Consider the following 44,755-nt stretch of genomic DNA (forward strand, 5'->3'; position numbering starts at 1 on the left):
GAAGAAGGGTATACGTGTGAATATTATGGTAAATGGCACGCAATGGCCAACAAAGCTAAAGTATATAGCAATCCAGAAAAATATGCTAGAAATGGAAAGTATGCTTTTGATCATGGTGGACAAAGCTTTTTCTATCAAGATTGGTTGAATGAGAGTTTAAAGAAAAGAGCGTTGGAAAATGGTGAACACATTGACCGTTTTACGAAAAGACCGTATACTCCTGATCCCATCGATACTTTCTTCGGACAAGAATATAAGGATGTAAAAAACATCAAAAAATCACAACCTAACTTTCATGGACGTTTAAATATCCCTAAAGAATATACCATGACGGCTTTCCAGGCTCAACAAACCATCGATGCCATTGAAAGATTAAAGAAGAAACCTTTCAGTATTACTTGTTCTTTCCATTATCCACATGCTCCTATGATTGTCCCTGAGCCTTTCTATAGCATGTATAAGCCAGAGGATATGACGCCTCCTGAAAGTATCAATGATGAAATGAAAAACTCTCCCTATGCCAATGCAAATGGACGTAAAAAACTGAAAGAATATTCTGATCCTGAAAAAATCAAATATATGATCTCAAATTACTATGGTTTGATTACGGAAGTAGATTATTGGATTGGGCAGATTATCGATAAAATTGATGAACTAGGATTGACAGAAAACACTCTTATTGTCTTCACAAGTGACCATGGGGAAATGTTAGGAGCACATGGTTTGAGAGAGAAAAATGTATTCTATGAAGAATCTGCTCATATTCCATTATTAATGAAACTTCCTACTCAAATCAAGCCCAACTCTACAGTTGATGGCTATGTATCACATATCGATATTTTCTCCACTATACTTGATTATATGGACGTTGATGCTCCTTCTGCTGATGGAAAAAGCCTACGTAATATGATCGAAGGTAAGGAAGAGGAATACGGTGATTATGTTGTTACTGAATGGAATTATCGTGGGGATGTTTCTCCAAACTATATGATTGTAAAAGACGGTTGGAAACTTATGATTCCTTATTCTGTAGAATCTAAAGTGATCAATGTCCTCTATAATATGAATGAAGATCCACACGAAATGAATAACCTCTTAGGTAAAAACCCTAATCAAGAACAATACACTGAGAAGGCTGAGGAATTAAGGTCTGCTCTATTGGAATGGCTGAAAAAGAATAACTCCAAGTTTTATGATGGTGTGAAAAACCGTGTGTTGGTCAAGAATATTTAACCTATCGATGATGATTGAAATAAGTGTTCAATGCATTCTAAACTAATTTATCGTTTACTTTCAATCGGCCTTTCTGCAAGCATTTACAGGATTAACTTTCAAACTTCCTTCTTCTTCATTTTTGTCTTGAAACAAAAACGAAGCAAAAAATTCAAGGCTTTGAAGTCAAAAGCTAAATTCCATTTCTCTCGCCTAAATGATTTTAAACTCGCTGCGCTCAAACAACAAAATCATTTTTAACGGCTCAATACATGGAATTCTGAACGCTTTTCCCTTCAAGGCCGAGGGAGATACTACTAAATGATGGTCTGATTACATGTCAAAAGACAAAGGTTTTATTATAACCTTCTAAAATGCAGTTCTGCAGGGACGTTTTAGTAAAACGTCCTTGCGAACCACAATACAGCATCATTTCCCTCAAAAAAAGCAATTATATAAATCAACGACAAATTAGTTTACAACTAACTAAACAAAATATCCATTTCCTCTTTTTTCTATGATATAAGTACTTCCCCCCCCTTTTGAGCAGACTAAAGACGCATTCAATTATCCTAAAAACAACTTTTATTTTTTTTATTTTAAAACAAGTATGATATGAACTTTAGACAACTACCAGTAGTATTACTTATGACTAGTGGGCTACTTTTTAGTGCCTGTACTCAAGGTTTTCTTCCTGAAGAGAACGTAATAACGGAAGAACTTGAGATCAGTTCTTCAGCCAGAACGACCTTACTTGAAGGTGAAGTCGTTTTGATTCAAACCCCAACTGAAGGGGATGAATTTATGCTTGGTACAACCTTTACAGTGGAAGGGATTACCGATGAAACCGTTGATTTAGTGGCTTGTAGGCTTTGGATCGACGGTACTTTCTATGATGTAGATAAGGAAGCTCCTTATTCATTTGATGTATCCGGTTTACCACTAGGAGAACACGTACTAATGATGCGAGCCAATGGTGCTGACGGAGTAAAATATGATAGCGAAGAGTTGACAATCAATATCATAGAATACAATGCTCCTGGTACAACAATTATTACTTCAATTGCCAACGGTGATACTTTTGTAGAAGGAGATGATATACTGATCACATCTACAAACACCGATGATGATGGTGTAAAAAATGTAAGACTCTGGATTGATGGGCTTTACTATGATATCAATAAAGAAGCGCCATATGATTTTACCATTAATCATCTTGAAGAAGGTACACACAGCATTGTATTGAAAATGAAAGATGAAAAAGAGAATGTGACTTCCAGTGAAGCCATTACAATTGAAATAGTAAAAGTGGAAGCACAAACTAAAGAGGTGATATGGGAAGATTTTCACCTGTCTTTACTTCCTTACGTAAGAATGAGCGGTAATCAGGATATCATTTTTTATAATAGCACCATTGGAACCACCGAGTTTCTGATGCTCTCTGCCAGTCATGGAAATCCTCCTGCCGGGAGTTATGAAAAGGAATCACAGGTAGAAGGTGGTGGTTGGACCAAAGTGGGCTATGGAGGTGATGATGATAAAAGTGCTGAGGTGTGGGTACGTCAAGTCACTGCTGACAATCAAAATAACCTTGGACAGATTGATACTAAAAACGCCTCTGCCACATTAAGCATCCTCACTTATGACGGATTGATAAATACCGGTACAACTCAAAATTTACAGTTTTTCAATACAAAAGCAAGTATTGATCATCAGGAAGAAATGGGGCCGTTCTTGGTTGTCATCGCTACTGACAACGGTAAAGCATCTACCAATTCAAACCTCAATTATGGTTATAAGGATAATGGTAACCTCAGTGATGATATGACCATGTTGTACCTCACGCATGAGGATCAGTTTTATGACAACTCTTTCTCCGTAAGAGGAGGTGCTGTAAGTATTCAATTGGTACCATAAAATAGTTGATGTAGGGGAGAGGTTACATTGAACCTCTTCCCTATTTGTATTTTTTTGTTATGCTTTCTCTATATAAGTACCAAGACAAAATTATCTAATACTAATTCTATTTATTGTTTTGCGATTACTTCCTTCAAAAAACTTTCAATAGAACCACTATTCATACGTTTTTTAACGTTGTACTCACAAAAAATAAATTAGAATTAAATATGATTTATTTTTGACTTAGTACTTATTATTGGCTAAGTACTTACATTTGATCCCACATTAAATCATAGCATAATGAAAATAGATAATTTTATAGATATAGATACTGAAAATTTAATTCGTAAAAATATAAAGGAGCATGGTTTTCATCTGGGGGTCATTGACGGTGATGAGTACCTACCTGCTTTTGCTTTTAGTATCGGGTTATATAAAACATACAATCACCCTGAAATCATTATTTTCGGTTTACCACAAGAAATAATGCAGGTGGCCTTGAATACTATCTGTGAAAAAGTACAAAAGAAAAATATTTTTTCAACAGGCAAAAACTATGATGATATTCTGAGTAAATATCCAGTTCAGTTTGTAGAAGTGGCTAAAGAAAACTATTTCAATTATTTGGATTATGTAAGCTACTTCTACGAAAATTCTTCCAACTTCCCTGTTCTCCAAATGGTTTGGACAGATCAGAAAGGTAAATTTCCATGGGATCAGAAATTTGATAAAAACTGGAAGTTCAATCAACCATTATTAGATAGAAATTCAGGTTTCAAATTCTTTGAAGAAAATGAACTCGCAGTTTACACTACCAAAAACACCCTGGAGGGCAACCCAATTTTGTGGGTATACCACACTCATGATGGTGATTGGGAGTTTCATAGTGAAGAACACCCTGATTTTGAGAATGTAAAAATAATCAAGCTTGGCAGGCTCGTCAAAGAAGATCAAAGTCTGAATGATGTCCATATTTTAAGCTATGGCCAAAGTGCCATCAGAAAAGACATTAACTCCCCTTGGGAGTTTGCTGACTATGAAGACGAATAACCCATTAAAAAAGGCACAAATCTTACCAATTTGTGCCTTTTTTAATACGCCGTAAACTTAGTTTATACAATGTGTTTCTCTTACTAATAAGTACTCCCCATTTCCCTTAGAAACTCGTTGTATTGCATATCAAATTTCTCATCGTAGATGGATTCATACTCATCTTTGAACTTATTGAAAATATCTTTGGCTACGCTATGCATACCTTGTGAAGAAAGCAGCTGACATTTGATCAATGTGGCTTCTTCATGGATATGGTCATATTGTAAAATAGTGTCGCTTATCTTTAGTTTTTCCTGATTGGAAAGTTTCACTTCTGAGGAAGTCAGATAACCGTATAAAGTTTCAATTAAATGATTGACAATTTCCGCCTTCATTTCTTCCATCCATTCATAATCCGTTCCTAAAAGCAGTTTACCTGTATCCAAAATTTCAAGAATACTCATCAGGTTTTCTTTGGTCTGCGGACTTTCAAGAAGGTCTTTCAAATCAAAGAACGGAATGTGAACGTCATCACCGATTTCCAGCTTCCAGAAATCTGCATCTTTCAGAAACTTCACTTCTCCAATTGTTTTACAAAGTCTACGTAGCTTGGTAAGGTTCACGCCTCGGTTATTCCTCGCTTTACTCAGAGGCATATCGTACCAAAACAGGTTGATCATTTTATCGGCTGAAACTCCTCGCCCATTGATGTATTGTGATATGGTAATCAATATAAAGAGTTGTTTGATCAGCGGAGTAAATTCATTGGAAATATCTTTGCCTTCACTGTCAAAAATTCTAAAGCCTCCAAAGAAATTGATCGTTGACTTTTTCACTTTCACCACTTTCACTACCTCCGGCTTTTTCACTTCAACTACAGGAATAGCTTCTTCTACTTTTTCTTTCTCTTTATTTGCGGCTGGAGGTGTAATTGTAGGCTTAACTTCTTCGGTACTAACGGTAGGCTCTACTTCGACGGATTGTTTTTTCGTTCTCTTCCAGATCACAACTCCCCCAACTACAAGAATTAATGCTACTACAATAAGCAGTAACTCCCATGGCGTCTCCTCTGATGAGTCAGCTGTAACTTCCTCGACTTCAGGAATATAAAAACCACCCATTAGATTTAAAGAATAAACCTTAAACTGTGACTCTTTCCCTACTTTTTCGATTAAGATCACATGAAGTTTTTTGTACTTGGTATCAAACTGAAGATCCACCACTACTTTAGTATCATTAAACTGAAAAGGAATAACTTTTGGGAAAGCCTTCATTTTTCCAGACTTTAAATCATAATTTCTAAGCGTTAGTTCATTGACGAATTTATGGTTGTCAAATGTCAATGCAAACAGTTCTTGATTTTGGGTATCCACTACAACTGATCTCGAAGAAACATAGGAATTGGGAGGCGTTTCCCATGTCAATATTTTCTTTAATTCATTTGTATTTTCATTGAAATCATAAAGGTCGTAGAAGTTTTGTGGATTGATAATCTGTTGTCCGGTCACACTTCCATAACCCCCCAAAAGATAAACATGTCCTTTCCCCGCTTTACCTACTCCTGTATAATATCTTGGAGTGATCACATCTCCATTTATTTCAATAGGTGTAAATACTTTTTTATTAAAATTATATTTGACAAACTTATTACTAAACTCATGGTTTCCATACCCTCCAAAAATGAACATATTAGCACCGTTATCTGAAATCCACTGAGCATGATGCGTAGCCGTTTTACTAATTGGATAATCAATGTTCTCTTTTTGGACTACTTTAGTAATGAGATCATAAGTGTACACAACATCTTTTTTAAGGTTATAAATGATGAGTTTATTTCCTTTTTTAATCATTCTGGTTCTAACATCAGGTTTCAAATCAAGAGTGAGATCACCCAATCGTACCGTTTCTCCTGATTGAAAATTTCTTTTGTAAAGCACATTATCTTGTACATATAACAAAGCAGAATGTTCTTTCAAATAACAATATAAGCCTCCTTGAATTTTTTCTGCCATGGTTAATTCCCAATTAGAGTGCGTGGCTTTGATCCAAATAGGATGAATTACTTTACCATCAAAAGAAGGATCTGTTTTACAATGTGCTATGTTGCCTTCTTTTTCATCTAACGGCCATTCATATGTGTGGTGGTCCGCCTTAATACGAAGGTTTTTCATAATCATAGGCGGTACATCATGTACTTTAAAATACGGATTGTAGTTGGCCCCAAAGTAAAATTTCAGACCTTTTATGGGTGGAATTTCACCTTTAAATTTGTAATCGTAGGTTCTGTCGTTTAGGCTTAAAGCAATTAAATTATTTTTTAGGTCTATTTTCAGCTTCAACTTCCTCCATTTGTTCATGGCATTTCTGCGATCTTCAAAGTTGAACTTAATGGGCGTCAATTGATGATCATAGATGATACTAAAATCATTAAAACGATCCGATTTGTAGTTATAAACAATATCTAGGTTACGGTGATTATCATCAATCATTCTTAGGATATACCCGAAGTAGTGCTTAGGGGAACGATTGAAATATACATCAACGGTCAATTCCAATTCATCATTTACATTTAACTTTTTCCCATCCATCAACTTTAAACCTGTACGTTGGTCCATTTGAGTTTCGTGACTACCAAATTGTAAACCTATGGGTTGGGCAAATGTAGATTGAAATGAGATGATAAAAAGCAATAGTAAAGAGAATAAAGATTTTCTCATAACTCGTAATCAGCTTAATAAGTACAAAGACAAACATCATTTCGTACTAATTCCAATTAGTATTTTTCAACAAAAAAGAATTAATGATCAATTCTATTTTAACTTAATACTTTGATAAAAAAATAAGTAATAAATCCATTGGTCAGTATAACTTCCTTTCAACAAAAAAATAGTTCAGATTTAATTCCTTCATAAAATGTACTGACTCAATAACGGCTTCTTCAAATATAACCTAAATTTCATAATATTTGCTAACCTGCATTGCCTTTCATGTAAGAAAAATAAAGGTAATGCAGGTTTTAAGTACTAAAACAAGATATCATGCACTATGGCTAAAGTTATGAGTAGGTAATGTTTACTTCACCAATACAGAAGTTGCTTACATAACTAACCTTCAAGACTTCATACTTTGTAAAATAAGTTTTCATTATTTATGGAATTCCTTTTCATGAAGGATAAATGGTTGTGTATGATGGTTCGCGAGGACGTTGCAATGCAACGTCCCTACAGAACTACACTTTAGAAGGTAGTGATGAAATTCTTAACGCTTTTCCCTTCAAGGCAGGGGAGAGTACTACCAAACTAAAATGGTAGAAAGTTCACTGGCGCGAATGTTAAGCGAGAGCGTCATTCGTGTCCTACAGATCATCAGAAATCTCCCGATTTCTAAACACTATAAATATTCAAAAACTTCGTTTACTAGATATTTAATCTTGATAAAATTGGATTATCACCTGCCCATAATTTTAACTATGGTACACGTTTTAACGACTACCTTTGCAATGCGGCTTTCGAATTCAAATACTTATTCAATAACTTTTGATCGATTTCTGACCCATCTTTGTATTGTACCCTCAAAGCTGCAAGATCTTCCTTCAATGTCTTAATTGTATCAGCATATTTCGGGTCGTCATATACGTTATTTAATTCCATTGGATCATTTTTTCTATCGTATAATTCCCACTCGTCCACATCATAGTAGAAGTGAATTAATTTGTACTCTTTTGTGATAATCGCATAATGTCTCTTTACCATATGAATAGAAGGGTATTCATAATAATGGTAATAGACAGCATCTCTATCCCACGCAGCACCATTGTCAGTAAGTAAAGGCATAAGACTTTCTCCTTGCATATCTGTAGGCACTTGGATACCCGCTGCTTCCAAGAAGGTTTGAGCAAAATCGAGGTTTTGTACCATTTCCTCATTCGTAATTCCTGGCTTGATTTCATTGGGCCAACGCATTAAAAGTGGTGTTTTGAAAGACTCATTGTAAGCAAAACGTTTATCAAACCAACCGTGTTCTCCTAAATAGAAACCTTGATCTGAAGTATAAACGACTAATGTATTTTCTGCTAAACCTGTCTCGTCTAAATAATCTAGTACACGACCTACGTTTTCATCTACCGACTCAATCGTTCCAAGGTAATCTTGCATATAACGTTGGTATCTCCACTTCATCAACGCTTCTCGGTCCATAGAGGCATATTTCTTTGCAAACTCTTCATTGATGGGTCCATAACTTGCATCCCATGCTTTCTTTTGTTCCTCAGTCATACGACTTCTCTCTTTTTTGAAAGCGTCGTAATCCCAGTGAGAACCTTGTGGTATACCCAACTTTTCCATTGTTTCAGGATAAAGTTTTGAATCTCCTGCCCAGTTCATATGATCCAAAATGTTCATCTCAGCAGTATGTGCCGCTGTACCTCTACCTTTGTAATCATCGAATAACGTCTCTGGCTCAGGGAACGTTTTCTTTGTATACTCTTTATAATGTCTTTCAGCCGGCAACCATTCTCTATGTGGTGCTTTGTGTAAGTACATCAACATAAAAGGCTTATCCTCTTTTCGTTCGTTCTTTAACCAATTCAAAGTCAGATCAGTTGTAATGTCCGTTACGTAACCTGGGTACGTTACTTTTCCTTTCTTTTTGGTAATAAAAGTAGGGTTATAATAATGGCCTTGTCCTGGTAAAATTTGGTACTCATCAAAACCTTTCGGACCATTTCCAAAGTGCAGTTTACCAAACATCGCCGTTTGATACCCTGCCTCTTGCATAATTTGAGGGAAAGTGACATTAGTGGTATCAAATGGAAAGTAATTATCTGTTTTTCCGTTGATGTGAGAGTGTTTACCTGTCAATATCACTGCTCTTGAAGGTGCACAAATAGAGTTAGTTACACAAGCATTGTCAAAGCGAATACCTTCATTGGCAATACGGTCAATGTTGGGTGTCTTGATCAATTTATCTGAATATGCACTGATGGCTTGGTAAGCATGATCATCTGACATAATGAAAAGTATGTTCGGTCTTTTCTTTTCGGCTTGTTCCTGTTTTTGCGTTACCTGATTGGCACAACTAATACCGATAAAAGTGAAAAGTAATAATGCAATATTTTGGTATTTCATCTCTTTTAAAATTTTTTTTAGAATTGGAATTAGGCTGTTTTTTTATTAATAAGTACTAGGAAGATGTTTCGCGCACCATAGTTAAAACTATGGGCAGGTGATACAACAACCTAACCAAGACAAAGTCTTGAAGGTTGAAAACGGAGTCAACACTTCAGTATTGTCGGAGTCAGTATCACCAGCCCATGACTTCAGTCATGGTGCACGATATTTTGTCCCTTTTCTTCTTCCCTAGCACATATCTCTTTTACATAAAAATATTCTCAAGAACAGGCTCATCGGTCATTGTCACTTCCAATGTTTTGCCTTCTATAATATCACTATGGTCAATAAATGGTTTCTTCAAATCTACACCATCCAAAGTGATTTTCTTGATATATTTATTCTCAATGCTATTATTAATTGTTTTTACAGTAAATGTTTTACCATTTTCCAATTGAATACTCACATCATCAAAAATCGGACGACCAATCGCATAGGTTGTTTCACTTGGACAAACTGGATAAAAACCAATACTGCTTAAGATATACCAAGCTGACATTTGACCACAATCTTCATTACCAATAATACCTTCTGGAGTGGCAGAGTAATGATTTTGTAAAAGATAATCCGCCATATATTGCGTTTTGTGAGGTACATTAATGTAGTTGTACATATAAGCAATATGGTGACTTGGCTCGTTGCCGTGTGCATATTGACCTACCATACCCGTTATATCTGCACTTGCATGCTCGCCTGACAATTGTGAACTTGTTGTAAATAAAGAATCCAATTTCTCTTCAAAATGAGAAGGTCCTCCCAACAGGGTCTTCAAACCATCAACATCATGTGGTACAAACCAGCTCCATTGATAAGCATTCCCTTCTGTATAGTCGTCTTTTCTATGCTGACTGAACCTTGGATCAAAAGGCTCTCTCCATCCCCCTGTACTTAATTTTCCTCTCATAAAGCCTGTCTCTGTATCAAAATACTGAGTGTATCTTTTTGATCGTTCCATATACTTCTTATGAATGTCCATTTTCCCTAACTCCTTCGCCATTACAGCAATGCAGTAGTCATTGTAAGCATATTCCAAGGCTTTTGAAACCGATTCATTTTCTTTATCTGCAGGAATATAACCTAAGGTTTGATTATAGTATTTCCCCATGGGCATCATCTTCTCTTTTACCACTGGATCATAATGTACAAATTTCTTTTCTTCATTGTACTTACTAGCTTCCAACATGGCTTGGAAAGCTTTTTCAACATCAAAATCTCTAGCTCCCTTCATGTATGCATCTACAATGACAGGGATGGAATGATAACCAATCATGGTTCCGGTATAATTCCCCATCAGCTCCCATTTCGGAAGTAACCCTCCTTCATCATATTTCTTCAATAGTGAACGAATATAGCCTTCATTTTGTGTAGGTTGAATGATTGTCATCAAAGGGTGAAATGCTCTGAAAGTATCCCACAAAGAGAAGACAGTATACGCTGTATTTTGTTCGTCTTTCTTAATTTTCTGATCGATGGTTCTGTATCTTCCATCTACGTCAGAAAAAGTCATAGGAGCAATGAAGGCATGGTACATAGATGAATAGAAAATTTTCATATGTTCCTCATCTTTACCATTTGCATCAATCAATGCTATTTTATCTGACCACTGTCCTTCTGCCTCCGTTTTCACTTGATTGAAATCCCAATGATCTACCTCTTTCTCTAAGTTATTTTTAGCACCAATAATATCTACACTACTGATTCCAACTTTTACTTTTACTTGCTCCGCCTCTTCAGTTTCAAACTGCAAAACCACCTTGCCATGTTTTCCTGAGTAATGCTTTCCTTCTACTGTTTTCTGGTCACCATAAATCGTATGTTTGAATGGTTTATTGAATTTAGCATAGAAAAAAACATGTTGCTTTCTCGCCCAACCTTTCGAACTTTTCACCCCAACAATCTCCGTATCACTCAATACTTCAATGGTATTTTCAAGAATCTTATTATTGGCAATTCCTGTTGTAAGGTCTAAAATCATCCCTGCCTGCTCTGTTTCAGGGTAAGTATATTGATGAAAACCGACTCTTGTAGAAGCCGTTAATTCAGCCTTGATATTATAATCTTTTAGGTTTACAGAATAATACCCTGGAGTGGCTGTCTCGCTATTATGATCAAAACGAGAACGGTATCCCTCATCTGGGTTTTCTGAAGAGCCGTAACTTGTCTTTGGTTCACCTGTAAAAGGCATGATCAACACATCGCCCAAATCTCCAATACCCGTTCCTGAAAGGTGCGTATGTGAAAAACCTATGATCGATGAATCCGAATGATGATAGCCTCCACAAGCATCCCATCCGATAAATCGTGTATCTGGACTCAATTGCACCATACCATTAGGTGTAGTCGCTCCAGGAAACGTATGACCATGATAACCTGTCCCTACAAACGGATCTACATAAGAGAGTTTATCCGAAAGCTCTTGTTGCTTATCTCCTGTATCGTACTTTTTACAGCCAATAAGGAGCATGGCAATTACTAAATAATTTGTGAATTTCATTATTGTATCTGTGTATTGGAAGCAGGCCTGTCGTCACTTTGCAGACCTGCTCGCTTAAAAAATTTTTAATTGACTTTAGTTTGCTGTCTTAGAATATCTAAAGTAGACGTTCCATAACTTTCAGCCGGCTCCAATTGAGTATCATCCTCCCAATCATTGAAAGAGTTGACGATCATCAATCTTGATGCACCAATGTTCTTTTTGGCTACATTCAACACATCTTTAAACCTTTGCTCATCCCTTACATGTCTGTAAGAAGTACTTTCTGGCTTCGCTATCAGAGGGTTGAAGGAAGGCGCTACTGTTGGTACCCATTCCACACCGCCAACACTGTTCATATAATACTCTTTGCTGTAGTCCCAGTGTAAATCAAGGTACTGTGGAAAAGAAGAATATCGGTCGTAATAGTTGTCATTGAACATGGTAGTGAAAGATACAGCATCTAAAGCATTTTCATAAAACATCTCAAAACGTGCCGGTGGTACCCATCCGTTTCCTTGTTCACCGAGTAAATAGAGTTCGTAACCTTCAGCACTCATGGCTTCTCTGATCTGACGGTACACTTCCTGTAAGTCATTACAATGAAAATTGTGTGCTCCAATAATACTTACAAAATATTTATCGTCGATTTTCTGATAATTAGGATCTTCAAAGAAAGGAATCATACCTTTAAAAATAGTGATCAGATCTTCCACTCTTCCTTGATCTTCTAACGTATTATCCGCTTCCAAATCAAAGGGACCTACATTTAGACGAAGTGAGAATTTCATAGTCCCTTCGGCGTTATTCGCTTGAAAAGCTTCTATCATAGAAATATCTTGGGAGTTGCCTGCTTCTCTGAAACTAAACATGAAAAAATCTACACCACCTGCAGCCCCCCATTCGACATGCTGCTTCATCGCTTCTGCATTTCCAATTTCATATTCTCCGGCCAAAGGCACTTCTTCTTGATTATAACCCCATTTATTGGCTAGGTATAAAGCCCCTACCAAATAATCTTGTGTCACTGGAATTTCCTGTATTTCAGCACTTATTGGATGTTCTTCTATTGTTTCATTCTCAGGCTCGCATGATAAGGCAAAGAAGGCCATCAAGCAGATCATTGTTATTTTTAATCTATTTTTCATCTCATTCGATCTTTTAGAATTCATCAATAATTTTAAAATCAACTCCTGCAGCTTCGTACTCTTCAAGGGTAGTACCGTAATAGTATTTCACTACATCTTGATTCATGATCGGCTGTAAACTTCCCCAATCTTTATAGCTTTTCGGTACCGACAGCTTCAATCTTGTATTTAAGAAATCCGAACCTTCTAAATACGCTACACCTTGGTTATATCCATTGGTATTTAATCTTGCTTCTTTGAAGGGATACATAATACGTTCTGGCATATTAGTGGCCTGTCCGACTCCATTTTGATCTGAGTTGAAATGAGGTGGTATATCAAAAATATCTCTTGTTCTTCTGATAAGACACCAACCATCAAACCCTTGGAAAAAGCCTGCAATCCAACGTTGAACAATGACTTGCTGAATAGGGCCATGTGAGATTTGGGCTTTTACAATGCTTCTGTAATCTCTTACGCCTTCAGAAGTTGTTCCCCACTTCACGCCGTCATTTTCTAAATAAGCATTTACTTTTTCAGTGATATCATGTTGTGCAAAAGAGGCTCTAATTCCTTCGTTATAATAAGCTTCCGCTGATCCAGCTCCACCCCAGTGTAATAGTTTTGCTTCTGCTTTTAAGAAACAAGCTTCGGCATACCCTATGATTGTTGCTTCATAATCTTGAGCGTAATAACGCTCTGCAATATCAGAATAGCTATCATCACCTAAACCACTGTAAGGGTTTTGTTGGTCGGTCAATCCCCAATTATCGTGAGGAGTAGTTGACTTTGGCTTACTTACATATGGAGCAGCATATTCAATCACTACTTTACCGTTTTCTTTATTGGTTAAAGTATCTCTGATGATATAATCCAATTTTGGTTTTTCAGCATACACTTCTATTCTTGGGTCTTTCAAGTCTCTAAGTTGTGTATGAAAAACGTGCCCGAAACGTTGTAATTGACTGCTACTATTTTGATGTCTGAACTCACGGTAGAAGTAGTTCCAGTTTTCCTCCAACGTACCCCATGCGGCAGTCACGGCTTCAGATTCACTACCAATGATATCCGCTTCTCTTTCCATTGCCAAACGACCGTAATCTGTAATGTTAGTTCCCATATTTTGATAACGGATCGCTAATTTCAATGACAACGTATTGGCAAATTTTTTCCACTTTTCTTTATCACCTTGAAAGATCGGTTCATCCATGGTATCCACTGCTGTATCCATAGCTACATAAGTATCCGAAAGAGTTTTAAGAATATCTTCCAATACTTGTTCTTCACTATCAAATCCGATTGTCAAACGCTGTTGCCATGCTTCTGAATAAGGCATTGGCCCCCAAGTTCCTAAAATCACTGAAGACAGATAACACTTCCATATTTTAGCCATTCCAACCTGATTGGTGTATTTTTCATTATCTCCATACGTATCAATGATGGACTGTAAATCCATGATCAAGTTGGTATAAAAATCTTCCCACCAGCCTGACCCCAACGGATCTGAAAACCAATACGTATTGTAAGGTCCTCCACCAGCAGAAGTATAATGAGAATACTGCAGATACATTTTGTTGGCAGGATCACCTTTTACCAAGTCCAATGATTTTTTAACCACACCTGGAAATAAGACGTTAGGTGTTGCCGTTTCAAACTCGTGAGGATTTACATTCAGTTCCTCAAAATCCTGCGTACAACCCAATGACCCCCATAGAATTGCACTTGTAATAATGATATTGATATATTTCTTTAACATGCTCTTCTAATTAAAATGATACTCTAAAATCAAAACCTAATGATGATGTAGGCGGCAATGAACCATTTTCAATACCCTGCCCGTTGCCTGAATAAGAAGTAGCTTCAGGATCTAAACCATGCGGTGTATTTTGATAGATAATCCATAAGTTTCTACCTACTACAGAGATCTTTGCAGTTTGAAGACCTATTTTCCTGATCAACTTTCTAGGAATGTTATAGCCAATGGCTACCTGTCTTAATTTGACATAAGTTGCATCATAAGTATTAAATTCTTTAGCATTAGAAGTTCCCGTTTGGAAGAAGTTTTGAGGCGAAATATAGGTTGTATTCTTACCTACTACTTCCCATTCTCCCGTTTCAGGGTTTTGAACTGCCTCATAAGCATCTAACAAAATACCTTTGTTTCTCTCACTATCACCGTATTCGTTGTCATATAATCCATCTCCATTTCTTTCACTGGCATTTTCTCCCAACACAATACTACTAAACCAGTAGTCATCTCTACCTTCCACTGTATTGGCAGTATTTCCCCATGTTTCTGCTTTCGATCTTGATACACTATAAAGGTCACCTCCCATTTTTATATCAATCAAGAAGCTAATATCAAAATTCTTAATGCTGAAAGAGTTGTTGACAGAGGCTAACCAATCGGGTTGTGCGTTACCTAATACCTGATTTGGATTGGCAATTGGAATACCATCTGAGCTCACCAATTTTCTACCTTCATCATCCGTCAACCATTTTTCACCTCTAATCACTCCAAACGGTTGGCCTACTTCAGCACTAATTGCTACTGTAGAATAACCTCGGTATTCTATTCGATCGAGTTCGGCACCTGTCAGCGGATCACTGAACAATGAGTTGACCATCGAATTATTTTTCGACCAGTTCATTAGCATATTCCATTGGAAATTGTTGGTTTGAACTGGCGTTACTCCTAATGTAAGTTCTATACCTCGGTTTTGAATTTCTCCTGCATTAATCATTTTTGTTTGATAACCTGCCCCACTTGGCAAGTCAATTCGAATGATCTGATCGTAAGTTCTATTATCATAATAAGTGGCATCCAAGCTGATTCTATTCTGGAAGAATTTTAATTCTGCTCCTACTTCCCATGAATTGGTCGTTTCAGGTTTTAAGTCCGGATTTCTCAACATCGATTGATTCGAGACCCAAGCATAACCATTATAATTTCCACCATAACTGAAGGTATTATTCAACTCATTGAATCCTGTATCGTTACCCACTTGAGCAATTGATCCTCTAATCTTACCAAATGACAATACATCATCTGACATGCCCGGTAGGTTAGTGAATACAAAGGAAGTACCCACGCTAGGATAGAAGTAAGAATTGTTTTTGGCTGGCAAGGCTGAACTCCAGTCATTTCTTGCCGAAAGGTCTAAATAAAGAATGTTATTATACCCTACTGAGGCCGTTGCAAAAACAGAGTTAATACGCTTGTTGTCTACACCTTGCGTTACAACTGGAAGTGTGGCGGCATTGGATGCACTCGCTACTTCTGGAACGATTAAACTATTGATTACTGTTTCATCAAAATTGATGCTTTTATCAAATCTACTTGCTCCTGCCGTAGCGAATATATCAAACTTTCCTGCTGTCTTTTTATAATTGATAAACCCTTCGTAGTTCCATACTTGGGTATTTCTATTGAACATTGAATACCTTCCATCAGGATCTAAAGCCGAACCCATATTGCTAAATGAATAACCATTTCTCATTCTGATATCTCCACCCACTCTCACTCTCACATCAAGGTCTTTGCTAATTTTTGATTTTAAGGTCATCATTGGAATAAAACGTTCCTGCGTGTCCTCGTTTTTATTTTCATTGAGTGACCAGTACGGGTTGAAGAAATCTTCCACTTGCCCCACTTCTGTTCCATCCTCATTTTTCCATGGCGAAAGCTCTTCCAACTTCACATTTCTGTGCATATAAATAAAAGAGTTGTAAGGGTTCTTATCACTACCGTTCTTTTGCATACGGTTAGTCGTTTGCTCAGACATGTAGGTTACCTTTACATCTGCCTCCAAGAATTTCTTAAATTGACGAGTGGTTCTCACGTTGAAAGTATTTCTAACTTGTAGGTTAGAGCCTTCCAAAATATCAGTCGCATCCATATTGGTATAGGAGATATAAAGCGATCCCTTCTCTCCTTTCTTTTGTAATACCAAACTGTTGGTGATGTTTCTACCTCTTGTGAAAAAGTCTTTGATATTGTTGGGCTGAGCATCATACGTTCCCACTTCTCCATTATAACTCAACACCTCTTGTCCGACCATCGGTGCACCCCAAGATCTTCTGAAGTTATATAAATCAGGTAAGCCCGTCACGGGGTTAAAGTGGTTTTGAGAAGATCCTACTCTTGTATTACTTCCTGCTCCATATACATTTTGAAAGTCGGGGAATTGCGTAATTTCTCTGATCTGATAATTCAAACCGTATGAAACACCCCATCGGTTTCCTTTTGCAGAACTCTTTTTTGTTGTGATCATGATCACACCATTAGCGGCTCTTGAACCATAAAGTGCAGCGGCATTCGCTCCCTTTAAAACCTGCACGTCTGCGATGTCTTCAGGATTAATAAAACTGATGCCTCCACCGTAATCCAAGTTTTCGGATTCACCCGAAAGTGACACCCCTGTATCACCGCCTTCACTGTCAATTGGCACACCGTCCACTACGTATAAAGGTTGGTTATCTTTGGTCAAAGAAGTTGCACCACGAATCACCACTCTGCTTGTACCTGTAGGCGAATCCGCTCCAGTGATCTGTACACCTGCCACTCTACCCGCTAAGCCCGTAATAAAATCCGCTTGCTTTACTTCAGTGAGTGACTCTCCCTCTACGCCTTGAGTAGCATAGCTCAAACTCTCCTTTTCACGGCTGATGCCTAATGCTGTCACCACCACTTCTTTTAAGTGCTCTACTTCTGTTTCGAGTGCAACATCAAGCGTTACCTGATTGGCAACGATCACTTCTTTGGAAATCATACCGATATAAGAGAATACCAATACATCTCCTTCATCAACATTGATGGAGTATCTTCCGTCCATATCCGTGATAGTACCAAAAGTGGTTCCTTTTACCCGAACGTTTACACCAGGAAGTGTTATATCATCATCTATAGACAATACCTTTCCGGATATTTTTCTTTGTTCTCCCTGAGCCATTACAATAGTGGAAGAACATATTGCAATAAGTAGTAAATAAAGTAACTTTCGTTTCATTCTTCTCTACGCTAGTTCGTTAATATTCATTTCATCAGTCTGCTGCCTAATAAGATTTCCGAGAAAAAAATTATTATCATTTTCTGATATTCAAGTTTAGGAGGCAGTCATTAATTTTTTCTGATTAATGCATTAATTGTGGCTTAATTGCCGTTTTTGAGCGTCAAATAAACGTTTTGTTAATAAAAAAAGATCTTAATGAATCAGATTCTGAAAAATTGAAATGTTCAAAAAAATAAAAAGTCTTTTTCATTTCCCTTTGAATTAAGCCCTATTAAGAGAGTGTTAATTAATTTTTAGGCCATGCCCGTAGGTTTGTGACACAAGTACTAAGCGATTATTGATCACAAACTATGAGGAAATGAATATGACAAATCAGTTATTAAAAATATTACTTCTAATTACATTAATCAAACCATATGTAAGTTTTGGTGGGGATGGTGACAGAAAAAACAAGAAAACGAATCTTTTGTTCATCATTACTGACCAACAACGGTTTGATGCCATTGGTAAAGCCAAGGTATTTCCCTTCTTAAAAACACCTACTCTTGATAAGCTTGCCAATGAAGGGGCTTATTTTACCAACGCCTATACGCCTTGTGCTGTATGTGCACCGGCAAGAACCAGCATTCTAACGGGACAAACAGTAGAAAATCATGGTGTTCGTAAAAATGAATACGCCTATAACAATCCTAATGAAGGGGCCTATTGTGAGGTACCCTCTTTTGATCAGATATTAGTTCAGAATGGATATTATAGCGAATACTTAGGAAAGTATCATTCCCCAATACACCTTTCAGAGGGGTATTCGGAATTTTCTTATACTAAGAACAAAGGCAATGTCTATATGACTAAAAATAAAAGGGTCTATCAAGAAATGATGAAAGACTACAAAAACTCAAAAGGACAAAAAACTACAGATTATGATTTGGTGGATAAATACTTCAAAAACTTTTATACGCCCGACCCCATTGATATGCGCTATAAAAAAGGAGAGGATTACAGAAGGTCTCATTTTAGTAATGAACAAAGGAAACTAAAACTCACACAACCTGATGGTCATGGTCTTCTTCATCTTCCCAAAGATCTCAGTATAAGCAGTTACCAAACGTCTACACTACAAGCAGCTCTTAAAAGAGCATCAAAACAAGAGAAGCCATTTAGTCTTACGTTGGCGTACTTCTATGTGCATGCACCAATGCTCCCTACTGAACCTTGGTACAGTATGTACAACCCTGCGGATATGCCAACACCGGCTAGTATTCATGATGAAATGAATAATGTCCCATACAAAAATGCCAATAACAGAAAATCAATGCCGGAATACAGTGATCCTGAAATGGTAAAATATATGGCGTCCAACTACTTCGGCCTAGTCTCTGAGATTGATTATTATCTAGAGAAAATCATGAGAGATCTTAAAAAATACGGCATGGACAAAAATACGTTAGTGATTTTTACAAGTGATCATGGTGAAATGTTAGGTGCACATGGAATGAGAGAAAAGAACGTCTTTTATGAAGAATCTGCACGTGTACCTCTAATTTTTTGGTACCCTGGAAAAATTCAACCTACTCAAATTGAAAGTCCAGTTTCTACACTTGACCTCTATGCCACCATACTGGATTACCTTGAAGTGGAAGGGGATCAAAGAAATAGTACTTCACTAAAACCTTTGGTGGAAGGTAATGCCTCCAGAAAATATGTGGTGCAAGAATGGGATTACCATGGACCTAAGCAGCCTAATTATATGGTAGTCAGTGATGATGGGTGGAAATTAATTACCACTTACGCAAAAGGCAAACCTGGTTTTGATGTCTTATTTAATCTAAAGGAAGATCCTCACGAAATGAACAACCTTATCGGTGAAAACCCTGAAGCGATGAAGTATAAAAATAAAGTGGAGGAATTGAAAGGGTATTTGGTGGAGTGGCTCACTAAAAATAATTCGAAAAGAACGGAAATTATAAAAGAGAGAAATATTCTCCCTGAAGTGAAATTGTAAAAATAATTAAGTTGTAAGCTAAGTTTTCGAATATTTATGATGTTTAGAAATCAGGAGATTTCTGCTGATCTGTAGGACACGAATGACGCTATCGCTTAACATTCGCGCCAGTGGACTTTCTACCCAATTCATTTGCTACTTCTCCCCTCGGCCTTGAAGGGAAAAGCGTCAAGAATTTCATGAAGTGAGCCGTTAATAATGATTTTACTGTTTGAGCACAGCGAGTTCAAAATCATTTAGGCAAAAGGAATGGAATTTAGCTTTTGACTTCTAAGCCTTGAGTTTTTTGCTTCGTTTTTGTTTCAAGACAAAATAAAGAAGAAGGAAGTTTGAAAGTAGATCCTATAAAATATAGTAGAAATATAGATTGAAAGTTATCGAGCACTTAGTTTACAATTTACTAATCAATAATTCTATGTGGAATAAACTAATACTTATCATCAGCTTAGCTATAAGCTACTCGGCTTCAAGCATCGCTCAAGATCAAAAACCGAACGTGATCCTCTTCTTTGCAGATGATTTCGGCTATGGTTCTACCAATGTCTACGGAGCACCAAAGTCTTTAATACAAACGCCCAACATCAATCAATTGGCTAAAGAGGGTATACATTTCACCAATGCATTTACCACAGGCTCTGTCTGTTCTCCTACAAGATACGGACTTCTCACTGGGGAATACTCGTGGCGAACTAGAATGAAAAAAGGAGTGGTCGGCCCTTCAGATCCATCGTTGATTGATGCAGATAAAAAGACATTACCTGACTATTTAAAATCACTTGGGTATACTACAGCGGTAGTAGGAAAGTGGCACTTAGGGTATAAAAAAGAAAAATTCAAGAACCTTCTGGGGGAAATAGAAATGGGTCCCAATGTACACGGATTTGATTACAGCTTCACTGTCCCCAATAATCTTGATGATGTCCATAAAATTTACATTGAAAATGATAAAATTTACGGGCTAAGATCTGATAAAATTTCTCCTTATGGAAGATCATTTTACGGAAAGCAATATGCCGGTTACGACGCTCCTCAAAGAGTAACGGAACAAGTAATGAATGACCTCACTCAAAAATCCATTGATTGGTTAGAAACCGTAGAAAAGGACCAACCCTTTTTCTTGTATTTTTCTTCTGTAGCGGTGCATCATCCTATTACACCTAGCCCAGAAATGAGAGGAAAAAGCGAAGCAGGTGCATATGGTGACTTCATCCAAGATATCGACCGTTGTTTAGGACTATTGATTCAATATTTAGAAGAGAAAGGTTTAAGGGAAAATACTATCATTCTCTTTACAAGTGATAACGGAGGTGATATCCCAAAGAAAAAACAGGTGATGCCTGAAAATTTTGCCATGAACAAGGGGCTAAAAATCAATGGCGACTACAGAGGCGACAAACACACGATTTGGGACGGTGGCTTCCGAGTACCTATGATTATCAATCATCCCAATAAAATCAAGAAAAACACTTCTTCAGACGCGATTGTCAGTACCGTAGATGTTTACGCTTTTTTATCTGATTACATCAGTAAAGGCAAAAATAAAACATTATCTGACGCAATCGATAGCTCAAGTTTTATGGATGTGATCAATAATAAGAAAAGTGCTTATGAAAGACCTCCTTTAATTCACCAAGATGCTAGAGGAAGAAAGGCTATCCGAATGGCTGAATGGAAATATATTGAGGCTAAAAACCCTAATTCCAAAAATAAAGACGATCATGCACAGCTCTACCATACTGCGAAAGATTTTGCGGAGAAGAAAAATGTGATTGGGGAGTATGAAGAGAAGGCGGAGGAATTGAGGGGGATGTTGGCTAATCAGGTTGAATAATAACAACCAAGACTATTCTTTATTGATACAGACCTGCTTTTTTAATGCTAGAAAAGCAGGTCTGTTTTTCAAAAAAATTAGGTTAAGATGGAGTGTTATAGAAAGAATTAATAGGTTATAAAAATTTACATAGTTTTACGTTGGAGGCTTATTTTAAATATTTGTCGTCGATGATAACATAAATAACAAAACTAATTGATCATCATAATTCAACGATATGATAAAGCACTAATTAACAGACTCTTAATAAAGTCGTCGTAGATAGACCTAAATCATACTAATAAAGGTCGACGACTTCTATTTTTATTTAATATTGAATTATCAGGGTATTTTGACTATTTTTGGCTAAATAGCGGGCAGAAGTCAATGGGGTTTACTCTGAACTATATTGAATTGAAATTTATCTACTATAACATCTTGTATATTATTCTGCTGAGTTTACTCTGAACTATATTGAATTGAAATTTGCTTTCAATGTCTTCAGAAAAACGAATCTGGGCTGTTTACTCTGAACTATATTGAATTGAAATTTATCTACTATAACATCTTGTATATTATTCTGCTGAGTTTACTCTGAACTATATTGAATTGAAATTTGCTTTCAATGTCTTCAGAAAAACGAATCTGGGCTGTTTACTCTGAACTATATTGAATTGAAATTATATGCCTATTCAATGTGATAGAAAAGGAAGGAAGTTTACTCTGAACTATATTGAATTGAAATATACAGGATTATTGGTAAATGATTTAGATGACCCAGGTTTACTCTGAACTATATTGAATTGAAATACTACTTGAAAAAATAGTTTGGTATGACAAGATAGGGGTTTACTCTGAACTATATTGAATTGAAATTAAGATGAGTGAAGTAAGAAAACTAAAGCGAGAGAGGTTTACTCTGAACTATATTGAATTGAAATGCGAGATATGATTGTCTGGCTTGAAATTCATTCCTGTTTACTATGAACTATATTGAATTGAAATAACCTAAATAACGGTGTGTAAGCAATAATACATTGTTTACTCTGAACTATATTGAATTGAAATTACTGGTTGATGAGACTATCCACACAACGCCTTATAGTTTTACTATGAACTATATTGAATTGAAATTACACAAGACCTGCAGCACCAAGAACAGAAAAGAAGGTTTTACTCTGAACTATATTGAATTAAATTTTTCAAAATAATTTTAAAATGAATAGAGACACTAGATATATAATTCGAATTCTAAATATGATACAAGAATTGTCGAAATATAGTTATACAATAAAGGACATAACCAGCAAATACGGTATCAAAAAATCTCAAATTTATAATGATTTTGCCACCATTGAAGAACTTATTAGTCCTGATTGTTTTTCTAAATCTTTAATTAAAGGAACCAGAACTTACGAGTATAAGCTCAAGCCTGAATATAGTATAGATGCCACCAATATTTTTTCAAAAGAAGAACAAGAAATAATACTTTCGACAATAAGTAATAGCTACAATGAAAATTCTCAAAGTATTTTTTTAAGCATTAGAAAGAAGTTTAAATCCCTTCAAAATGTCAATTGGTCGAATATTAATTCTATTATCGATAAAGAATTTAAACTTTTGCACGCAATTAATTCTGGATTGAGAATAATGCTATTAGATTATGAGTCACCAAGTAGTAATACAACTAAGGACTACTACCTCGAACCAATCGAAGTCTATGAAAATAATAAAAGATTACATGCTTATGACCTTGATGCTGGGAAATTTAAAGACTTTAAGATCATTCGTGCAAAAGCAGTAGTTGTTAAAAATGAACTTATTGAAAATAAAAAATTATATCAACCAAAGTATTTTGACAGTTTTGGCTTTTCTTGTGAATTAGGTAATGAACATCAAGTAAGTTTTGAATTAACAATGATGGCTGGCAATCTTCTAAAAGAATCATTCCCTGAATCCAATAATTCTATTTCATCTACAGATGATAACGATTACCCCTATATTTTCAATGGTAATGTTGCAAAATTTATTGGCGTAAGTAAGTTTATTTTAAGTATGCCTGGAAACATCAAGAATATCCAACCTCCAACTTTAGTAGAACACCTTACTACTGAAAAAAATAAATATTTATTTTAACTATCCATTAATATTGGACAGTTGATGATTATACTTGTAGTAACATTAATCAAAACGACAAATTAATGAGACTACATGTATCATGTTCCAACAATACCGAAAAAATACCTCGGTACTACAAACCTAAATTAAAAGGAACACTTCACAAATGGCTTGGCAGTTACCAATCACATGATGGAAAATATTCCACTTACTCAATTTCAAATATTGATGGAATTAAGTTCAATGGTGATTTTGGTACAGCAAAGAAATCAGGCTTGAAATTCTTTATCTCTTCTATTGATAAAGAGTTTATAAAAAAGATAATTCTCGGTATAAAGAAAGACAATACCATGTTTTCAGGCATTACCGTAGAACAAGTAAGTATTGAGGCAGATCCCGTTTTCGATAAAAAAATCGAACACTTTTTTGTGGATTCACCAGTACTAGTCAAAAGAGATAATAAATTCTTTTTTGCAGGTGATAAAAAAGCAGATGAATACATGACTGACCTCATGAATAAAAAGCTAAAAGCTGCAGGATATGATGATGAGGTACAGATTATGTTTGACCCTCACTACAAAAAAAGTAGTACTACTGAGGTCAAGTACAGAGATATAAGAAATAAATGCAGTATATGCCCTGTATACATCAAAGGTACACCTGAAACCATAGCTTTTGCATGGAATGTAGGTATTGGAAATTCAACAGGTATTGGTCTTGGAGCTATAAGTAAATAATTATGTTTGCAGTAAAATATAAAGGAGACTTTGGTTTCATCAAACCTTGGGATGCTGTAAGAAATGATAAGATTGCCTCACAGCAATTTCTCACACCATCTATGATCATGGGAATGGAAATTATGCTATTCGGTGAAGCAAACGGAGCGATCAAAAGACATCGAATCAAGTTTGATATTCTCACTCCTCAGCAAGAGACAGTCCAAGGAAGAGGTTTCTTTGTGAAGAATAAAATGAATCAAAAAGAGACAGGTATAGTCACTAGGTACACTATGCTAAACCCTGAACTTTCACTGTTATTCGAAACAAAAGAAGAAGCAGAAGTGGCATTTAATTCTCATTTATTTCTCGCACGCAATGAGGATATCATCTTCCCCATTCACATAGAAGAGATAACTGAAGAAGAGTTCGACCTTCAATACGAAGGTTTCGAATTGGTAAAAGGAGACACTATTGTAGTAGGGTATAACAGGTATACAGGTGATAAAATGACAGGTAACTTGGAATATTTTGAAAGAACAACTTAACAAGCTAAAAGCCAAATCGGAAGACTATAAAGGGCATCAGCTAAGCCTTTTTGAACATACTGAAGATGTGTATCATTCCATTATCAAATTTGCTCAGTACCTCGATGTTGATGTAGAAATTTGTAAAAAAGGTGCTGTCTTACATGATATGGGAAAAGCCCACCCTTGGTTCCAGGCATCTTTAAAAGGTATTCGACCAGAAAAAGCATATCGGCATGAACTGGGATCGTTATTTTTCCTTCCATTATTCCCTGAAGAGGAATGGGATATACTTATTGAGTTAGTGGTATCACATCATAAGTCAATTAAGAATGATAAATCTGCTAGAGGTATCTTAGATATGCTTAAAGAAGATAGTCAGTTTATTAATTGGCATTTAGGAGAATGGGATAAATGGTCTGCAGGTACTGAAGTTATTTGGAAGGAGTTTGGTATAAAATATAGGACTATATCAGAAGAGGAAGCAAGAGATGCTTTCAAATATGTAGTAAGATACTGTAAAAAGATTCCTAAAGGTATTTCTGAATGGAAAGGAATACTTATGGGAGCAGATCATCTCGCTTCAGCATTAGTAGAAAATACTGAGTTATCACTCGAGAAGATGTTCAAAGCACCTAACCTAGATTTCTACAAATCTACCCATCCATTATATCCAATATCACTAGTTCCTCCATCAAATAAGAAGCATACCTTAGCTGTTGCTCCTACTGGAGCTGGTAAAACTAACTTCATGATGAGAAGAACAACTGGAAGAGTATTCTATACTTTGCCATTCCAAGCTTCAATCAATGCAATGCTTCATCGTATTGGTGCTGATTTGGAAGAAGATAACCCTGATCTTGATATTAGAGTACAACACTCAGCTTCTAAAGTAGTGAAAAGAGGAAAAGATTTTGAGGTGGAACTGCAAGGAAAGATTGGTGCAAATATCACTATCCTTACTCCACATCAGTTAGCAGGAATTATCTTTGGTTTAAAGGGATATGAAGCATTATTATTGGACTTAAAAGGATGTGATATTATCATGGATGAAGTTCATACCTATAATCAACCTTCTCAAGCGATTGTACTAAAGTTAATCGAGGTACTAAGAAAATTAGGATGTAGAATTCATGTAGGTACAGCAACTATCCCAACAGAACTCTACAATGCTATTCTTGAGAGATTAGGAGAGGATACTTATGAAGTGAAGTTTGATGCTAAAACATTAGATACTTATGATCGTCACACCATACATAAAGTAGATGAATTCTTAGATACACTACCAGTAGTCAGAAAGGCAGTAAAGAACAGAGAGAAGATTCTGGTCATCTGTAATCGTGTAGCTAATGCTCAATTGATATATAATGAATTGTCAGCTCTTTACCCTGATGTAGATACCATGCTTGTTCATAGTAAATACAAGAAAGGAGAAAGAAATGACAAGGAGAAAGCATTGATTGATCACTACAACAAAATGACAGAAGCATGTATTGTTGTGTCTACTCAGATTGTTGAGGTATCACTTGATATTAGCTTTGATCTTATGATCACTGAGGTTGCTCCACTTGATGCACTTATCCAAAGACTTGGTAGAATACATAGAAAGAGAGTAAAGGAATCACTTGATCCTAAAACGAGGTACTACAAACCTGTATATGTAATTGCTCCTCCAGAAGATCAAGAAGAAGCATTTCCATATGATTTGGGAATTCTTGAACGAACTTATGAAATGCTTCCTGATAAGGATATTCTGAAGCAGACATCCATGCAAGAGAAAATTGATTATGTATACCCAGAAGTAGATCTAATGGACATTGATACACACTGTATATTCAAAGAAGAAGGAAAGGTAAACATCAAGAAATTGATTAGTAATACCAATTCTACTTTCCTTGATTTACTAGAGATTGATAGTGTAAAAGTAATTCTAGCGAAGGATGTAGAAGCATATCACAGTGCAAACTACGAGAAAAAGATGCTAATGGAGATTCCTGCATCTACATATCATGTGAGAAATTGTGATCAACTAGAAACTGGTTCTAGACCATTTGTAGTACGTGATGAAGCTTACTCTCACTTAGGTTTAAATACTAAACTTATTAACGATGGTAACAACAGAAACAGGTAGGGTTCTATTTGAATCTCAAGATAAAAATATAGAAGACTTCTTTGGTGAATGTGCTAGAATCTTATTTGATTCAGGCAAAAACAATCATTTAATATGGGTTGGTAATTCACCATTTGTTAATTTCAAAGACGTAACACCAAGTATTGATGAACATATAATTAACTTCTACAATAAAGTTAATAATTCCGGTAGATTAGATCAATCAATTGCGCCGGGATTTCCAGCCTCATGGGTAAAAAATGATAAAGATATATCTGCTGCAACTTCATTTGGAGAATCAAACATAGGTGTTGATTTCGGTAAAGAGGATGCCATGCTTGCTTTTATTGGTAATGCTCTAGAAGTAGGTTTGGCAGGTGGTCAGAATTTCTACTTCCAAGAACTGGAGATACTAAATATATTATTTGAAGGATGGAAAGTGTATAGAAAACTACTGAATGATAAGTCAACAAACTTACTTCCTAATAAATTAGCATCATGGAATGGTCAATGGCTGAATTATAGACTTTCAGAAGATTATGATGAAGATTATGACTTCCAGTCGTTAACTAATGAAGGATTCTTTAAGGTTGATAAAAAAGGAATAGTAGCAGTCGATACATTGAATTGGTCTGAACTTTACTTCAATTTATCACAACACTTTGATAATAAACTCACTCCATTTATGGGCTCTATTGGTCAGAAAAAAGAAACAATGGGAAGTGTGATAATCAATCTAGAGTATTGTGATTCATTAGCTGATATGTATGAGCATATATCAGGAATACGCCTAAAATCAAAGGAGTTCTCAGCAATGTTTGGTCTTGATTCTATGAGAATTGTAGATACAATGAGAGTATCAATGAAGACTCTACAACCTCCTAAATTGGAGAAGATGCTTAATGAACAAAAAGCATACAAATACAACGAAAAAAATTTCTATCAAATTAAAACATACCTATTAGTCATGTTAGGGTCAAAACTGGATCAAGTACAGAAATTAGTAGATGAAATTGCTACTATGTTAATCAACTATACCAACAAGGAAAAGAATAATACTAGTCGTAAAAATAAGGTCAAAAAGGATTTATTTGGTAGTAATACTATAAATAATTTTCTTGAGCATATCGTGGAAATTATTCCTGACCTTGATAATTCATATCAACCATTAATTTCTGATATAACTAAGATCATTGTACCATTACAGGAGCCAGATTTTAAAATGTTTATCTTATTACTAAAGCTTGAGTTTACATCAAAAGAACACTTCGGTAAAATAGTAAAAACAACAAAAAAGTAATCTTTAGAATTATAACACAAACAAAAATAAATATGAACACTTTATATATCCGTATCGCAAAGAAAGTTGACAACACAGTATTCCAAGTAGTTGATGGTCAGAAGAAATATTGGGACCCAACATTCAACAAACCGCTTCCTTATTCTTCAGGTCAACAAGTGAAACGTTGTATTATCGAAGAGATCGCTAATTCGGGAAATTTCCAATTAGCACCAACTACATTTGAAGTGAAGATTGACAAGGAAAAGAAATCAAAAGATGGTCAAGGTGGTGTACTTACAGCATGTGATCCTACTTTCGTAGATCAATTACTAGGAGGTTATATGAATATAACTGGTAAGTCAAATGTTAAGCGACGTTCTCCACTATCTATCTCTGCAATGAGGCCTATTCATCCTAAATTGGCTAATATTGATAAGACAAAAGGATCATTTGATAGAAGAGGTAGAGATAATAATATTGTTAGATTCATTGACTCTAAAACTAAAGAAGAAATTGACATAAATGATGCTATCATTGATGAGGTATTGGATAGCTTAGAAGGGGCACAAAAGAACTTTCACACTCAATTCTTACCAGATTTGCAACAATCAACTGGAATCTTTGTATTTGATATGGCCATTGATCTTAATAGATTATTTACCGTTAAGTATGATATATTAGAAACAGAGATCACTGATGAAATAAGAGATAAATTAATAGAAAATGGATGGGATCAAGTTGGTAATTTATTCACTCTATCTGCCGAGAAGCGTGAAATGCTTATCCCTCATATTGTAGATGGTATTTTGAACTGGAGAATTACATCCAATCAATCTCGTAACTTCTCTATGATGGAAATATTGGCGGTTGCTACTTCCACAAATGTACATGAAGTATCAGGAGCAATCAGAGCCGAGCTTGATCAAGATGAGCACGCACAATTGGTTTTAAGTGATGATGCATTTATTACAGAATCTGCAGGTGCTTATTCAAACAGTTTTAATGCTTCTCCAACAGCTATCAATGATGCGAGATCAAAAATAATTGAGCTTTTATCTAAGCACAATCCAGCACAAGAGAAAGTCACTCTTTAACCCTAAAGAGGTCTTTTAGTTAAAAAATTAGGAGACCTCTTTTCTTCATGCCAATACCATGACCATAACACCAACTATCGTTTCTTACCTTCACCTATGTCACAGAAAGCTTTGGTTGCACGCGCATCATTTAAGAATGGAAAGTACCTCTGAACTTGTTGCTGAAGGTAAATTGATTGGAGAAACGACCTACCCGCAAAGAGCACTGAAATGGCAGGAATTAGATTTAGGAATAGCAAAAATTGACTTTTTTGACCCGAAATCAAATACAATGCATGAAGTCAAAAAATCGAATAAAAAATCATTCGCTCACAATGCTCAAGTAAAATATTACTTATACCTATTACATAAGATCGGAATACCAGAACCTACCGCAATTATCGAATATCCTAAACTGAGAATCACAGAAACAGTGGATTGGGATCCAGAAGAAGATCAAGGTCTTGTTGAAAGTTGGATTACCCAAGCAGATATAGTAATCCAAGAAGCATGTCCTAACAAGCTACCAATAAGTAAATGTAAAAAGTGTTCCTATTTTGACTTTTGCTGGAGCGGAGAATAGCAATATTATGAAAAAATCATTTTACTTATTTAATCCCGGTAGACTTAGCCGAAAAGACAATACCTTGAAGTTTGTACCTGTAGATGAAAATGAAAACGAAGGACAAGCAAGATATTTACCCATTGAGCAAGTAGCTAATTTGTATGTATTTGGAAGCCTTGATTCCAACTCTGCACTTTATAATTTCCTCGGTAAAAACGGAATAGGAGTTCATTTTTTTGATTATTACGAACATTACACCGGTTCCTTTTACCCCAAAGAATACCTTCATGCAGGGCAGTTACATGTACAGCAAAGTCTCCACTATAGTGATCCTAAAAAGAGAATCACTCTAGCTCAAGATTTTATCAATGCAGGAGCATTCAACATGCTTAAAAATTTGAAATACTATCAGAACAGAAGTAAAAATACCGCTGAAGAGATTCTTATTATTGAGGAACTGATAAACCAAATTAAGCAAACTACCAGAGTAGATGAACTAATGGGAATTGAAGGCAATATCAGACAAGTATATTATTCAGCTTTCAATAAAATCATCCCTACATTTCCTTTCAATGGAAGAGAAAGACAACCTCCAACAGATCCAATCAACGCTTTGATTAGTTTCTGTAATATGATCTGTTACACCGCTTGTTTAGATATGCTTTATCACACACAGCTAGATCCAACAATCAGTTTCTTACATGAGCCAGGTGTAAGAAGGTATTCCCTTGCGTTAGACGTAGCAGAAATATTCAAACCTATTCTTGTTGATCGACTAATATTCTCATTGGTTAACAAGAAACATATTCAGGTAAAACATTTTAGAAGTGAAGTCAATGCTTGCCTACTCAAAGAATCTGGTCGGAAAATAGTGATGAAAGCATGGGATGATAAACTCACAGATACTATCAAACATAGAAAACTTGGACGGCATGTAAGCTATAAGCATCTTATAAAACTGGAATGTTACAAACTATCTAAACATCTGATGAGTATCGAAAAGTATCAAGGTTTTAAAGCATGGTGGTAAGTAGAAAAACATTATTAAACTAGAAATAATATGTATATAATTTTAGTCTATGATATCAATACAAAGCGAGTAGGAAAAATGCTCAAATTGTGTCGAAAATACCTCAATTGGATTCAAAACTCAGTATTTGAAGGTGAGCTTACAAACAGTCAATTAGAAAACCTAAAGGCAGATGCAAATGAGATTATGCAAGAAGGTGACTCATTAATTATCTTCAATAACAAAAGTAAAAAATGGCTAAACAAGGAAATCATAGGACAAGAAAAATCATCCATAGATAACTTCCTTTAGTCGTCGAGGAGCTTAAATTCTTAAGTATAATTTGAAAAATCAATATTGAATATATATAAACACCTAATAATTAGACATTTACATCAGTCGTCGTAAATAGGGGTAAATCATATTAATAAAGATCGACGACTTTAGATATAAAATTTATCAAGTATTTATGCCTTTTTAGCTATATTTACAGCAGTTTTTAGACTTTCTATACGGGGGTTTTGCACTGAACTATATTGAATTGAAATTTTATCAGACCAAAAAAGACGTAATTAAACTTCACGTTTTGCACTGAACTATATTGAATTGAAATATTGATTCTAATTTCACCGTGGGTACTGATAGAATGTTTTGCACTGAACTATATTGAATTGAAATTGGTCAGTGGCTACGGATTTAAAGTCAATGGATGATGTTTTGCACTGAACTATATTGAATTGAAATGTGTTTGATAAATTGGATAAATACTACGCTAAGGTAGTTTTGCACTGAACTATATTGAATTGAAATATTAAGTTAAAAAATAAGTCAACAGGTGAAGTTATAGTTTTGCACTGAACTATATTGAATTGAAATGTTGTAAAAATCGCGGGTTATGCGGATGCATCAATGTTTTGCACTGAACTATATTGAATTGAAATGTCTTTGTCATATGTACCTCTACAAACGCAGTAACCGTTTTGCACTGAACTATATTGAATTGAAATATTACATTAACTGTAGCTGCCATTGGTGCATTAGTAGTTTTGCACTGAACTATATTGAATTGAAATTTGGAAGGTGAGTCATTATTAAAAGTTACTGTAAAGTTTTGCACTGAACTATATTGAATTGAAATGCAAGATAGATGTATTATAGATGATGATCAAAGATCAGTTTTGCACTGAACTATATTGAATTGAAATCTTATATTGTTGGAGCAACAAATCAACAATTAATTCGTTTTGCACTGAACTATATTGAATTGAAATTCCATAGTGCCTCAGCATTTTTCGCCACCTCATCGGTTTTGCACTGAACTATATTGAATTGAAATATGTACAAACGCACCGTAAAAGGTGGAGATGGATGGTTTTGCACTGAACTATATTGAATTGAAATCACTCTTGGCATTGGTAGCCAACGCTATTTTCAAGTTTTGCACTGAACTATATTGAAAATCTTACTATAGAGCCTTATAAAAAGTAAATAATGATCTAGATTCTAATCACAAAAACCGAATCTCACTCCCTTCTTTCTCCGCAAAACCTTCAGCAACCAATATTGCTCCCACAAAAGAAGTAGTGCCTACTTTATTTGTTGTTTGCTGAATCCATTCTCCCAAGCTTCCCACGGTAGGTGTCGTTCTTGAAGTGCCAATTGGAACGGTCATTCCTTCAAATTCAGAGAGCAATTGACGATAGGTTTCTTTGTTAATCTCTAGTTTAGAGGATAGGTTTTCCCCCATATAAATGGTAGTGCCTTTATGAACACTTCCTGTATACTCAAAAGCACTTCTATTTCCCCAAGTGCTTAATTTCTTAATGTCCTTCTTCAAAACTTTCAAAGACTTAAAACTAACATCAACAGACTCCACAATCTCCTTGGTTACAAAAGTATCTGCCATAGAGAAAAGAAGCATTTCTGTATAGTACAACTCCTTTCTTCCATCTTGCCATAATTCTAGATGTATTGCTTTGATCAGCTGATTCATTTTAGGATAGGCCTCATCTTTCGGAATATATAACTGCTTATCACGATTGGCAATAAACTGTTTTTCCATAGCTAACGGTGAATCGATCTGATAGCGTTCTTTATGCTTTAGCCGAAGCAAAACTTCTATATCAAAAGCATTCATCTTGGAATTTCTGCCCAAAGGCATCGGGAAAAATTGAGTACTTGCTTCTCTCGAAAGCAAAATCCAGTTAAGCGTGTACGCCACCCTAGCATCATAGATTATACATTCCTCTGGGTACATAAAAGAAGCCACCTTAGAATAACTCGCTATTCTACTAAAAGGCTTCTCTCCTTTTTCAATAAAGTTATAAACGATAGGCAAAGTATCTTCACGATTGGCGGCTCTGATTCCTCCCCAATTTACAATCAACCACATCGATAGCTCTTCGAATTTTTCTTTGTCTTGCTGATAGAAGCTATGCAAAGCATCATGCACTATTTTCTTTACTCGAATTTCCTTTTCAAAAATTGGTAATTGAAGAAGTTCATCCAATTCAGAAGTAGAAATTACTTGCAGTTCTACCAAGCGAGAAAGATCAGATTTCCAAGAATAAAGAGACGCCAACTCTTCTTTGTAAGGTTGAAGAGCTTCAACAATAGTTGCTATTTCGTAGGTCACGGCTTTATATTTTTAGTATAGATAGAAGTTTATTTTTATTGTCTCCCAATGTACCCATTTATTCAATGTTACGAAAGCACTCTTTTGCTTTTTGATGAAAAAAAAAGAGTACCTCACTTTTAAAATATAGGGTAGAATATAATATAATAATGCGAGAAAAAGGTTAAAAAAAGAGACTTACAAATCTTGTAAGCCTCTCCATTCTAACTATTATTACAAGTAATCTTTTCTGAGAAAAAAGGAGAAGTAAATCATAATGAATTTCACTTCTGCTCTTTCCTCAGAAAAGTCAGTACACTGTAAACTAGATTTTCGACTATTTATAGTATTTAGAAATCAGGAGATTTCTGATGATTTATAGGACACGAATGACGCTTACGCTTAACATTCGTGCCAGTGAGCTTTCTACCCTTTTAGTGTGGTAGTACTCCCCCCCCCGGCCTTGAAGGGAAAAGCGTTAAGAATTTCATGAAGTGAGCCGTTTAAAATGATTTTCTTGTTTGAGCTTTAGCAAGTATAAAATCATTTAGGCGAAAGAAATGAAATTTAGCTTTTGACTTCTAAGCCTTGACTTTTTTGCTTCGTTTTTGTGTTAAGACAAAAATGAAGAAGAAGGAAGCTTGGAAGTAGGCCCTGTCTTGTAAAAATATGAATTGAAAAGTCAACAAAAGCTTAGCTAGTACGCTTGTAAAAGGTTGTAAGAGTTTTCAAAATCATAGATATCATAGTCTTCTAAAGGTTTTGCATACTCCATTTTTTCGCTAATGATTTCCTCCCAAATTTTATAATTGAAAGGAGACAGAAGATCTTTTATTTTGGCTTTGTACCCCTTTTCGTATTTCTTGATTTTTGAAAAAGCGACCTTCATATCTTTCTCATTTTCAACCAAGTTAGAGATATAATACTCCATCTTCTTTTTTTCAATTCCTACCCATATTTGATATTTAATATCAGAAAGGAGAAATCTATGCTTGAAAAAGTTTACCTCTTTTTCTGCAAGCATTGAAATCATATTGGCATACAACTCAGGATCTTTATTTGATAAATACACCTTTACAGGGTTGTTTCTATCCTTTACCGAACATACTTTCTTGGGTGATTTTATATCCATTAATCTTGCCCCATTTCTTTTTAAGAAAGCATCCGTACTTCCCCCTTTCCACGCCAAATGAGTGACTTGCCTTCCTTCAGGAATTGTTTTAACATAGCTATTTCTAAAATACAACTCTGCAGGTGCATCTAGGTAAGTGACAATTTCAATATTCTTTTTCTCGAAATTGGGGTCTTTATAAGAATAGCTCTTTCTATTTTTATACATCAAGTAGCTTTTATCTTCTTCATTTTGTTTGGGCAGGTAAACCATCACCATTGATTCCTCAGGTGTTCTATGATTGAATTCATCAATATAGCTATTCAGTAGTACCGAAAGTCCCCAACCATTATTATAACTTGGTCTAAAATGAGAATGCTCTAGAAAAGTATTCCATGAATCTAACATGACGATCTCAGCATCATGTTTCATCGCACTTTTAAAGCCATCCCTAATACCTCTTGACAAATGTAGGTTGTCATATTCTTTGTAACATTCATTGATTTTCATTTTGTTCGAAGTGATATGTCGAACGGGCTTCTTTTTATGATCGCTGTTATGTACAAAATAGCTCGATATACCACTATGCATTACCGTTTGGATAAAAGGACGTTGTTTCGATTTTAGGATAGAAGCCAAAAGGTCAATCTTTTTCTGTCGCAACATTCGTGATTTCTCAAAGTAGATTGTTTCGAACCTCTCTAAAGCCAACTCAATTTCTCTTTTTCTACCTGGCCAAAAAGCATTGTAAATCACAGAAATATCTTTGCTCAAGTACGAAGTAATCTCATCGATTCGGTCAAAGTATGCACTCATATCTAACTCACTATCTTTAGACTTTTCCCACTTCTTGATTTCTTTGAGTGATGTCAGGCCCTTGGACTTATAAAACATCAAAGCTTTGTTCCCATTAATGGTATACCAATTTTTAAAGTCTTTGGACTGATCATAAATTTTGGCCAGCCTCGTACCACATTCATAAATTCCTTGATGCACATCAGCTCCAAACTCAAACTTAATGGCAATCATCAGTTTAAAGTCATACCCTTTCTTCTGAATTACTTTTACATAGGTATCAATAATATGATCAAAGAGATCCAGTATCTTTCTATTTTCAGAAAGAATATAGAGCAATGAAAAACCATTAATACCACTTTTCATGGCTAAATTAATTTCTAGATCAACGGCATCTTCCAACGTGAGTGGAGAAACCAAATCAGTATCTATAGGATAAAAAAGTTCGTTGTTTTTGACCCAGTTCTTGTGATCTTGATCAAAATGATAGTTCTCTGCATTAATATGGGACAAAATTCCATATTCTGGCGTATTGAGAAACCTCAGGTTGTTAATTGCGAAAACGTATTTTTTTTCTTCTTTTGTTTTGGCTTGAAATGAGTAAAATGCAAAACATGCTAGAAGGCAAGAGAAAAGAGTTATTCTAAAAAGTTTCATAATTCATCTAATATTTTAGGCATGCGAGAAACACACCCATACTTCAATAATAGTTGTAAAATGCCTAGATTTAACACCCTGTAAACTAAATTATCTTCTAAAATACTGTGCTGTAGGGGGCTGTCGCAAAACCTTTTTTCATTCACCATGTCGCAAGTGTTAAGCCGATAGGCGTCACTTGTGATTACATATTGTCTCCCGACTTCGAAATGAATGAAAATATGGTATTTATTTCGAAGTCAGGAGACTTCACCAATGATCAGTTCCAAGTGACGCTAGCACTTAACACTTGAAACATGTTGGTTTTTCAACACTATATGGGTTTTGCAACTTCCTCACGAACCACAATACATTACCATTTATCCTTCATAAAGGAAATTACTTTAATTGAGTTTACAGTGTATTTAATCATTGAGTTCTATGACATTTTGTATAGTAAATACTAGTGAGACTTTTAAAAATTGGATGCTCCAACTATGTCTCTATGTTGTACTTCAAATTTAAAGTAGTGACTTAATTGTGGTTTATTTTGACATTAATTCTGCATTAATCCTCTAAAAAAATTGATAATAATACCCGTTAATCGTTAATTAAGAACCTATTAAGCACTCCACGTAACTTTATTACCTATAATTTTTTGGACCATGTTATGTGTCTTTGGTCAGTTTTTTAAAAAAGTTGAAATGAAAATATTAACTAAAATCTTTATATCAATAAGTCTACTTATAAGTGTGCAATCCTTGGCTCAAAAAAGGCCGAATATTATTTATATCGTGGTGGATGATATGAGTCCTTTTCCAATGGAAAAAGAGGAGGCTAGAGAAACGAGAACTTTCGGTTTCTGCGGTGAACAACACGTACTCACTCCATTTGTTGACCAATTAGCTAAGGAAGGAATAATCTATAAAAATGCCTACGTATCTTCTTCGGTGTGTTCTCCTAGTAGATATACCTCACTGACAGGAAGATATGCCGGAAGGTGTACAGGGCCTCAGTTTATGAGAATGCACCCTGAAGGTAGAATGACCAGAGTTGAAAATAATACTGAACTGGAGAGCAACAGAATGAACGTGGCTAAAATTCTTCAAAAAAATGGCTACAAAACAGGCTTTGTGGGAAAAAGTCATATTGTAGAAAACGATAAACTCAACCGAAAAAAATTCAAAGAAAATGGTTTTGAAGAATACGAAAAAACAGCTGATATCAAGAATCATGAAGTGAGTAAAGCAATGGCACACAACCATGCTAAATGGTCTAAAATGATTAAAGAAAGAGGTTTTGATTATGCCAACGCTGTCTATGGCGGCAACCTTCTTGAACTTCACTCTAAATCGGCTAACGCACATAATATTGAGTGGACTACATCTGCTGCTTTGGAGTTTATTACAACTAGTAGCGATCAAAAGGACCCTTTCTTTCTGTACTATGCTACTACCGTTCCTCATGGCCCTGAACCTTGGCGACAAACAAAAGGGAAATATAATTTTGGATTAGATGCAGACCCTAATATCACTGGTGAAGGTTACATTGAAAAAGACTATAGTTTTATGCCGGAACGTGGTGATATTAAAGCGGAAGTTTTTGCAAATGATTCTTTAAGAAAAGATCAGGCATGGCTGCGATGGTTTGATCGAAGTGTAGAAGCGATGGTAAAGAAGCTGAAAGAAAAAGGACAGTATGAAAATACTTTGATCGTGATCACTTCCGATCATGGCGCCTACCACTACGGGAAAACGACACTTTATGAAACTGGCGTCAAAATTCCGCTCACGATGCATTGGCCAAAAGGAATTGCTCCTGAAAGTTCATTCGATGGATTGGTTCAAAACATTGACTTCACCCCTACCTTCTTGGATATTGCAGGTGTAAAGATCAAAAAGCAGATGGAAATAGACGGTAAAAGTCTTGCTCCCACTTTTAAAGATAATACTGTAAAAATTCACGATTACCTCTATTTTGAGATTGGCTTTGCAAGAGGTATTCTTGCGGAAAACTGGAAATATATTGCCGTTAGGTACCCCAATACTATCAAGGATAAAATAGCAAAAGGAGGTACTTTCAAAGGGTATCATAATGAAGAGATTCCTGAGCCTTTTTATGTTCGAAATCAACACTTAGGACATCACGCCAGTAATAGTAACCCACTCTACTTTGAGAAAGATCAACTTTTTAATTTGGAAGATGATCCTAAAGAAGCTCAAAACATATTTAACGAGCATCCAGCAAAAGCAAAAGAGCTCCGACTGATTTTGCGTGAGGCATTGCTTTCTTTTGAAGAACGTCCATTTGATGAATTGACAAGCAAAGTTTTTTTACAATAAGGAACTCAATAAAAATAGTCCAATCAAAAATTGTTGATGAATTAAATTCTCAATAAAAAGTAACGAAAGCACCTCGTCCAAATTGCAAAATTTATGGACTAGGTGCTTTATAGTATTGGAAATTTCCAAGAATATTGCGGGGGTTGAAACCTTTTTGTTGCACTACATGTCTAAAAATTTGATATTACATACTATAACTCAGAACACTATGGCAACAAGAAACAATATTATCCAATTCGTTATTGATGAATTTCAAAAAACCATCAATGAATTCCACAAAGAAAGTGAAGAGTCAATCCAAAATACAATAGACTCCTCTGATACAAAACTTTATGAAAGTAATACTGAAGACGAAATCAGTAGTATTACCATCGCAAATAGCAGTATTGATGCACTTTCTGATACCGTTCAGGCACTAAAAAAGAGCCTCAAACAAGAGCATACTGAAGACAAAGTAAGAGGAGGCAGTGTTATTGAAACCCCCGTGATGTATTTGATCATGGGCACCCATTTTCCACCAGTGAAATTTGAAGGAAAACAAGTGACTGGCGTAGCTTCAGATGCTCCTATCTACAAATCAATCATTGGAAAGAAACAAGGTGAAGAAATAAAACTTGGAAATCAAAATATAAAAATCAACTTGTTGAAATAATGATGCATAGTAAATGGTGCTTTATTAATAAGAGAGTCCTCACAATGTTTTATATTGGTGATTAGGAATTTATTCTTTTTAATCTAACTATTTAATGACTATGAATCTTGGTGCTTTTTCAATCAGTCTTACTGTCAAAGATCTTCAAATTTCCAAAGCATTTTATGAGAAGTTAGGTTTCAGTGTATTTGCAGGTACAGCTGAAATGAACTATTATATCATGAAAAATGGTCAAACCAACATTGGCTTATTTCAAGGAATGTTTGATAAGAATATCATCACCTTCAACCCAGGTTGGGATCAAGATGCCAACAACATCGAAAATTTCAAGGATGTCAGAAAAATTCAACAACATCTAAAAAAAGAGGATATTGAATTGCTCTCAGAAGTTGATGAAAGTACAAAGGGTCCGGGGAGTATTATGATTACTGACCCTGATGGAAATCAAATCCTAATTGATCAGCATATCTAATTACACTATTGATAATAAATACCTTAAGTTTGAAGGTTCAATGTGATTTAATATTACATTGGACCTTATTTTTTTCTGCAAATATTGGAAACATAATTGGGTTTCAGTAAATTATGATAAATACCAGACTCTAAATCAAATAAAAAAACTACAAACCAACCTTCTACCTTAAATATGTTTTATCCTAAATTATCAGTTATTTATGTTTCGTTCACTCATTTGCATTACATTTCTCCTCACTAGCTTTACTGCATTTTCTCAAATCAATTTCAAAGGGTACGTAATAGGAAACAACATCCCTAATAATAAAGTCTCTTCTACAAAAATGGCTTTTGCGGGACATTACGGACATTTTGAAGCAAATCGAAATAACCAAGGGCTGATTCATAGCATCACTTTTAAACCCGAAAAAAGTGGTACACCAACCTTAATGACCAAAGCTGAAGTGCAGAAATTTATCACTGCAATTAAACATTATTTCAGAGTAGATATGACCAGAGAAGGACAAGGAAAAAATGGAACTTTTAAAGGGTTACATAGAGATTGTCATTTTATAGTCAATTATACTCATCAGCAGTTCAACTATGGTAGTTATTATCATATCAACTTGATCATTCATAATCCTAAATTAGGAACTGTTTCATATTTAGAGTAACAAGACTGTTTCACCTTTGATCATCTTATTCTTTAAATTCGTAATCCCTATTTTCGTTAGCTTCAATACTTCATTTGGCAGAAATAAAAGGGCAACGAAGGGTATGCAGCCTAGGTTAAGTATATTCTCCTATCGCTATACAGTGCAGAAAAACCCTAGTCTATAACATCTCAAAACCAAAGGGAATAAGGCGATATAGATCATCGATATTACATTTTTTTAGGGTCTATTTTTTTTCTAATTTTATCATTGAAATTAGAAAATATTGTAAGCTGACTTTTGGAGTGATTTCACTTTTATAAATCAGTAAGATTTTTTGTCGTCTATAAGGTATAAATAATACCATCGCTTAACATTCGATCCAGTAGAATTACTACTCTTTTAGCTTGGAAGTAAAAGCTTGTAGAAAGGTCGATTGAAAGTTGACGATAAATTTAGTTTACAATAAATTGAACTACTAAGTACAAATTCAAAATTAACTATGATTTTTTTGACTTAGTACTTATAAACATGATTTTTTGCTTTAATAATGAAATTTTTTAGTCCACTATTCCTATTGCTTATCCTATCTTTTTCGTCATTTGCTAATAAGGAACTTGATTCATTATACCATGAATTGGACAAAGTGATTAAGACGCGTCCTCAATTGGATATTCAAAAAAATAAGGAGATTGATAAATTCAGATTTAGACTCGAAAATGATAGTAGTACTACATTACGCGAAAAATATTTTCTATCAATGGAGATCTTCAAGTTATATGAAGTATTTGAATTTTATGGTGCACTCCACTTTATCAATGAGGCAATTAAATTTGCTGAAGAATTGAATGAAGAAAAATTAATTAATGAAACATACCTCAACTTAGCCAACTTATTAATTAGAGCCGGAATTTACTCTGAATCACAAGAAATTCTTTCTGCTATTGATAAAAATTCGTTGACCAATGCTCAATTCATTTTTTATAATTTAGTCTATAAGGAACTGTATTATCAACTCTATTTTTATAGCAGAGTACAGCACCTCAAGGAAGGATACTTACAAAAATATAAAGAATACAGCGAGATTCTTTTAGGTCTTTTACCTGAAAATTCTGATACCTCTTTGGAAATAAAGGAAATTACCGCTTTAGACCGCCGAGATATAAAAGAAGCTAGAAGGATTAATGCATTAAGGCTAGCTAGAACTCAAATTGGACAAAGGGAATATTCAAAGATCACCTTCCTTCTTTCGATTACCTATGAGTTTGAGAATGATTTTGAAAACCAAAGAAAATACCTTACACTTTCTGCCATCTCTGATATCAAAGGAGCCATTAAAGACAATGCTTCCTTATCCATATTAGCTGAAAAATTAGCGGAAAATCAGGATATTGAAAGGGCTTACAAATATATTAATATCTCTTATGAAGATGCGAACTTTTATAATTCTGATTTAAGGAAAATACAGATCGCTAATATTCTCCCATTGATCTCCAAGTCATATGAAGATCAGTTAGTTGAACAGAAGCAAAGTCTTCAAATTTTTATAATCGTTTCCTCTTTATTATCTATTATTCTCATCATTGCCTTCTTCTTAATCTGGAGGCAGGTCAAGAGTATCCGTAAAGCTCGTAACGGTATGGTAGAAGTAAACGCTCAATTGAAGCTTTCTAATTCAGAATTAATTGAGGCCAATGAACAGCTGAAAAAACTGCACTCCGATCTATCAAAAACCAACCATGTCAAAGAAGTATATATTGGAGAATTCTTAAAAATATGTTCTGATTACATTGATAAACTGGAAGGTCAAGCGATGCACACCCAAAAAATGTTGATCGGCAGGAAGTATGGTGTGCTATTAGATGAGATTAAAAACCAGGACATCCGAAAGGTGGAAATGAAGCAATTTTACAAGAACTTTGATGAAACCTTCTTGAATATTTACCCCGATTTTGTAAAAGAAATCAATAAGCTTCTTGATCCTAACGACCCTATCAAAATTAAGGCGAAGGACCTTCTCAATACCGAGCTGAGAATCTTTGCTTTAGTACGTTTAGGAATTTCAGACAGTGCAAAAATCTCAAAGCTTTTGGGCAATTCTGTTACTACCATTTACAATTATAGGGTTAAAATAAAAAACAAAGCCACCGTAGACCGTGACCGTTTTGAAGAGTATGTCATGAAGATTGGAGAATAAGAGTACAACTAAAAAATAGAAAAGGCCTTCCCGTAATTCTACAGGAAGGCCTTTTCGTTATAAGCCACAAATTGTAAACTATAATAGTTTATTTTGATCCTCCAGAAAGTAGGAAATATGCACTTGCCCAACTTGCATGGTCTCCTCCTTTTTCTCCATCTTCCTCATCAACAATGAGTTGCACCTCTTTTTTACCAGCCACATCAAGCACCAATCTTTCCGGATTTTGCTTCGTAGATTTGATTGCACCGCTGTTAAATACCTCCTGACCATCGATCAAGATGCGCATTCTAATTGTACCTGCATTAGAATCATTGGCACCTGGCGTTACTACAAATTGCTTGTAATTTGATGCTACAGGATAAATCAAAGTGGATGGAGCATGCACACCCACACCCTTATTGAATTTCTTACCTTTTAAGCTAATCTTTCCACCTTCAATCCCTTCATTGTTCATTACTCTCCAGTAAGAGTCTACAGTTGAAGCGAGTTCCTTCGTTAAATATACTTTTTCACCTGGTAGCTCATCATCAGCTAATTCTGCTTCTATCTTAGCCGAAAGGCCAGGATTCTTTGGCTTGTTTTCTTTTTTACCTTCCACAAAAAACGCTTCAGCCCAATCTGCATGATCTCCCCCTTGGTTTTCTAAAGCATCCACCTGTAAAGAGATTATTGTGGCTCCAGTTACATCAATTGCGTGTAGTTTTGGAGTATATTTTTTGTTCTTACTTGAAATTACGCCAGAGTTAAATACCTCCTCATTGTCTACTTTTATGGTCATTTTAAAAGGTCCTTGATGTGCATCATCCGCACCTGGAACCACATAAAAATATTGAGCTTTTGATGGTACTTTAAACATTAAGTTTGAAGGAGCGTGTACACCAAGACCTTTTTTGTACTCAACTCCTTGAATACTTAATTTCTCACCACTTACCGCCTTGTCTTCATTTACTCTCCAATAGGATTGACTATTCGTTAGAGCATCCTTTCCGCTCAGGTATACTCTTTTTCCTTTCATAATTTCTACTTCTGATGGAGTCGTTTCAGTTTGAGCATACACACCTGCATTAAGAATAAGAAGCGATCCTAATGCTAACAATTGCTTTTGAATTTTCATTTCAAACTTCTTTAAAATAATAAAAAAATATCATCGGATGACTAGCCTCTTTTTCTCTTATCACTAATCATGTTAATCAAATTTTTTGAATCACACTCTAAAGTTAGATAGCTGTTTTATTTTAGACATGCTTTAATCTTTCATTTCTTATAACAGAATATTCAGATAAAGTTTAGACTCAAATTCAATATCACACAAACAATTGATTTACAGAGCAAATACACCGTAAACTAAATTAGTATACAGTGAAACCTAAAAAAAATGAAAGTGGCTACTTGTCACTATTTCTCTTTGATAAGACTGTCAAGTTTTTTTTAAAAAAAGGAGAGATTATTATAGAATTAAATGGTAATAATGAAAGATTAGAGACAAAAAGAGATGAACTAAAAGAATACTTTTGTAATGATAATATTGGTTTATCATGTAAGGTAAGAATTGGGTAAATGTCTTCTCACTTTTCCGAAGTTTCAACTCATTCACTTGAGTCAAAGCTGAAGTACATTTGCCCTTTTTTATACTGATCTAGATTTTATTGGACCTAAAGAAAATACTCCGAAAAGTATAAGGAGGGGATAAAAAACAAAAGTTAGATACATTGTCAACTAAGTTTTCGAATATTTATGATTTTTAGAAATCAGGAGATTTCTGTTGATCTGTAGGACACGAATGCCGCTAACGCTTAACATTCGCGCCAGTGGCATTCTACCCAATTCGTTTGGCAGTACTTTCCTCGGCCTTGAAGGGAAAAGCGTTAAGAATTTCATGAAGTGAGCCGTTAAAAATGATTTTCTTGTTTGAGCTTTAGCGAGTTTAAAATCATTTAGGCGAGAGAAATGAAATTTAGCTTTTGACTTCTAAGCCTAGATTTTTTGCTTCGTTTTTCATCAATGGAAAAATGAAGAAGAAAGAAGCTTGAAAGTAGAGCCTATAAATGTGTGTAGAAATGTTGATTAAATATTAACGTAAACTTAGTTTACAATGTATTAAATACATTGTAAACTAAATTTTCGTTAATTTAAGGTCTTAAATTTAAAGAGATGAAAAGAGATC

The 44,755-nt window shown here is 35.2% G+C and carries 28 protein-coding genes and 2 CRISPR repeat arrays (1 of these 30 running past the window's edge); of the genes, 19 read left to right on the top strand and 9 right to left on the bottom strand.

All coding sequences use genetic code 11. From position 1 onward, the window contains the following. From PL77_RS17115 to PL77_RS17125, 3 genes are all read left to right on the top strand, one after another. Positions 1–1,233, top strand: partial view of a sulfatase-like hydrolase/transferase gene (locus PL77_RS17115; protein WP_044207926.1) — the 3' portion only. The gene continues 363 nt to the left of window position 1, outside the view; the window shows 1,233 of its 1,596 coding nt (coding positions 364–1,596); its start codon lies off the left edge, out of view; the stop codon is at positions 1,231–1,233. A gap of 594 nt (positions 1,234–1,827) precedes the next feature. Continuing rightward, positions 1,828–3,129 carry an Ig-like domain-containing protein gene (locus PL77_RS17120; protein WP_044207929.1) on the top strand — a complete coding sequence of 434 codons (1,302 nt, stop codon included), beginning with the start codon at positions 1,828–1,830 and terminating at the stop codon, positions 3,127–3,129. A gap of 282 nt (positions 3,130–3,411) precedes the next feature. Beyond that, complete coding sequence (locus PL77_RS17125) at positions 3,412–4,161, top strand: DUF4262 domain-containing protein (protein ID WP_044207932.1); 750 nt, start codon at positions 3,412–3,414, stop codon at positions 4,159–4,161. A gap of 83 nt (positions 4,162–4,244) precedes the next feature. Here the strand turns inward: PL77_RS17125 and PL77_RS17130 are convergent, their stop codons facing one another. The 6 genes from PL77_RS17130 to PL77_RS17155 form a co-directional block, all read right to left on the bottom strand. Then, entirely contained in the window at positions 4,245–6,860 is a 2,616-nt protein-coding gene (locus PL77_RS17130; protein WP_044207935.1) for a kelch repeat-containing protein, read from the bottom strand. A 771-nt stretch (positions 6,861–7,631) separates the two neighbouring features. Next, positions 7,632–9,269, bottom strand: coding sequence for a sulfatase (locus PL77_RS17135; protein ID WP_044207937.1), 1,638 nt, complete (start codon positions 9,267–9,269; stop codon positions 7,632–7,634). Positions 9,270–9,516: 247 nt separating this feature from the next. Further along, positions 9,517–11,805 (bottom strand): GH92 family glycosyl hydrolase, encoded by a 2,289-nt coding sequence (locus PL77_RS17140; protein ID WP_044207939.1) that lies wholly within the window; start codon positions 11,803–11,805, stop codon positions 9,517–9,519. 65 nt (positions 11,806–11,870) lie between these two features. Further along, a complete protein-coding gene (locus PL77_RS17145; RefSeq protein ID WP_172665887.1) occupies positions 11,871–12,932 on the bottom strand; it encodes a glycoside hydrolase family 99-like domain-containing protein in 1,062 nt (353 codons plus the stop codon). A gap of 13 nt (positions 12,933–12,945) precedes the next feature. Further along, complete coding sequence (locus PL77_RS17150; RefSeq protein WP_044207943.1) at positions 12,946–14,667, bottom strand: SusD/RagB family nutrient-binding outer membrane lipoprotein; 1,722 nt, start codon at positions 14,665–14,667, stop codon at positions 12,946–12,948. 10 nt (positions 14,668–14,677) lie between these two features. Continuing rightward, positions 14,678–17,920, bottom strand: a complete 3,243-nt coding sequence (locus PL77_RS17155) for a SusC/RagA family TonB-linked outer membrane protein (protein WP_044207945.1) — start codon at positions 17,918–17,920, stop codon at positions 14,678–14,680. Between the two features lie 361 nt (positions 17,921–18,281). Here PL77_RS17155 and PL77_RS17160 point away from each other — a divergent pair, with 361 nt between their 5' ends. The 11 genes from PL77_RS17160 (at position 18,282) to cas2 (ending at position 31,447) form a co-directional block, all read left to right on the top strand. Continuing rightward, complete coding sequence (locus PL77_RS17160; RefSeq protein WP_082026605.1) at positions 18,282–19,925, top strand: sulfatase-like hydrolase/transferase; 1,644 nt, start codon at positions 18,282–18,284, stop codon at positions 19,923–19,925. Between the two features lie 415 nt (positions 19,926–20,340). After that, positions 20,341–21,756 carry an arylsulfatase gene (locus PL77_RS17165; protein ID WP_044207949.1) on the top strand — a complete coding sequence of 472 codons (1,416 nt, stop codon included), beginning with the start codon at positions 20,341–20,343 and terminating at the stop codon, positions 21,754–21,756. 371 nt (positions 21,757–22,127) lie between these two features. Beyond that, positions 22,128–22,935: a CRISPR direct-repeat array (repeat unit 29 nt; unit sequence GTTTACTCTGAACTATATTGAATTGAAAT). 18 nt (positions 22,936–22,953) lie between these two features. After that, entirely contained in the window at positions 22,954–23,871 is a 918-nt protein-coding gene (locus tag PL77_RS31795) for a WYL domain-containing protein (RefSeq protein WP_156152408.1), read from the top strand. Positions 23,872–23,936: 65 nt separating this feature from the next. After that, positions 23,937–24,590: a CRISPR-associated endoribonuclease Cas6 gene (gene cas6 / locus PL77_RS17175; RefSeq protein WP_044207955.1), complete on the top strand. Its 654-nt coding sequence runs from the start codon at positions 23,937–23,939 to the stop codon at positions 24,588–24,590. Between the two features lie 2 nt (positions 24,591–24,592). Then, the gene (locus PL77_RS17180) at positions 24,593–25,117 is read left to right on the top strand and encodes a hypothetical protein (protein WP_044207958.1); all 525 of its coding nucleotides are present in this window, start codon (positions 24,593–24,595) and stop codon (positions 25,115–25,117) included. Then, positions 25,101–27,227, top strand: coding sequence for a CRISPR-associated helicase/endonuclease Cas3 (locus PL77_RS17185; RefSeq protein WP_044207961.1), 2,127 nt, complete (start codon positions 25,101–25,103; stop codon positions 27,225–27,227). The genes PL77_RS17180 and PL77_RS17185 overlap by 17 nt, the downstream gene beginning before the upstream one ends. After that, positions 27,205–28,506 (top strand): hypothetical protein, encoded by a 1,302-nt coding sequence (locus PL77_RS17190; RefSeq protein WP_044207964.1) that lies wholly within the window; start codon positions 27,205–27,207, stop codon positions 28,504–28,506. The genes PL77_RS17185 and PL77_RS17190 overlap by 23 nt, the downstream gene beginning before the upstream one ends. A 32-nt stretch (positions 28,507–28,538) precedes the next feature. Next, positions 28,539–29,582, top strand: a complete 1,044-nt coding sequence (locus tag PL77_RS17195; RefSeq protein ID WP_044207967.1) for a hypothetical protein — start codon at positions 28,539–28,541, stop codon at positions 29,580–29,582. Positions 29,583–29,640: 58 nt separating this feature from the next. Beyond that, positions 29,641–30,144 carry a CRISPR-associated protein Cas4 gene (locus PL77_RS17200; RefSeq protein WP_044207970.1) on the top strand — a complete coding sequence of 168 codons (504 nt, stop codon included), beginning with the start codon at positions 29,641–29,643 and terminating at the stop codon, positions 30,142–30,144. A 7-nt stretch (positions 30,145–30,151) separates the two neighbouring features. Then, positions 30,152–31,156: a type I-B CRISPR-associated endonuclease Cas1b gene (cas1b, locus tag PL77_RS17205; RefSeq protein ID WP_044207973.1), complete on the top strand. Its 1,005-nt coding sequence runs from the start codon at positions 30,152–30,154 to the stop codon at positions 31,154–31,156. Positions 31,157–31,186: 30 nt separating this feature from the next. Further along, a complete protein-coding gene (gene cas2, locus PL77_RS17210) occupies positions 31,187–31,447 on the top strand; it encodes a CRISPR-associated endonuclease Cas2 (RefSeq protein ID WP_044207976.1) in 261 nt (86 codons plus the stop codon). A 206-nt stretch (positions 31,448–31,653) separates the two neighbouring features. Beyond that, positions 31,654–32,600: direct repeats of the CRISPR family, unit length 30 nt; unit sequence GTTTTGCACTGAACTATATTGAATTGAAAT. Between the two features lie 42 nt (positions 32,601–32,642). Here cas2 and PL77_RS17215 read toward each other — a convergent pair. Both PL77_RS17215 and PL77_RS17220 read right to left on the bottom strand, forming a co-directional pair. Next, on the bottom strand, positions 32,643–33,770 hold the full coding sequence (locus tag PL77_RS17215) for a hypothetical protein (protein WP_052444510.1): 1,128 nt from the start codon (positions 33,768–33,770) through the stop codon (positions 32,643–32,645). A 676-nt stretch (positions 33,771–34,446) separates the two neighbouring features. After that, positions 34,447–36,312 (bottom strand): hypothetical protein, encoded by a 1,866-nt coding sequence (locus PL77_RS17220; protein ID WP_044207978.1) that lies wholly within the window; start codon positions 36,310–36,312, stop codon positions 34,447–34,449. Between the two features lie 683 nt (positions 36,313–36,995). Between PL77_RS17220 and PL77_RS17225 the strand changes: the two genes are divergently transcribed. From PL77_RS17225 to PL77_RS17245, 5 genes are all read left to right on the top strand, one after another. Further along, complete coding sequence (locus tag PL77_RS17225) at positions 36,996–38,633, top strand: sulfatase (protein ID WP_172665888.1); 1,638 nt, start codon at positions 36,996–36,998, stop codon at positions 38,631–38,633. A 208-nt stretch (positions 38,634–38,841) separates the two neighbouring features. Further along, positions 38,842–39,285: a hypothetical protein gene (locus PL77_RS17230; RefSeq protein WP_044207985.1), complete on the top strand. Its 444-nt coding sequence runs from the start codon at positions 38,842–38,844 to the stop codon at positions 39,283–39,285. 94 nt (positions 39,286–39,379) lie between these two features. After that, positions 39,380–39,757 carry a VOC family protein gene (locus PL77_RS17235; RefSeq protein WP_371199239.1) on the top strand — a complete coding sequence of 126 codons (378 nt, stop codon included), beginning with the start codon at positions 39,380–39,382 and terminating at the stop codon, positions 39,755–39,757. A 202-nt stretch (positions 39,758–39,959) separates the two neighbouring features. Beyond that, entirely contained in the window at positions 39,960–40,412 is a 453-nt protein-coding gene (locus PL77_RS17240; protein ID WP_044207991.1) for a hypothetical protein, read from the top strand. 529 nt (positions 40,413–40,941) lie between these two features. Further along, positions 40,942–42,588, top strand: a complete 1,647-nt coding sequence (locus PL77_RS17245) for a DUF6377 domain-containing protein (RefSeq protein WP_044207994.1) — start codon at positions 40,942–40,944, stop codon at positions 42,586–42,588. A gap of 88 nt (positions 42,589–42,676) precedes the next feature. On the opposite strand, the gene PL77_RS17250 is transcribed toward PL77_RS17245, so the two are convergent. Beyond that, positions 42,677–43,705, bottom strand: a complete 1,029-nt coding sequence (locus tag PL77_RS17250; protein ID WP_044207997.1) for an NPCBM/NEW2 domain-containing protein — start codon at positions 43,703–43,705, stop codon at positions 42,677–42,679. Positions 43,706–44,755: the final 1,050 nt, after the last annotated feature.

Origin of the sequence: Flammeovirga sp. OC4, from assembly GCF_000812565.1 — a bacterium.
GTDB lineage: Bacteria > Bacteroidota > Bacteroidia > Cytophagales > Flammeovirgaceae > Flammeovirga.

Bases quoted from the DNA above. Each gene is read 5' to 3' on its own strand.
- PL77_RS17150 (WP_044207943.1), bottom strand. From the start codon at position 14,667: ATGTTAAAGAAATATATCAATATCATTATTACAAGTGCAATTCTATGG.
- PL77_RS31795 (WP_156152408.1), top strand. From the start codon at position 22,954: ATGAATAGAGACACTAGATATATAATTCGAATTCTAAATATGATACAA.
- PL77_RS17120 (WP_044207929.1), top strand. From the start codon at position 1,828: ATGAACTTTAGACAACTACCAGTAGTATTACTTATGACTAGTGGGCTA.
- PL77_RS17200 (WP_044207970.1), top strand. From the start codon at position 29,641: ATGACCATAACACCAACTATCGTTTCTTACCTTCACCTATGTCACAGA.
- PL77_RS17240 (WP_044207991.1), top strand. From the start codon at position 39,960: ATGTTTCGTTCACTCATTTGCATTACATTTCTCCTCACTAGCTTTACT.
- PL77_RS17155 (WP_044207945.1), bottom strand. From the start codon at position 17,920: ATGAAACGAAAGTTACTTTATTTACTACTTATTGCAATATGTTCTTCC.
- PL77_RS17125 (WP_044207932.1), top strand. From the start codon at position 3,412: ATGAAAATAGATAATTTTATAGATATAGATACTGAAAATTTAATTCGT.
- PL77_RS17245 (WP_044207994.1), top strand. From the start codon at position 40,942: ATGAAATTTTTTAGTCCACTATTCCTATTGCTTATCCTATCTTTTTCG.
- PL77_RS17160 (WP_082026605.1), top strand. From the start codon at position 18,282: ATGAATATGACAAATCAGTTATTAAAAATATTACTTCTAATTACATTA.
- cas6 (WP_044207955.1), top strand. From the start codon at position 23,937: ATGAGACTACATGTATCATGTTCCAACAATACCGAAAAAATACCTCGG.
- PL77_RS17230 (WP_044207985.1), top strand. From the start codon at position 38,842: ATGGCAACAAGAAACAATATTATCCAATTCGTTATTGATGAATTTCAA.
- PL77_RS17135 (WP_044207937.1), bottom strand. From the start codon at position 9,269: ATGAAATACCAAAATATTGCATTATTACTTTTCACTTTTATCGGTATT.
- PL77_RS17250 (WP_044207997.1), bottom strand. From the start codon at position 43,705: ATGAAAATTCAAAAGCAATTGTTAGCATTAGGATCGCTTCTTATTCTT.
- PL77_RS17130 (WP_044207935.1), bottom strand. From the start codon at position 6,860: ATGAGAAAATCTTTATTCTCTTTACTATTGCTTTTTATCATCTCATTT.
- PL77_RS17225 (WP_172665888.1), top strand. From the start codon at position 36,996: ATGAAAATATTAACTAAAATCTTTATATCAATAAGTCTACTTATAAGT.
- PL77_RS17220 (WP_044207978.1), bottom strand. From the start codon at position 36,312: ATGAAACTTTTTAGAATAACTCTTTTCTCTTGCCTTCTAGCATGTTTT.
- PL77_RS17140 (WP_044207939.1), bottom strand. From the start codon at position 11,805: ATGAAATTCACAAATTATTTAGTAATTGCCATGCTCCTTATTGGCTGT.
- PL77_RS17165 (WP_044207949.1), top strand. From the start codon at position 20,341: ATGTGGAATAAACTAATACTTATCATCAGCTTAGCTATAAGCTACTCG.
- PL77_RS17190 (WP_044207964.1), top strand. From the start codon at position 27,205: ATGGTAACAACAGAAACAGGTAGGGTTCTATTTGAATCTCAAGATAAA.
- PL77_RS17180 (WP_044207958.1), top strand. From the start codon at position 24,593: ATGTTTGCAGTAAAATATAAAGGAGACTTTGGTTTCATCAAACCTTGG.
- PL77_RS17145 (WP_172665887.1), bottom strand. From the start codon at position 12,932: ATGAAAAATAGATTAAAAATAACAATGATCTGCTTGATGGCCTTCTTT.
- cas2 (WP_044207976.1), top strand. From the start codon at position 31,187: ATGTATATAATTTTAGTCTATGATATCAATACAAAGCGAGTAGGAAAA.
- cas1b (WP_044207973.1), top strand. From the start codon at position 30,152: ATGAAAAAATCATTTTACTTATTTAATCCCGGTAGACTTAGCCGAAAA.
- PL77_RS17235 (WP_371199239.1), top strand. From the start codon at position 39,380: ATGACTATGAATCTTGGTGCTTTTTCAATCAGTCTTACTGTCAAAGAT.
- PL77_RS17195 (WP_044207967.1), top strand. From the start codon at position 28,539: ATGAACACTTTATATATCCGTATCGCAAAGAAAGTTGACAACACAGTA.